This is a genomic window from Kaistella jeonii (assembly GCF_000812865.1).
Classification (GTDB): domain Bacteria; phylum Bacteroidota; class Bacteroidia; order Flavobacteriales; family Weeksellaceae; genus Kaistella; species Kaistella jeonii.
The window spans coordinates 1-57,671 of the sequence record NZ_JSYL01000003.1; the positions used below are offsets into that span (position 1 = coordinate 1).

52 protein-coding genes and 1 tRNA gene (1 of these 53 running past the window's edge) are annotated in these 57,671 nt (G+C 34.9%); 18 read left to right on the forward strand and 35 right to left on the reverse strand.

Annotated features, from left to right (window positions below; all coding sequences use genetic code 11):
- Positions 1 to 302 precede the first annotated feature (302 nt).
- From OA86_RS06415 to OA86_RS06435, 5 genes are all read right to left on the reverse strand, one after another.
- The gene (locus OA86_RS06415; protein ID WP_039350639.1) at positions 303 to 1,007 is read right to left on the reverse strand and encodes a leucine-rich repeat domain-containing protein; all 705 of its coding nucleotides are present in this window, start codon (positions 1,005 to 1,007) and stop codon (positions 303 to 305) included.
- 139 nt (positions 1,008 to 1,146) lie between these two features.
- Positions 1,147 to 2,190, reverse strand: a complete 1,044-nt coding sequence (xerA, locus tag OA86_RS06420) for a site-specific tyrosine recombinase/integron integrase (protein ID WP_039350642.1) — start codon at positions 2,188 to 2,190, stop codon at positions 1,147 to 1,149.
- A gap of 639 nt (positions 2,191 to 2,829) precedes the next feature.
- Positions 2,830 to 4,188: an NADP-specific glutamate dehydrogenase gene (gdhA, locus tag OA86_RS06425; protein ID WP_039350645.1), complete on the reverse strand. Its 1,359-nt coding sequence runs from the start codon at positions 4,186 to 4,188 to the stop codon at positions 2,830 to 2,832.
- 186 nt (positions 4,189 to 4,374) lie between these two features.
- Entirely contained in the window at positions 4,375 to 5,484 is a 1,110-nt protein-coding gene (gene dprA / locus OA86_RS06430) for a DNA-processing protein DprA (protein WP_039350648.1), read from the reverse strand.
- Positions 5,485 to 5,516: 32 nt separating this feature from the next.
- Positions 5,517 to 6,284 carry a rhomboid family intramembrane serine protease gene (locus tag OA86_RS06435; protein ID WP_039350651.1) on the reverse strand — a complete coding sequence of 256 codons (768 nt, stop codon included), beginning with the start codon at positions 6,282 to 6,284 and terminating at the stop codon, positions 5,517 to 5,519.
- A 149-nt stretch (positions 6,285 to 6,433) separates the two neighbouring features.
- Here OA86_RS06435 and OA86_RS06440 point away from each other — a divergent pair, with 149 nt between their 5' ends.
- Both OA86_RS06440 and OA86_RS06445 read left to right on the forward strand, forming a co-directional pair.
- Positions 6,434 to 7,546 (forward strand): DUF3078 domain-containing protein, encoded by a 1,113-nt coding sequence (locus OA86_RS06440; RefSeq protein WP_039350654.1) that lies wholly within the window; start codon positions 6,434 to 6,436, stop codon positions 7,544 to 7,546.
- A 92-nt stretch (positions 7,547 to 7,638) separates the two neighbouring features.
- Positions 7,639 to 8,115 carry a hypothetical protein gene (locus tag OA86_RS06445; protein WP_052257420.1) on the forward strand — a complete coding sequence of 159 codons (477 nt, stop codon included), beginning with the start codon at positions 7,639 to 7,641 and terminating at the stop codon, positions 8,113 to 8,115.
- Between the two features lie 154 nt (positions 8,116 to 8,269).
- Here OA86_RS06445 and OA86_RS06450 read toward each other — a convergent pair whose 3' ends face one another.
- Both OA86_RS06450 and OA86_RS06455 read right to left on the reverse strand, forming a co-directional pair.
- Positions 8,270 to 9,805: a YifB family Mg chelatase-like AAA ATPase gene (locus OA86_RS06450; RefSeq protein WP_039350656.1), complete on the reverse strand. Its 1,536-nt coding sequence runs from the start codon at positions 9,803 to 9,805 to the stop codon at positions 8,270 to 8,272.
- Between the two features lie 52 nt (positions 9,806 to 9,857).
- Positions 9,858 to 10,430: a murein L,D-transpeptidase catalytic domain-containing protein gene (locus OA86_RS06455; RefSeq protein ID WP_246008029.1), complete on the reverse strand. Its 573-nt coding sequence runs from the start codon at positions 10,428 to 10,430 to the stop codon at positions 9,858 to 9,860.
- Positions 10,431 to 10,733: 303 nt separating this feature from the next.
- On the opposite strand from OA86_RS06455, the gene OA86_RS06460 reads away from it, so the two are divergent.
- Positions 10,734 to 11,405, forward strand: a complete 672-nt coding sequence (locus OA86_RS06460) for a hypothetical protein (RefSeq protein WP_039350661.1) — start codon at positions 10,734 to 10,736, stop codon at positions 11,403 to 11,405.
- 64 nt (positions 11,406 to 11,469) lie between these two features.
- On the opposite strand, the gene OA86_RS06465 is transcribed toward OA86_RS06460, so the two are convergent.
- From OA86_RS06465 to OA86_RS06490, 6 genes are all read right to left on the reverse strand, one after another.
- Positions 11,470 to 11,544: transfer RNA gene (locus tag OA86_RS06465), tRNA-Val, on the reverse strand.
- Between the two features lie 52 nt (positions 11,545 to 11,596).
- Complete coding sequence (locus OA86_RS06470) at positions 11,597 to 12,835, reverse strand: bifunctional folylpolyglutamate synthase/dihydrofolate synthase (protein WP_039350664.1); 1,239 nt, start codon at positions 12,833 to 12,835, stop codon at positions 11,597 to 11,599.
- 191 nt (positions 12,836 to 13,026) lie between these two features.
- Positions 13,027 to 13,905, reverse strand: coding sequence for a hypothetical protein (locus tag OA86_RS06475; protein ID WP_039350667.1), 879 nt, complete (start codon positions 13,903 to 13,905; stop codon positions 13,027 to 13,029).
- A 42-nt stretch (positions 13,906 to 13,947) separates the two neighbouring features.
- Positions 13,948 to 14,349 carry an ExbD/TolR family protein gene (locus tag OA86_RS06480; protein WP_039350670.1) on the reverse strand — a complete coding sequence of 134 codons (402 nt, stop codon included), beginning with the start codon at positions 14,347 to 14,349 and terminating at the stop codon, positions 13,948 to 13,950.
- Complete coding sequence (locus OA86_RS06485) at positions 14,349 to 15,029, reverse strand: MotA/TolQ/ExbB proton channel family protein (protein ID WP_039350673.1); 681 nt, start codon at positions 15,027 to 15,029, stop codon at positions 14,349 to 14,351. The genes OA86_RS06480 and OA86_RS06485 overlap by 1 nt, the downstream gene beginning before the upstream one ends.
- Before the next feature lie 93 nt (positions 15,030 to 15,122).
- Entirely contained in the window at positions 15,123 to 15,584 is a 462-nt protein-coding gene (locus OA86_RS06490; RefSeq protein WP_039350676.1) for a hypothetical protein, read from the reverse strand.
- Between the two features lie 212 nt (positions 15,585 to 15,796).
- Between OA86_RS06490 and OA86_RS06495 the strand changes: the two genes are divergently transcribed.
- From OA86_RS06495 to OA86_RS06505, 3 genes are all read left to right on the forward strand, one after another.
- Positions 15,797 to 17,590 (forward strand): DUF885 domain-containing protein, encoded by a 1,794-nt coding sequence (locus OA86_RS06495; RefSeq protein ID WP_039350679.1) that lies wholly within the window; start codon positions 15,797 to 15,799, stop codon positions 17,588 to 17,590.
- Between the two features lie 208 nt (positions 17,591 to 17,798).
- Entirely contained in the window at positions 17,799 to 20,048 is a 2,250-nt protein-coding gene (locus OA86_RS06500; RefSeq protein ID WP_039350682.1) for a PAS domain-containing sensor histidine kinase, read from the forward strand.
- 15 nt (positions 20,049 to 20,063) lie between these two features.
- Positions 20,064 to 20,417, forward strand: a complete 354-nt coding sequence (locus OA86_RS06505) for a response regulator (RefSeq protein WP_039350685.1) — start codon at positions 20,064 to 20,066, stop codon at positions 20,415 to 20,417.
- A 54-nt stretch (positions 20,418 to 20,471) separates the two neighbouring features.
- On the opposite strand, the gene nth is transcribed toward OA86_RS06505, so the two are convergent.
- The gene (nth, locus tag OA86_RS06510; RefSeq protein WP_039350688.1) at positions 20,472 to 21,092 is read right to left on the reverse strand and encodes an endonuclease III; all 621 of its coding nucleotides are present in this window, start codon (positions 21,090 to 21,092) and stop codon (positions 20,472 to 20,474) included.
- A 32-nt stretch (positions 21,093 to 21,124) separates the two neighbouring features.
- On the opposite strand from nth, the gene bcp reads away from it, so the two are divergent.
- On the forward strand, positions 21,125 to 21,577 hold the full coding sequence (gene bcp, locus OA86_RS06515) for a thioredoxin-dependent thiol peroxidase (RefSeq protein ID WP_039350692.1): 453 nt from the start codon (positions 21,125 to 21,127) through the stop codon (positions 21,575 to 21,577).
- Between the two features lie 101 nt (positions 21,578 to 21,678).
- Here bcp and OA86_RS06520 read toward each other — a convergent pair whose 3' ends face one another.
- From OA86_RS06520 to OA86_RS06535, 4 genes are all read right to left on the reverse strand, one after another.
- On the reverse strand, positions 21,679 to 22,899 hold the full coding sequence (locus tag OA86_RS06520; RefSeq protein WP_039350695.1) for an aminotransferase class V-fold PLP-dependent enzyme: 1,221 nt from the start codon (positions 22,897 to 22,899) through the stop codon (positions 21,679 to 21,681).
- Positions 22,900 to 23,011: 112 nt separating this feature from the next.
- Positions 23,012 to 24,151: a serine hydrolase domain-containing protein gene (locus tag OA86_RS06525; protein ID WP_039350699.1), complete on the reverse strand. Its 1,140-nt coding sequence runs from the start codon at positions 24,149 to 24,151 to the stop codon at positions 23,012 to 23,014.
- A 103-nt stretch (positions 24,152 to 24,254) separates the two neighbouring features.
- Positions 24,255 to 25,796, reverse strand: coding sequence for a glycine--tRNA ligase (locus tag OA86_RS06530; protein ID WP_039350702.1), 1,542 nt, complete (start codon positions 25,794 to 25,796; stop codon positions 24,255 to 24,257).
- A gap of 177 nt (positions 25,797 to 25,973) precedes the next feature.
- Positions 25,974 to 26,468: a hypothetical protein gene (locus OA86_RS06535; RefSeq protein ID WP_039350705.1), complete on the reverse strand. Its 495-nt coding sequence runs from the start codon at positions 26,466 to 26,468 to the stop codon at positions 25,974 to 25,976.
- 102 nt (positions 26,469 to 26,570) lie between these two features.
- Here OA86_RS06535 and OA86_RS06540 point away from each other — a divergent pair, with 102 nt between their 5' ends.
- A complete protein-coding gene (locus OA86_RS06540) occupies positions 26,571 to 27,581 on the forward strand; it encodes a quinone-dependent dihydroorotate dehydrogenase (protein WP_039350708.1) in 1,011 nt (336 codons plus the stop codon).
- A gap of 6 nt (positions 27,582 to 27,587) precedes the next feature.
- On the opposite strand, the gene OA86_RS06545 is transcribed toward OA86_RS06540, so the two are convergent.
- On the reverse strand, positions 27,588 to 28,832 hold the full coding sequence (locus tag OA86_RS06545) for a DUF445 domain-containing protein (protein WP_039350711.1): 1,245 nt from the start codon (positions 28,830 to 28,832) through the stop codon (positions 27,588 to 27,590).
- 258 nt (positions 28,833 to 29,090) lie between these two features.
- On the opposite strand from OA86_RS06545, the gene msrB reads away from it, so the two are divergent.
- Together msrB and OA86_RS06555 are read left to right on the forward strand one after the other, a co-directional pair.
- Complete coding sequence (gene msrB / locus OA86_RS06550; protein WP_246008080.1) at positions 29,091 to 29,603, forward strand: peptide-methionine (R)-S-oxide reductase MsrB; 513 nt, start codon at positions 29,091 to 29,093, stop codon at positions 29,601 to 29,603.
- A 95-nt stretch (positions 29,604 to 29,698) separates the two neighbouring features.
- On the forward strand, positions 29,699 to 29,881 hold the full coding sequence (locus OA86_RS06555; RefSeq protein WP_039350714.1) for a CPXCG motif-containing cysteine-rich protein: 183 nt from the start codon (positions 29,699 to 29,701) through the stop codon (positions 29,879 to 29,881).
- Positions 29,882 to 29,954: 73 nt separating this feature from the next.
- Here OA86_RS06555 and OA86_RS15270 read toward each other — a convergent pair whose 3' ends face one another.
- From OA86_RS15270 to OA86_RS15790, 3 genes are all read right to left on the reverse strand, one after another.
- Positions 29,955 to 30,458 (reverse strand): hypothetical protein, encoded by a 504-nt coding sequence (locus OA86_RS15270; RefSeq protein ID WP_052257421.1) that lies wholly within the window; start codon positions 30,456 to 30,458, stop codon positions 29,955 to 29,957.
- 32 nt (positions 30,459 to 30,490) lie between these two features.
- Positions 30,491 to 33,157, reverse strand: a complete 2,667-nt coding sequence (locus OA86_RS06565) for a TonB-dependent receptor domain-containing protein (RefSeq protein ID WP_039350717.1) — start codon at positions 33,155 to 33,157, stop codon at positions 30,491 to 30,493.
- 201 nt (positions 33,158 to 33,358) lie between these two features.
- Complete coding sequence (locus OA86_RS15790) at positions 33,359 to 33,526, reverse strand: hypothetical protein (RefSeq protein ID WP_169743946.1); 168 nt, start codon at positions 33,524 to 33,526, stop codon at positions 33,359 to 33,361.
- A 216-nt stretch (positions 33,527 to 33,742) separates the two neighbouring features.
- On the opposite strand from OA86_RS15790, the gene OA86_RS06575 reads away from it, so the two are divergent.
- Positions 33,743 to 34,504 carry a murein L,D-transpeptidase catalytic domain family protein gene (locus tag OA86_RS06575; RefSeq protein WP_039350723.1) on the forward strand — a complete coding sequence of 254 codons (762 nt, stop codon included), beginning with the start codon at positions 33,743 to 33,745 and terminating at the stop codon, positions 34,502 to 34,504.
- Positions 34,505 to 34,549: 45 nt separating this feature from the next.
- Here OA86_RS06575 and OA86_RS06580 read toward each other — a convergent pair whose 3' ends face one another.
- Positions 34,550 to 35,365: a GLPGLI family protein gene (locus OA86_RS06580; RefSeq protein ID WP_039350726.1), complete on the reverse strand. Its 816-nt coding sequence runs from the start codon at positions 35,363 to 35,365 to the stop codon at positions 34,550 to 34,552.
- A gap of 147 nt (positions 35,366 to 35,512) precedes the next feature.
- On the opposite strand from OA86_RS06580, the gene OA86_RS06585 reads away from it, so the two are divergent.
- The 6 genes from OA86_RS06585 to OA86_RS06610 all read left to right on the forward strand — a co-directional run bounded on the left by OA86_RS06585 (position 35,513) and on the right by OA86_RS06610 (position 41,558).
- Positions 35,513 to 35,842: a HesB/IscA family protein gene (locus OA86_RS06585; RefSeq protein WP_039350729.1), complete on the forward strand. Its 330-nt coding sequence runs from the start codon at positions 35,513 to 35,515 to the stop codon at positions 35,840 to 35,842.
- Positions 35,843 to 35,872: 30 nt separating this feature from the next.
- Entirely contained in the window at positions 35,873 to 37,330 is a 1,458-nt protein-coding gene (gene sufB / locus OA86_RS06590) for a Fe-S cluster assembly protein SufB (protein ID WP_039350732.1), read from the forward strand.
- Between the two features lie 128 nt (positions 37,331 to 37,458).
- Positions 37,459 to 38,202, forward strand: a complete 744-nt coding sequence (sufC, locus tag OA86_RS06595; protein ID WP_039350734.1) for a Fe-S cluster assembly ATPase SufC — start codon at positions 37,459 to 37,461, stop codon at positions 38,200 to 38,202.
- A gap of 57 nt (positions 38,203 to 38,259) precedes the next feature.
- Positions 38,260 to 39,579 carry a Fe-S cluster assembly protein SufD gene (gene sufD, locus OA86_RS06600; RefSeq protein WP_039350737.1) on the forward strand — a complete coding sequence of 440 codons (1,320 nt, stop codon included), beginning with the start codon at positions 38,260 to 38,262 and terminating at the stop codon, positions 39,577 to 39,579.
- A 334-nt stretch (positions 39,580 to 39,913) separates the two neighbouring features.
- Positions 39,914 to 40,420 carry a hypothetical protein gene (locus OA86_RS06605; protein WP_039350739.1) on the forward strand — a complete coding sequence of 169 codons (507 nt, stop codon included), beginning with the start codon at positions 39,914 to 39,916 and terminating at the stop codon, positions 40,418 to 40,420.
- Positions 40,421 to 40,619: 199 nt separating this feature from the next.
- Complete coding sequence (locus OA86_RS06610; protein ID WP_039350741.1) at positions 40,620 to 41,558, forward strand: DUF4349 domain-containing protein; 939 nt, start codon at positions 40,620 to 40,622, stop codon at positions 41,556 to 41,558.
- A 43-nt stretch (positions 41,559 to 41,601) separates the two neighbouring features.
- On the opposite strand, the gene scpA is transcribed toward OA86_RS06610, so the two are convergent.
- From scpA to OA86_RS06635, 4 genes are all read right to left on the reverse strand, one after another.
- Complete coding sequence (gene scpA, locus OA86_RS06615; protein ID WP_039350743.1) at positions 41,602 to 43,722, reverse strand: methylmalonyl-CoA mutase; 2,121 nt, start codon at positions 43,720 to 43,722, stop codon at positions 41,602 to 41,604.
- A 651-nt stretch (positions 43,723 to 44,373) separates the two neighbouring features.
- Complete coding sequence (locus OA86_RS06625) at positions 44,374 to 46,206, reverse strand: zinc-dependent metalloprotease (protein ID WP_039350748.1); 1,833 nt, start codon at positions 46,204 to 46,206, stop codon at positions 44,374 to 44,376.
- 335 nt (positions 46,207 to 46,541) lie between these two features.
- Complete coding sequence (gene prfA / locus OA86_RS06630; RefSeq protein ID WP_039350750.1) at positions 46,542 to 47,627, reverse strand: peptide chain release factor 1; 1,086 nt, start codon at positions 47,625 to 47,627, stop codon at positions 46,542 to 46,544.
- 352 nt (positions 47,628 to 47,979) lie between these two features.
- Positions 47,980 to 48,267, reverse strand: a complete 288-nt coding sequence (locus OA86_RS06635; protein WP_039350753.1) for a hypothetical protein — start codon at positions 48,265 to 48,267, stop codon at positions 47,980 to 47,982.
- A 441-nt stretch (positions 48,268 to 48,708) separates the two neighbouring features.
- On the opposite strand from OA86_RS06635, the gene fumC reads away from it, so the two are divergent.
- The gene (gene fumC / locus OA86_RS06640; RefSeq protein WP_039350756.1) at positions 48,709 to 50,091 is read left to right on the forward strand and encodes a class II fumarate hydratase; all 1,383 of its coding nucleotides are present in this window, start codon (positions 48,709 to 48,711) and stop codon (positions 50,089 to 50,091) included.
- Between the two features lie 102 nt (positions 50,092 to 50,193).
- On the opposite strand, the gene OA86_RS06645 is transcribed toward fumC, so the two are convergent.
- From OA86_RS06645 to coaBC, 8 genes are all read right to left on the reverse strand, one after another.
- Positions 50,194 to 51,231, reverse strand: coding sequence for an outer membrane beta-barrel protein (locus OA86_RS06645; protein WP_039350759.1), 1,038 nt, complete (start codon positions 51,229 to 51,231; stop codon positions 50,194 to 50,196).
- 31 nt (positions 51,232 to 51,262) lie between these two features.
- Complete coding sequence (locus OA86_RS06650) at positions 51,263 to 51,883, reverse strand: hypothetical protein (protein WP_039350762.1); 621 nt, start codon at positions 51,881 to 51,883, stop codon at positions 51,263 to 51,265.
- Positions 51,864 to 52,430, reverse strand: coding sequence for an RNA polymerase sigma factor (locus OA86_RS06655; RefSeq protein ID WP_039350765.1), 567 nt, complete (start codon positions 52,428 to 52,430; stop codon positions 51,864 to 51,866). The genes OA86_RS06650 and OA86_RS06655 overlap by 20 nt, the downstream gene beginning before the upstream one ends.
- 146 nt (positions 52,431 to 52,576) lie before the next feature.
- On the reverse strand, positions 52,577 to 53,290 hold the full coding sequence (locus tag OA86_RS06660; protein WP_039350768.1) for an ABC transporter ATP-binding protein: 714 nt from the start codon (positions 53,288 to 53,290) through the stop codon (positions 52,577 to 52,579).
- A 64-nt stretch (positions 53,291 to 53,354) separates the two neighbouring features.
- Complete coding sequence (locus tag OA86_RS06665; RefSeq protein WP_039350770.1) at positions 53,355 to 54,818, reverse strand: DUF5687 family protein; 1,464 nt, start codon at positions 54,816 to 54,818, stop codon at positions 53,355 to 53,357.
- A 50-nt stretch (positions 54,819 to 54,868) separates the two neighbouring features.
- Positions 54,869 to 56,518, reverse strand: a complete 1,650-nt coding sequence (locus OA86_RS06670; RefSeq protein ID WP_039350773.1) for a DNA repair protein RecN — start codon at positions 56,516 to 56,518, stop codon at positions 54,869 to 54,871.
- Positions 56,519 to 56,594: 76 nt separating this feature from the next.
- Entirely contained in the window at positions 56,595 to 57,500 is a 906-nt protein-coding gene (gene porD, locus OA86_RS06675) for a type IX secretion system protein PorD (RefSeq protein ID WP_039350776.1), read from the reverse strand.
- A gap of 37 nt (positions 57,501 to 57,537) precedes the next feature.
- Positions 57,538 to 57,671, reverse strand: partial view of a bifunctional phosphopantothenoylcysteine decarboxylase/phosphopantothenate--cysteine ligase CoaBC gene (coaBC, locus tag OA86_RS06680; protein ID WP_039350779.1) — the 3' end only. The gene runs 1,072 nt beyond the window's last position; 134 of the gene's 1,206 nt are visible here — the last part of the coding sequence; its start codon lies off the right edge, out of view; the stop codon is at positions 57,538 to 57,540.

Sequence of the window (57,671 nt, forward strand, 5' to 3'; positions counted from 1 at the left end):
CTTATTTTGAACCTTAATTTCTTGGCTCGAAATAAAATCCTGGAAATAATTTTTAAAAGCAATAACTTTTCTTACTTTCATTTCACAAAGGTAATTTAAAAGTTACAATTTGACAGGTTTTATTTTAATGTTTCTTTCGGGGAAAAGTTGTCATAGCATATCCTACAACGTTTTGCGTATTGGCGATGGTGCGGCTAAAAATACAAACTTTTTCTATTATAAATTAATCTTCGGAAAATCTGAAATCTTTAAACTTGCGATTCCCCCGCACTATTGCCAATACGATGTTAGCAGAAGTTTTTTTATTTTTGAATTACGCTTTGTGAGGGCTTAATTTCTGTCTGATCAGAGCTTTTTATCAATTTAACATTGGGCTCTACATACATTGTTTTTATATTTTTGTTATTTGAAATATTGAGTTCCTTAATAGCTGTACCATAGAAATAGAGTTGGTAAACCTTAGGATTGTTTGAAATGTTTACTTTAGTTAAGTTTTTACAGCCATCAAGATTCAAACTTTCAAGATTTATATATTCACTTGCATCAAAACTTATAAAATTGTTGTCACCCAAATATAGTAGTTGAATTTGATTATTTAATTTTATATCGTTTAAATTTGACATTGCTCCATATAAGGTTTTAAGATTTTTTATTTTTGATAAATCAATTTCTTTTGAATTTTGATTTTGACTAATTCCCAAAACTTCCAATTTTTCTAATTTATTGAGTGGAGAAAAATCGCTAATATAATTTCGATTGAGAATTAGTTCTTTTAAATTTTTAAAATCTTCTATTCCCAATATATTTGTAATATTCTTTTGTGTTAGATCTAGTTTCGTAACATTTAGTAATTCATTTTCTTCGAAATATCCATTTTTATTTAAGTCAACTTTATTATCATAAAGAGCATCTGTGAAATTTTGGTCCAGATATATTTTTTTGTGAGGTTGACAATTAAATAATAAAAAATTAATAGTTAATAAAAATAAAATTAGTTTTGATTTCATTTTGAAAAGTGTGTTTGTATAAAATTTCTGCTAACTTGTATATATGTCTTACATCGTCAGACAAATACAACGTATTTGGTAGGGATTTGTCTGATAGACGTAAGACTTATTTCTAATCACTAATATATCTATTTTTTCTTTATAAATCGTCAAATGGACTTTTTATGTGTTGTAAACTATTTGTACTTACGTGTGTATAAATTTCCGTAGTTCTGCTGCTGTTATGTCCTAATAACTCTTGGATATATCGCAAATCAGTTCCGCTTTCTAATAAATGGGTGGCGTAACTATGCCGCAGCCAATGCAAGGTAACCGGCTTTTTGATTTTGGCTTTTCGTAACGCTTGTTTTAATACCGCTTGAAGACTTTTTGCAGAATAAATAGTACCTGCTTCCTGACCTTCAAAGAGGTAAGTTTTTGGTTTGTAAAGCTGATAATAGATCCTCAATAAATCTAAAATTTTTGGGGATAAAGGCGTAATTCTGTCCTTCTTTCCTTTTGCTTGTTTAATGAGAACAATATTTCTTTTAGAATCAATGTCCATTGGTTTTAATTGGATTAATTCATTGCAACGCAGACCGCAACTATAGATTAAAGAAAGCATGGTTTTGTGTTTTACATTGGCATGTGCATCCAGAATATTCTTTACTTCGTCTTTACTCAAAACGTTTGGAAGCACTTTGTTTTTCTTCGGTCGGTCTATTTTATCAACGTTAATATTTGTATTACGTATAGTCCTAAAATATAATTTTATGGCACTTGTTATTTGATTTTGATAGGAAGCAGAAAAATTATTTTTTAGAATATGATCATTATTAAAATCCAGTACATCAGTGTTTGTTAGTTCAGAAATAGATTTATTTCGGAAATAAACAAAAAATAATTTTAAGGATTCAGAATACGTTTTGATTGTGTTGCTACTATATCTTTTTGCAGAAAGCCACCGAATAAATTGTTGGAGATGTTCTTCGCCTTCTCTCGAAGGAAGAGTATCTTCCCGTTGAATAATATTAAAACGTTCCCTGTTTTCAAAAGTATCCGGAATATGCCACAGCTTTTTTTGCGCACTCCACCGCGCATCACTAATCAGTTTTATTCTTCGGATGAGATCTTCATCCTTCCCGAATTCTACAGCAATTCTTTCTAAATTATGGTGTTTGATTAATTTTGCTTTCCAAATCATAGCATGCTGATTTTGAGGGATAAAGATAACTAAATTAGAGACACAAACATTCTAAAAGTATTTTACTGGAAATGTTATTGGTTGCTTTTTTTTCGTAATGCATTTTTTTTTAGGAGAAGAATTCGTGGCTTAATCAATTTACACTCTAAGAGCTTCTTTAAATTAAAAAAAATTAAACACATTAGTCACCTAAGAAATGACTTCTAATTGTAATGATTTAGAGCACATGAGTTAAATAAATCTTTGATTTTTAACTTTTGTGTACTTTCATTCACAGTATTTTTACTTAAAACTAATGTCAATAATGTGCTTAAAAATATTTAAAAAAACTCTAAAAGTAAAATTTCAATAGAACAAAATATCCGAAATTTTAGCCCCGATCGAAATGAAAATCCTTTTTTGTCTCGGCTTTAGACGAGATAAAAAAGATTGTAATACAGAGCGGGATCATTTTTTGGAAGACAAAATAACCTCGTTGCTCCTCAATATAGAAGTTCCTTTATTTCCTACACTTTGTCCCAAAATAAAAAGCACTGAAAAATCAATGCTTTTTATCCTTTCACTTTACTTTTTTCCCCTTAATCCGGGACAGGTTTTATGATAAAAAAAGTCCGGGAGATTTTCCCAGACTTTTTATTTTTAAACGACTCCTTGAGCCAACATTGCTTCTGCTACTTTTACGAAGCCCGCGATGTTTGCACCTTTCACGTAATTTACATAACCGTCTTCTTCTTTTCCGTAGTCTCTACACGCTTTGTGAATGCCGATCATAATTTCTTTTAGTCGTGCATCAACTTCTTCTGAGGACCAGTTTAAACGAATTGAATTCTGTGTCATTTCTAATCCAGAAGTTGCAACTCCACCAGCATTTGAGGCTTTTCCGGGAGAGAACAAAACTTTGCTGTCTAAGAAATAATTAATAGCATCTAAAGTTGAAGGCATATTTGCAGCTTCAGTTACACAGATCACGCCGTTCTCAACTAATTTCTGAGCATCCTCCAGGAATAATTCATTTTGCGTTGCAGCAGGAATTGCTACGTCACATTTCACATTCCATGGTCTTTCTCCAGCGTGGAATTCTGCTGTTGGATATTTTTTTACATAATCTTCAGCTCTGTTATTTCCAGAAGCACGAAGTTCTAATAAATAATCTATTTTTTCACCGGTAATTCCGTCTTTATCGTAGATATAACCATCTGGACCAGAAATAGTGATGGCTTTACCGCCCAGTTCTTCTACTTTTTTTACTACACCCCAAGCAACATTTCCAAATCCTGAAACAGATACGGTTTTCCCTTTAAAGGTTTCACCGATTGTTTTCAACATTTGTTCTGCGAAATAAACAACACCGTAACCTGTAGCTTCAGGTCTGATCAATGAACCTCCGTAAGCCAAACCTTTTCCGGTTAGTACTCCTGTAAATTCGTTGCGTATTCTTTTATATTGTCCGAATAAATAACCAATTTCTCTCGCTCCAACTCCGATATCTCCTGCTGGAACATCAGTTTCTGGACCAATATGTTTGCATAATTCTGTCATGAAAGCCTGGCAAAAACGCATTACTTCCATATCAGATTTTCCTTGAGGATCGAAATCTGAACCACCTTTTCCACCACCCATTGGTAATGTTGTCAAAGAGTTTTTGAAAGTTTGCTCAAAAGCCAAAAATTTAAGAACGGATAAATTTACCGTCGGATGAAAACGAATTCCACCTTTGTAAGGACCGATCGCAGAGTTCATCTGAATTCTAAAACCTCTGTTGACCTGAATTTCGCCTTTGTCATCAACCCAGGATACTCGAAAAATAATAGTTCTTTCCGGTTCTGCCATTCTTTCCAAAAGCTTCATGCCATTGTATTTTGGCTTGTTTGCAATAAAAGGAATTACAGTAACTGCAACTTCTTTTACAGCCTGAAGAAATTCTGGCTCATTGGGATTTTTAGCTTCGATTTTAGCGATGAATTCTTCAATCTTTTGCTCTACATTATAGTGTTCCATAAAATGGTAATTATTATTGTTAACAAATTTAATTGTTTTTTCAAAACTTACAAGTAAAAATTTGCAATTTGATAAAATATTAATAAAATTCAACTTTATTTTTATTAAATCGATAATTTTACCACTTATTGTGTTGATTATTGAATGTTAAGTTAATATTACTAGATTTTTAAAAATGAATAAATACTAAATCGCAAGATATTGTCTTCCCGAAAGTGCTTTGATGTATCCCGAAATTTCCAATTGTAGCAAATCTGGCAATATTTTATAAGTAGCAATTTCTATTTGTTCCGACAACTCATCCAAAGAAATAGGCTTGTTTTTATCAATTGCGTTTAAGATATTTTGTTGCATCTCCGAAAGTTGAATTCGTATTTCGGATCGTGGAAAAAGTTCGCCCGTTTTTTCTTTATCCCCGTGAAAACCAAGTTGTTCCCCCAAAGCTGAAATCGTAGAAATAATTGCCGCTTTATTTTGAAATATCAACTGGTTGCAGCCTTGACTGTATTTATCTGAAATTCTTCCAGGTAAAGCAAAAACTTCCCGATTATAATTGAGGGCAAAAGTTGCAGTACTGATGGAGCCGCCACCAAAAGCAGTTTCCACCACAATAGTTGCAGGAGACAAACCTGCAATAACACGATTTCTCTGAATAAAATTTTCGCGATCAGGCTTTTGGGAAGAATTAAATTCTGAAAAGAGGACTCCATTTTCTTCCAGGATTTTCTCTGATAATTTTTTATTTTTTGAAGGATAAAGGGTGTGAAATCCATGAGCTAGAACCGCAACAGTGGGGATTTGATTAGCTACCGAAACTTGGTGAGCTTCAGTATCAACACCTAAAGCCAAGCCACTTACGGTGATTATATTTTTGTTCTTCACCTCTTCTAAAAAATCATGAATGAAATGTTTTCCGTAGGAAGTAATATTTCTTGTTCCGACTAAACTGAGCGGTTTTAAAGAAGCATCATAGATTCCTTTTTGATAGAGAATTGCAGGTGCATCTTCGCATTCGTTTAAAAGTGTAGGCAAATCATTTTGATGACGAAGATTAATTTTGATGTTATTTTTCTCGCAAAATTTTAATTCTTTCTCAGCAAAATCTAAATGGTCGGGATTACCAATTTCGAGGGAAATTTTTTTGCCAATTCCGTAAATGTTTTTTAAACCTGATTTTGAAAGATCCCAAACTTCTTTTGCAGAACCAACTTCACCAACAAGTTTACGGAAAATAATATCGCCGATCAAAGGGCAATGTCGAAGAGCAACAGAATAAAGCGTTTCTTCCGAAAACATGGTTAATTTTTATCAAATTTATAGAAAATTAATCATTTCTTGCGAATTTCATCTAAATGATCCCACAAATCTTCTTTTTTTCGGTACGGAAGCTCTAGGAAATCATCAGGATGGTTTTCTTTATATTCCTGCCACAATTTATCATCCTTTTCACTGTAATAATTAGGGAATTCCCAGATAAAGCGAATATTTTTCTCTCCATTTTTTCGAAAAACGAAAGCGATAATTATTCCCACGACTGCGCCAGAAAGATGAGATTGCCAGGAAATTCTGCTGGGTTCCGGGAGATGAGAAAACAATTCCTCGGGTACCACGCCCCAAATTAAACTTCCATAATATAATGCTACGACAAGAGACACCGTAAGCAGTTTCATATTCCACCGGAAAACGCCACTGAAAAAAAGGAAAAATGCCAAAGTATAAACAATTCCACTTGCACCAATAATGCAAACATGGTTAATATCGCCGGTAAAAATATCAATAGGCGGAAGAAGCCACACCAAAAACGCCGAAACAAACCACCCCAGAAAAAATACTTTTTTACCGATAAAGGGATAAAACTGAAAAAGTAGAAAAATTAGAACGAAAATAGGAACGGAATTTCCGAAGATATGTTCAAGACTACCATGAAGAAAAGGAGAAAAAAAGATGCCCTTTAATCCAGAAGGATTTAGCGGAATAATTGCTCCACTGCAACCTTCAAACCAACCGAGATGCTGCAGAAGAAATCCGATCCACATGGCCGAAACCATTGCTGCTGCGTATAATACTGCTTTAAAACTGAGGGATTCCTTAAACATAAATACAATTTTGTCAAAACTGTTGCCAAAAAAATTAATAAGTAAATATGGCTATAACTTTTTAATTGAAGTTAAGAATTCAGACAAAAAGTTCTAATTGTTTGCATTTAATTTTAGAGATTTCAGGGTTTATCATAACTTTGCACACTATGAGAAAGTTTTTTTTAATCGCTATTTTATTAATTACTTCGGGAAAGTTTTTAACGCAAATTTGTACAAACACTTTAAAAGAAATCGATTCTATTTCTCAGAAAAGGTGGGATTCTGTTGCGTTGGATCTTGACAGTTTGGCGAATCCAAAGTTGGTGAACTTTGACATCCATTTTAAAGATACCATCGTTATTCGCGATAAAATAGTCATGGCAGATCTTACGGAAAGCATTCCCATTACGCCTTACAACATTATGAAGTTGACCACCGCAAAAAGATGGTTCTATTTCGGACAAAATAATTTTGTTTTTAATCAGTCCTCGTTCTCTAACTGGAATTCTGGTGGAAATAATAATATTGGCATCATTGGAAAAATAAACTATAATTTTAGTTATAAAAACGGCAAGCATTTTCTGGATAACACGCTTCAGCTTGGGTACGGTTTTGTAGCCTCACAAGGAGAACAATCCAGAAAAACCGAAGATTACATTAACCTCATGACGAATTATGGTTATGATATCGGGAAGAATTTTTACCTCTCCACAGGTTTTCAGTTTTTATCGCAGTTTTCTCCCGGTTATAATTTTTCCACAACACCGAATCCGACTTTTGAAGACCGTATCTCCCGTTTTATGGCACCAGGATATTTGAACGCAGGTTTAGGTATATCATATAATCCGAATGAAAACTTTCAGGTGATTTTCAGACCGATCAATGGTAAGTTTACTTTTGTGCTCGATCCTTATCTGCAAAAAGAAGGTAAATATGGGTTGGAACATGATGGGCAAAGTGTTCGTGCAGAGTTAGGTGCTTTGGTGAATATTCTCTACCGAATTAATATTTATAAGGACATTAATCTGGTGAATCGGATCAACTTTTTCAGCAGTTATACAAACCAACCTCTAAATGTTGATGTTTCCTATAATGGAACACTGAACTTCCGATTCAATAAATTTATTTCTACCGTCGTAAGTTTAGATCTGCTTTACGATCATGATCAAATCGAGAAACTTCAATTGAAGCAAACGTTGGGAATTGGCTTTTCCTACAATTTTGGTTATGAAAACAGGGAGAAGAATAAAAAGTTGATAAAACCTTTTATCACGAATTAATGGGAGGTAGCGAAGATTTAAAAGTTGTTTTTCTTAATTCTTAAAAATAGGTGGCACGTGAATTGAGACTTTGTTTATCATAACTTAATATTATGAAAAAGTTTTTTTTATCAGCAATTATTTTAGGTGCCTTCTCTTTTGGATATTCACAATCAACGTATTATAATGATTATTCGAACAGTGTAAACACGATGAACTGGGAATCGGTTGCCTCAAGTTTGGTTCTGAACGCCACCCAGAAACAGCAGTTAACGAATTTGAACAACCAGTATCCAACCTACGACTCCTGGAATGCGAAATATGCAAATCAGCCGGAAAAATGGTCGAGTGATCGGTACAGTTCGATGCAGAGGATTTTGGGTAATGATAAATACACAAAATTCAAAAATAAATATTACAAAGGCCAAAATCCTGTAGCCGTTTACAATAAAAACAAGCATCACGATTCGAGAAAAAAACATATGGAGCATAAATCCAAACACAGAAACGAATCTTACAAAGCGAGAGATTACGAAAAAAGTAAAAAACGTGGAGACGGAAGTCACCTTTGGGTGAAAGGTCACAGATAATTTAAATCTCCGTTTCAAATAATTATAAAAAAACCGACTCAGGATAAAACTTGAGTCGGTTTTTTATATTTGCTTTAACTTTAGCACATTCCAAATTGGAATAGCGGAATCAGTTTTCAGAAGAAAATATGACTTCACCGAACAATTTCAGTGATTAGACACTCCAGAATTCGCGGTCGAGACTTCGGTATTGAATGGCTTCTGAAATATGAGAGGAATTGAGCGTTTCCGTGAGTTCCAGATCTGCAATCGTACGAGAAACTTTCAGAATTCGATCATAAGCCCGCGCCGAAAGATTCAATTTTTCCATGGCAATTTTGATGAGATTTTTTGAAGTTTCATCGAGCTCACAAAATTTTTCAATTTCTTTCGGACCCATTTGAGCGTTGTAGTGAATTTCTGTGTCCTTATATCTTTCGGTTTGAATTTCGCGTGCTTTCAAAACCCGGTTTCTTATTCCATCGCTTGTTTCCCCTTTTCTTTTGTCGGCAAGTTGTTCGAATTCTACTTTCTGAACTTCGATATGAATATCAATCCGATCCAGAAGCGGGCCTGAAAGTTTGTTCATATACCGCTGCATTTCAAACTGAGAAGAAGTATTGTTAGGATCATCCGGAAAATAACCACTCGGACTTGGATTCATGCTTGCGACCAGCATAAAACTCGCTGGATAATTCACTGTGAATTTTGCGCGGGAAATGGTGACTTCGCGATCCTCTAATGGTTGGCGCATGACTTCTAAAACCGTTCTTTTAAATTCGGGCATTTCATCTAAAAACAAAACGCCGTTGTGCGCCAGGGAAATTTCTCCTGGTTGCGGATAACTTCCTCCGCCGACGAGTGCAACGTCAGAAATCGTGTGATGTGGACTGCGAAAGGGTCGAACCGTCATCAACGAAGTTTCCGTTCCAATTTTCCCCGCGACGGAATGAATCTTGGTCGTTTCTAAAGCTTCTTTCATCGTTAATGGCGGCAAAATACTTGGGAGTCTTTTCGCAAGCATGGTTTTTCCGCTTCCGGGAGGTCCGATCAAAATAATATTATGTCCTCCTGCAGCAGCAACTTCCATGGCGCGTTTCGCGGTTTCCTGTCCTTTAACTTCAGAAAAATCGAAAGGGAAAAAGTTTATTTTGTCTTGAAATTCTTTTCTAGTATCTAAAATAGTCCTTTCCAAAGGAATATCTTCATTAAAAAAATCGATAACCTCTTTTATATTTTCGATGCCGTAGACTTCGAGTTGATCTACGATCGCTGCTTCCCGAATATTTTGTTTTGGTAAGATAATTCCTTTGAAACCTTCTTCTCTGGCTTTGATGGCGATGGGTAAAACTCCTTTGATGGGCAATAAACCGCCATCTAAGGACAATTCTCCCATAATGATGTATTCACCGATATGTTCAGCTTTTATCTGATCAGAAGCCGCTAAAATACCCAAAGCGATACTAAGGTCATAAGCAGAACCTTCTTTGCGCAGATCTGCAGGAGCCATGTTGATGGTAATTTTTTTGCCCGGGATTTTGAAACCTACATTTTTGAGCGCGGCAGAAATTCGGTAACTGCTTTCCTTAATGGCATTGTCTGGTAAACCGACCAAATGATAGCCAACGCCGGAAGTATCCACATTTACCTCAATCGTAATTGTTTGTGCTGAAACTCCAAAAATGGCACTTCCATAAACTTTTACTAACATAATCTGTGTTTAATGAATAAAAGTAGGGAAATTTGGCGGATTGATAGAAAATTTATTTGAGTTGATCAGTTCTGTCATCAAAGATCCACATCAGTACTGGTTTTGAAGCTTTTTGCAGCATCGGGTCAACTACTTTAAAACTTGCATTAGAAATCGTGGGACAGCCCCAACCTTCGGGAGTGCCATTGGGAAAAACCTCTTCATCAGAAACAGCTTCCCAGGAATGAAAAACGATATATCTTTTTAGTGCATTACTATTTGATTCCTCCAGACCATGCATCAAATATTTAATGTTGATACCCCACTCACTGTAGGCTCTAGCTCCAATTTTGTATTTTCCGAGGGAAGAACGGTGACTGTCTTCTACATTGCTGAAAGTCGGATTGTCTTTTGTGGTAGAAGTGCTCCATTCATTATCTCCACAACCGTGACCTACTAAGAAACGATGGGTTATTTCATTTTTTTTAAAATCCCAGATGAGGAATCTCTTTTTTCCGGAGTGAATTTCCATATCAATCAGAATGCAGAAATCCTCATTCATTTTATTTTTTTTACAGAATTCTAAAGCTTCGGTCGCTTTTACGGCATAAGTTTTTACCGGTGTTTTCGATAATGGAGCATTCACTTTACTGGACTTTTTAATTGAGTTTTCCTTCGTTTTATTGCAACTCAATGTCAATATAAAAAAGGAGAAGATGCAAATTATGGAGAGAATTTTACAGAGCATAAAGCATTGAATTTGGAATTGAAAATATATGAAATTTTCACAGATCATTTTTTGTAATTTATATTGAATTTCATTTGGTAAACACCATTTTGTTTGAATAATTATATTTTAGGTCTGACTATTGCGTACCTATTACTGACTTCAGTGAATTAAACAAAATTCAGTCGAAATTAAAAATACATAAAATTTAAAACCTTTAAAATGAAATTTAATATCATCATAAATAGTGCTTCAACCATCGAAGAAATCAAAAATTACTGGAAAAATGAAGATTATACCAACCTGTTAGAATTGTTTAACTTCCCAGATGCAAATACCATTAAACCTGAAAGTTTTGGAGAAATGCTCTTTATGGCAATCACCGATTTTGAACCCAACGAAGCCGCGAAAATATTGCTGACTTATAAATTATCAGCGTTTTTAAATGAGGGGCAGATCGACCAAATGTCCAACGATATGTTACTGGATAAAATTTCTGAGGAGTACCCGGAGATCGAACTCCATTATGATCTGTTTAATATTAACCAATTGTTATTTAAAGCCTACAATGGGAAATTTCCCAATGCGAAAGCAACAATCGTTAATTTTACAATGATCGCTGCCGATAAATTTGATGGAGAAATAACAAAAGAAATAGTTTTAAAATCGCTCGATCGCGGAATTTCCGACAGCAATATTATTAAAAGATTATTTTCAGAGCAGATGTCTACAGATCTTCATTTTGAAGAAGCTGAAAATATTTTATGGAAATTAGAGGAGACTAAAGATAATGAGTTTACCCTAATTACTTCAGAATACTGGTTAAATAAAGACGAAATTATCGGAGCAGAATTTGAAGGAGAATGTTTGCTGGCAGAAAGTACTGAAGGATAAGATTGCAACTTAAATTTAAAAAAAGACACAAAAAAAACTCCTCAATTTCTTGAGGAGTTTTGGGTGGGCCCTGAGGGATTCGAACCCCCGACCCTCTGGGTGTAAACCAGATGCTCTGAACCAACTGAGCTAAGAGCCCGATACCGTATTTGATTTCTCAAATTTTGGTTCGGCAAATGTACAAAAATTTTCTACTTCTCCAAATTTTTTTCTAAAAATTCTCCCACTACAAAGTTGCTGCCACCAATAAAAATCATTTCGGTATTTTTAACATTCTGTTTTGCAGAAAGATAAGCCTCCTGAACTTTATCAAAAATTTTATAATTTATTTTCGATTTTTTTAATAATTCTTCATAATCTCGAGGGTGACGACCACGATTGTTATTAGGTTTGGTAAAATAGTAGGTGGAATCGGAGGGAAGGATCTGTAAAACTTCATCAATTTTTTTATCATTCACAAAGCCCAAGATAATATGTTTGAACTTTGGGATTGAATTCAGTTGTGCAAAAACTTCTTTTAAACCTGCCTGATTATGCGCTGTATCACAAATTGTTAGGGGCTCAGATGAAAATTCAAACCAGCGGCCAATGAAATTGGTATTTTTTTGAACTTTTAAAAGGCCTTCCTCGATATCTTGAGTAGAAATCTCAATTCCGATAGTTTGCAATTGCTGGATGATTGCCAGGACCACTTTAATATTCTTTTTCTGATAATTTCCTTTTAGATCTGAACTTAAGGTTGTTTGAAGGGCAGTTGCATCAATAAATGTTGAATGCATCACGATTGCCTTTTCTTTAAAAATATTTTTGACAATTTCATTCTCATCACCTGAAATTATGGGCACATTTTGCTTGATGATCCCTGCTTTTTCTCCTGCAATTTCTTCGATGGTGTTTCCCAATAGATCCTGGTGATCAAGAGCGATATTGGTTATTGCCGAAACGAGCGGAGTAATGATATTGGTGGAATCTAATCTGCCACCTAAACCGACTTCTATGATGGCATAATCAACTTTCTTTTGGTAGAAGTATTCGAAGGCCATGATGGTCGTAAATTCGAAGAAAGAAGGCGTAATTTCTTTGGGGAGTTTTTTTAGCTTTTGAATGAATTGATAAACAAATTCTTTATCGCAATTAATACCGTTTATTTTTATTCTTTCTGTAAAGTCGATAAGATGAGGTGAATTGTACAATCCAACTTTGTAACCCGCTTCCTGTAAAACGGACGCAAGCATATTACTGGTAGAACCTTTGCCGTTGGTTCCGCCGATATGGATGGTTTTTAAATGATCTTGCGGATTACCGAAAAGCGCACAGAGTTTGATGATATTTTCGAGTCCAGGTTTGTAGGCTTGTGCTCCATCATTTTGGTAATTTGGAATTTGACTAAAAAGCCATTCTACTTCTTCTTGGTATTCCTGATTGGTCATGGTGCAAAATTCTCAAAAGTTTTTGAGATAGAGAAAAAATTGAGTTGTTAATTTTAATCTGGAGAAGAAACGAAAACTGCGCCCCTGATTGACCGGCCTGTTTGAGCTCTTTTTATACTTTTTTCTCAGAAAAATTATAAAAAAGCGAGTAGTGAAAGCAGGAAATGTGCGCCCAAATACAAGTGATCAATTTAGAAAGTGATCTGGTAAACGCCTGTTGATGAGGTGTTTGCTTTCTCCGCTTTTACATATCTTTTTACCCACGCCACCGAATTTGTAGCCACACAGGCATCGGAAACGCCACCCAAACGACGGGCTGAAATGACATTTCCGGCTTTATCGACGGTGTAAGAAATACTGATCGTGCCGCTCGCAGAACAATTGTGGGTAGGTTGCGCGCCGCCACGCCCCATTGTTCCCGGAATAAAGCCAATTAATTTTCGGTCAACACCAATTTTGCTGTCACCATTACTGTCGCCGCCAAGAGGATCTCCAGCGTTTCCAGTGGTGCCATTTTTTCCCTGACTTCCTGCTTTTGTGCCTCTTCCTTTGATCAAATTGCCGATCGCTGCAGTTCCTTTTCCGTCGCCGTTTCCTGTTTTTGAATTGGGAGTGGTAGCTTTCGCAGCTGTAGTTTTAGAAGGAGTTGATTTAGCAGGAGTTGCTTTTGTAGCTGTTTTTGTCGTTTTCGATATCTTTTCTACTTTGGGTGCAGAAACCTTGGTATTGGTTCCGGTTATAATTTTTTCTTTTACTACAGGTTTCGCGGGTTCTACTTTAGGTTCAGGTTGGGTTTCCGGTATTGCTTCTAGAACGGTTTCCGGAACTACGGTTTCTGTATTTGCAGCCAAACTTCCTTCCTGATTTGCCGGTTCTTCTAACTGAGCACCGTTTTTCTCATCGCCAAAATTGATAAGCATTGTGGTAATTTGCTCTGGCTTTTCTGTAATCTTCGTGAATTTATAATAGAAAATTCCTAAAAAAATCAGCAGCGAAACGAGGAAAGTAAAAAATGCACTTTTCCTTCTGTCCTTTTCCTGATTTTTTTTATGTTGAATTGTATAATCCATATTGTTCTTAAAATCCTTTGTCTGAAGAATTAAAGCAAAATTTTAATTGTCTTCCTGAGTTGTCGCAATGGCTAAATTAAAATGGTGCGTTTCTGCAATTCCCATTACAAAAACCACGTCTTTGTGCTTGGAGTTTCCATCTGCGCGAATAGTAAAAGAAGGGTTTGCCTCTCCTTTTAAAGCATTCACCAATTGATTTTCGAGTTGTTCTTTTGGGATCTCCTTATCGTTTACAAAATATTTGCCATCTTCTTTAATCGTCACTGTTGAGGGATCCTGAACACTCGGATTTGTAGCATCTGCTTTAGGAAGTTTTACATCAATGGCACTTTGACTGATGGCGGAACTGGTGATCATGAAAAAGATCAATAACAGAAAAATAATATCTGTCATCGATGCCATACTGAACTCGGCGTTAACTCTGTTTCTGCGTTTTAATTCCATTACAAAGGTTTATTTAAGGCATCCAAAAATTCATTCACGTGGGTTTGAATTTTCAAAACCAAACGATCCACATTCGTTACTAAAATGTTATAGAAAAAATAGGCTGGAATACCGATGAACAAACCAACTGCTGTTGTTGCCATTGCCGTATAAATTCCGGAAGCTAACAATTTTGGACTTACTGCACCGGTTACGTTTGAGATTTCAAAGAACGCCATGATCATTCCGACTACTGTTCCTAAAAATCCTAACATTGGTGCTGCTCCGGAAGCTGAAGCTAAAATGTTCAGATTCTTCTCCAGTTTCGAAACTTCAAGTTGTCCCTGATTTTGCATCGCGTTGGAAATGTCGGAAATGGGTCTTCCAATTCTCGCCAAACCTTTCTCGATCATTCTGGCTTCAGGGGAATCAATTGTTTTGCAATAATCTACTGCGGTTTGTATTTTTCCTTCCTGTACAAAATCTTTTATATTCTCCAGAAAATTTGGAGTGGCTTTGGAAGCTCTTTTAATAAAGAAATATCTTTCTAAAAAGATATAAAGGGCTAAAATTCCTAAAAGAAAAATAGCGATCATAATTATATTTCCGACAATTCCGCCGCTGAAAAGAATTTCCCAAAGAGAGAATACATGTTTTTCGGTTGTCGTGGTAATAACTGAAGTTGGTGTTTGTAAAAACATTTTTTAGTTTTTGATATTAAAATTGAACGGCAAAATTACCTTAATAGTATAAATTTTAAGGTAATTCTCGAATTTGCAATAAATTTTGGGAACTTAATCTTCTTCTACTTCAATGACGTCGGGTTTGAAATGACATTTCATTTTAAAAGGAATGGGTTCACCAGAACCCGTATAGAAATCATCGATAGTCCCTTTCCAAAGAAGTTGAAGTTCATTTTCTGAATTTCTATCAAAAGAAAGTTCACTTTCATAAAGATAAGCATCTTCATCATCGAAAAGATCTACTTCGGTGTAGTTGTCCTCAGAAGTATCGGTTATTTTAATATTTTTTCCGACGAGTTCCTCTTCTTCAATGGGGAACTCAATAATATTCAATGACAGTTGAGGGAAATTGTATTGTAAAGAATCATCATCAACATGGTCTAAAGAATCATCAGTAATGATTTCAACTTCTAGAAAATGTTCTTTGTTGCTGTAAACCGCTTTGCAGTAAGAGCTTTTGATGTGATATTTAAGGGTTTCTTCAGGGTGGTAGATTTTTAAAATCCCTTTCATTTTTTAAGAAAAATAGTTAAGTAATTTGTTTTGAACTGGTTCAACAAAGATAAAAAATTGATTGATTGCGCAAAGTGTTTTGCTATATTTTTAAAGAAGTAAAGCTAAAAAACATACAATCGATAATGTTTCCAAATAATCTGCGTTTGGAATCTAATTAAGATGGAAACTTTAAACAAAATAATTTAAATTAGCTTACTCAAAATTTACGCATGAAAAACCTATTTTTTAAAACTCTTTTTGGATTCCTGATGATGGCAAGTGTGCTTTCCTGCAAAAAATCAGATTCGCCGATTACCAAAGTAACTCCTGTTGATCTTGATTCTATTGCTGCTAATTATTACGAGCAGTATTTAAAATTATATCCACTCGAAGCAACGGCTCAAGGTGATTTAAGATACAATGATCAATTGCCGATTAATATCGATAAGGATTTTATATCGGGCGAGATTACCTTTTATAATACGGTTCAAAATCAATTAAAAAAAGTAGATTATAAATCATTAAATGATAATGATAAAACGGTTTATGATGTTCTTGATTATACTTTAAAAGATAAAATTGAACGATACGCTTATCATCCTGAATATATTCCTTTTACGCAATTTAACGGACTTCCTCTTGATTTTCCTCTTCTTGGAAGTGGACAAGGAAATCAACCCTTCAAAACTGAAAAAGATTACAGCGACTGGCTGAAAAGAACTGAAAATTTTCCAGCCTGGATGGATGCCGCCATTGAAAACTTTAAAGAAGGAATTGCAAATCAATATGTTTTACCTAAAAAATTGGTTGCGAAAATGGTTGTACAAATGAAATCAGACGAAATTACAACCTCTGATTTCAGTAAAAATATATTTTACGGACCTATCAATAATTTTCCGAAAAACTTCACCGCTGCGCAAAAAGAAAAGTTTACGAAAGAATATAAGGAGATGATCACTAAAATCATTATTCCATCTTATACAAAAATGGGTGTCTTTTTAGAAACTGAATATTTGCCAAAAGCAAGAACTACTGATGGACTTAATGGTTTGCCAAAAGGAAACGAGATCTACGCTTATTACGCAAAAAGCTGGACTACAACTACAAAAACTCCGAAAGAAATCAATGAAATTGGTTTAGCGCAAGTTGCAATGCTTCGCGCCGAAATGGAAAAGGTTAAACAACAACTGGGTTTCAGCGGTTCGTTGGAGCAATTCTTAAACCACCTGAAATCAGATCCCAAAGCGATGCCTTACAAAACTGATAAAGAAGTAATAGGCGCTTTTAATGGAGTTTTAACACAGATTACGCCAAAACTAAAAACAATGTTCAGTGTGTTTCCGAAGACGCCTTTTGAAATTCGCCAAACCGAAAAGTTTAGAGAAAACACGGCAAGTGCGGAATATATGCCCGGAACTCCAGACGGAAAAAGACCAGGAATATTTTACATTCCACTTCCAGATCCTACCAAATTTAACGTGACTTCCGGAATGGAATCCCTCTTCTTGCACGAAGCAATTCCCGGTCATCACTACCAGATTTCTCTTCAACAGGAAAACACAAAACTTCCGAAATTTATGCGTTTTGGCTGGTTCGGAGCTTATGGTGAAGGTTGGGCACATTATTGCGAAACGCTCGGTCCGGAGTTGGGACTGTACACCGATCCTTATCAAAAAATGGGTTATCTGAGCGATCAAATGTTGCGTGCAGTTCGCCTTGTTGTAGATACAGGTCTGCACACTGGAAAGATGAACAGAGAAGAAGCGATCGCCTACTTTTTAAAGAACATTTCTTATGATGAACAGGGCGCAACCGCGGAAGTAGAAAGATATATGGCGACTCCAGGTCAAGCCCTTTCTTATAAAATTGGTGCACTAAAGATCAGGGAACTAAGAGATTTATATCAAAAAGATCTCGGAGCAAAATTCAATCTCGCCAAGTTTCACGATGAAATTTTAAACCAGGGTTGCCTTCCTTTAGATGTATTAGATCGCAAAATGGAAAACTGGGCAAAAAGACAGTAATTATTTTAAAAAATAGTAGAAGCAGATCCGTTGAGTTACTCAGCGGATTTTTTTTTGAACTTCACAGAATTTTGCTTTACAATCGACAATTATTTTACTTCTAAATTTTTATATTTATGAATGTTAATATTTGTGACAAATGCTAAATGTTTTGTTAAAAAATTAAAAAAATTAAGTATTTTTACTCTTCCAAAAAAAACACTGGTAGATGCACGAAAATGGATTGCTTTCTCTTTTTCAAAATAAAGAAAACGTACTGGAAAATGTTTTGCAAAAAACACCTTTTGGTTTTTCGCTGATCAACGAAGATTATGTTTTCGAATTCGCAAATGAAGCCTGGCTGAAAATTGTTCAGAAGGAAAAACATGATGTTTTGGGAAGACGAATTTTTGATATTTTTCCGGAAACTGAAGAATATTTACTTTCTATTTTTGACAATGTAAAAAATACCAAAGAACCTTTTTACGCACCTGAACAAAATATCAAACTGCAGAGAGAAGGCTTGCTTCAAGATGTTTTTTTCAATTTTGTTTATCAACCGATTTATAGCGAAACCGGCGAATTGCAGTATTTTGCATCGGTTGTTATCGAAGTTACAGATTTGGTTACGACCAGAAATAAAATTAAAAATGACGAAGAACGGCTTCGTCTCGCCACCGAAAGTTCACATACCGCAACTTGGGATCTCAATCTGAAAACCCTTGATATCATTCATTCTCCTTATTTATCAAAAATTTTTGGCTACATAAAAGGTGAGCAAATTTCTCATGAAAAAATGCGTCAACATCTTTCAGATGATGATCGTATCAATATCGTAGAAAAAGCTTTCGATGAAGCTTTGAAAACGGGAGTCTATCAATATGAAGCCCGGCTCATTGACAAAAGTGGAAATGAGAAATGGATCTCGACTAACGGTAAAGTTTTTTTCGACTATGAAGGAGAACCGAGCAGAATGGTGGGCGTTATGCAGGACATTACGCAGAGAAAAACCAGTGAGATCCTTTTACAGCAAAGCCATCATCAACTCAATACTGCAATGGATGCAAGTAAATTGGGCAGGTTTGATATGGATTTTGAAACTCAAAAGAAATATAATTTTTCGCATCGTTTTTTAGAAATTCTGGGATATGATTTCCGAACAGAAACTATATGTTCGGAAGTTTTTGAAAAACACATTCACAAAAACTTCGTTAAACAGAGACTGGATGCGTTAGAAGAGGCAAAGGAGACCGGAGATCTTTTTTATCAAACGAAGGTTGTTCTTCGGGACGGAACTGAAAAATGGATTGAGATCTATGGAAGACTTCTGGAACCGATCGATGGGCGCAAAGCTTATGTTTCAGGAACCATTCGCGATATTACTGAAAATAAAAATTACGAAAAAAATATAAAGGACAGCGAGAAAAAATACCGCTTTTTAGCAGATGCAATACCGCAAATTGTTTGGATCGGGGAAAAAGATGGACAACTCACTTATTTTAATAAAGCCACCATGGATTATTCGGGTAAGGATTATAATGAATTTCTTGAAGGAGATGGCTGGCTTAAAATTGTGCATCCCGATGAACAGCAGGAAAACAGACGTCTTTGGGCTAAAAGTATCCGAAGCAAAAAACCTTTCTTTTTTGAGCACCGATTTCGGAACAAAGATGGTCACTATCGCTGGTTTTTGAGTCGTGCTTTTCCGGAATTGGATGAGTCTGGAGAAATAAAAAAATGGGTCGGAACGAGTACAGACATCGATGACATGAAGCGACAGGAAAAACAGAAGAATGATTTCATCAAAATGGCGAATCATGAACTGAAAACTCCGGTCACCACCATAAAAGGCTATGTGCAGTTGCTCAAAAAAATGCGTGGAGATTCTGACGATAAATTTTTGGTTAATTCTTTAAATACTATTGAAAATCAGGTCAATAAACTTAATATTTTGATTGGCGATCTTTTGGATATTTCCCGTATGGAAACAGGAAATTTACCTTTAAATAAGAAAAAATTTTCTCTCGTAGGTTTGGTGACGGAAACAATCGAGGATATTAAAGCTTCCGAACAAAGTCATCAAATAAATTTTGAACTGAAACATCCTTCAGATATTGAAGTTTACGCGGATAAAGACCGAATCACACAGGTTTTAAATAATCTTTTGACCAATGCCATTAAATATTCTCCGTCCTCGAAAGTCGTCAATGTAGAGCTTTCTGTCGACGAAGATTATGCTGTTGTTTCGGTAGAAGATTTCGGAATTGGAATGGATAAAGAGGAATTAAACAAAATTTTCGAACGTTTTTACCGGGTTTCTGGTGATGATGAAGAAACATTTCCCGGCTTCGGAATTGGTCTCTTTATCGTAAAAGATATTCTGGAAAGACACGATGGAAAAATTAGAGTAGAAAGCATAAAAGACGAAGGAAGCAAATTCTGTTTCTTCCTACCCTTAGAAAAAAAACTAATAAACTAAAAACTAAATATAATTATGGAAATCTTGGTGGTAGATGATAATAAGGACATTTGTCAGCTTATCGAAAATATTCTTCTTTCAGAAGGTTACGATGTAGAATCATGTTTTAACCCATTGCAGTTCAGCAGTATTATTAAAGATCATAAACCGAAGCTGATCATTACCGATTTGCTCATGTCGGGTTACGATGGACGAACTTTAACAAAGGAAATTAAGGGAAATGCCGAGACAGAAAGCATCAAAATTATGATGATGTCTGCACATCCTGATGCAAAAAAACTGAGTGAAAAAGCTGGTGTCGATGATTTTTTAACCAAACCTTTTGAAATTGATGATCTGGTGAGTAAAGTAGAATTTCTGTTGAAATAATTGAATTTTCACTCCTTTTAAATCGCAATTCATAGCGTTTTATTTCTTTTTTTATCAGTCAACAAACAGCATTTTCTGCAAAAACTCTCTCTCTTTATTCCCTCTCGCAGGAGAATATTCTCTGCCATAAAAAATAATTTGCAAGTGTAATTTGTTCCAGGTTTCTCGCGGAAAAAGTTTCTTCGCATCATTTTCAGTTTCGACCACATTTTTTCCGGAAGTTAATTTCCATTGCGTCATCAACCGATGAATGTGAGTGTCAACGGGGAAAGCAGGAACACCAAAAGCCTGACTCATCACCACGGAAGCAGTTTTGTGACCAACTCCGGGAAGATTTTCGAGTTCTTCAAAAGTCTGTGGCACAATTCCATCATGTCTTTCTACCAGAAGTTCTGCCATTCTTTTTAGATTCTTCGCTTTCGTATTGGCAAGACCAATTTCTTTGATTAAAAATTTAATTTCCTCGACTTCTAGATCCTTCATTGTAAATGGATTACCTGCAACTTCAAAAAGTTTTGGCGAAATCTGATTTACTTTTTTATCGGTCGTTTGCGCCGAAAGTGCAACAGCAACCAGAAGTGTAAATGGATCATGATGATCAAGCGGAATCGGAACTTCAGGATATAATTTTTCCAGTTCGGTCATTACAATTTTTGCTCTTTGCTTTTTTGTCATTTTAAAGTTAAATTTGAACAAAATTAAACATTATGTTGAAAGTAGGCGATAAATTACCAGAATTGGAAAGTGTGAATCAAGACGGAGAAACCGTAAAGTCAACTGATTTTTCAGGAAACAAATTGATTATTTTCTTTTATCCAAGAGCAAATACACCTGGTTGTACTGCAGAAGCATGCGACTTAAACGACAATATTTCAATTCTTAAAAAAGAAGGCTATCAATTGCTGGGAGTTTCCGCTGATTCAGTAACGGCACAAAAGAAATTTCATGAAAAATTTGGCTTTCAATATCCTTTAATTGCTGATGAAAACAAAGATATTATTGAAAAATTTGGAGTTTGGCAACTGAAAAAATTCATGGGAAAAGAATTCATGGGAATTGTGCGAACAACTTTTATTTTTGATGAAAACGGAATTTGTATTCGCGTAATCGATAAAGTAAAAACCAAAGAAGCTGCGAAACAGATTTTAGAAAATTCCTAAAAAACAAAAATTAAAATGCCACGAATTCATGAATAATTTGGTTCGTGCATTCGTGGCATTTTTTTATAGAAATTAATTTTACTTCTTTGAAGTTTTCTTATTTATGATAGCATCTTCTGGGCTTTTTTCACACCTTCTGCCAGAATATCAATTTCTTCAAAAGTGTTGTAAACCGCAAAACTTGCGCGAACCGTTCCGGCGATATTGAAAAATTCCATAATGGGTTGAGTGCAATGATGACCAGTTCTCACAGCGATCCCGAGTTTATCCAGAATCATTCCGACATCAGAAGCGATCCCAACTCCTTCGAGATTGAAAGAAACAACGCCAGTTCTGTTGGCTTTTTCACCATAAATTTTAAGACCGTCAATTTCTAATAATTTTTTCTGTGCATAATCAAGCAAAGCACTTTCGTGAGATTGAATATCCTTCTGACCTATTTTTTCCATGAAATCGATCGCTGCTCCTAAAGCGATATTTCCACCCACATTTGGAGTTCCGGCTTCAAATTTAAAAGGCAGATCTGCATAAGTTGTTTTTTCAAAAGAACACGTTGTGATCATTTCTCCACCACCGTGAAAAGGCTGAATTTTTCTCAAAATTTCTTCCTTGCCATAAAGAATTCCCGTTCCCATCGGAGCGTAGATTTTATGTCCCGAAAACACAAAGAAATCGCAATCCATTTTCTGCACATCAATTTTAAAATGGGGCACAGATTGAGCGCCATCAATCACAATCATAGCGTTTGAATTCGCTCTGGTTTTTGCGATAATTTCTTCTATTGGATTAATAACACCTAAAGCGTTTGAAACCTGATTAACAGAAACGATCTTTGTTTTTTCACTTAAATTTTTATCAAGAAAATCGAGTTGAAGAATTCCGTTTACATCCATCGGAATTACTTTCAGTTTTGCGCCGGTTCTTTCACAAAGCATTTGCCAGGGAACAATATTCGAATGATGCTCTAAATATGAAATAATGATTTCGTCATCTTTCTTAATCAAATTCGTGATTGCATAAGCAATGAGGTTAATTCCTTCCGTTGTTCCTTTCGTAAAAATAACTTCGAAATCATTTTTCGCATTAATGAATTTTTGAATTTTTCGTCGGGAAACTTCCATTTCCTCAGTCGCTAACTGACTCAAAGTGTGGATTCCACGATGAACATTCGCGTTGATTTCAGAATAATATTTTTCCCAACTCTTCAGCACGGAAATAGGTTTTTGAGAAGTTGCGGCGTTATCGAGGTAAACCAAATCCTTACCGTTTACTTTTTGAGAAAGAATAGGAAATTGGCTGCGAATATTTTGAATGTCGAACATGTTTCTTATTTAGAATCCTTCAAATTTACGGAATTTTAAATTGAATAATCCACATCAAAAAACTTTTAGTAATATAGAAGAAGACTATTAAATAACAGCGGTTTGTCGCTCTTTAATTAAAATTTTTCACCACTTCATCTACGTAGAGCGCGACTTGTTTCGGACGGTGCTTCTCATCGAAAGTTTCCCTTTTATCCATTCCTGTGCGTACGATGATTATTTGTTTTTCTGGAATGATGATGATATATTGTCCATAAATTCCCCGGAAATAATAATGCTTGATCGGGGAATCGTTATTGATCCAGAGACCCATTCCATAAGCTTCGTTTGACAATTTGGTTGGTGTTCGCATCGCTTCTATAAAATTTGAATTAAGGATTTGCTTACCATCAAATTTACCGTCATTCAAAAAGAGCTGGCCGAGTTTCGCAAAATCTCTTGAACTGGAATTGAGACAGCAAAACGTTTTTTCCATACCGAAATCATCGGTATTCCACTCTGCGTTTTGTTCCATTCCAAGCGGTTGCCATAAATTTTCAGAGGCATATTCCGCTATCGTTTTATTGATTGATTTTCTCAAGGCAAAACCCAAAAGCTGCGTTGCACCTGATTGATATTCGAACTTTGTTCCGGGTTGATCTTTAAATCCACGCAGAAGAACTGATTCTTCCAAGGATTTGCCGTAATAGGCTTTCGCATTGGGAAGAAAAGGATTGTTATAATCTTCATTCCAGTTTAATCCGGCTTCCATTTCTGCTAAATTATTGAGCGTTAAATATTTTCCGAATTGTACGTTATTATAATTTTGAAAAAAAGCAGCGAATTTCTCATCAAAGCCTTTGATTTTTTTCTGTTCAATCGCTTTCCCCACAAGCATTACGGTCACGGCTTTTGCCATCGAAAAAGAATTGGTCTTTGAGGTTTGATTAAAGCCGTCCCAATATTCCTCATGCAAGAGTTTTCCGTTTTTTATAACTAAAAAGGAAGCCGTTTTTGATTTCTTCAAATCTTCAACTAAAGCTTTCGGCAAAGCATTTTTATTATAAGCAGAATCTTTTTTCCAGGGAATAGATTGTCCTTTTGCAACGGTGTGTGAGGGAAAATAAGTTCCATCATTAATGTTGGAGCCCGTCTCTCCGCGCAAATAAGTTTCGCGAATTCCTTTGAACAAATAACTGTAGCCAAACGTATAAGAAAGTGCTATTAACGCAGCAGAAACTACTAAGGTTCCTTTCAGAAATTTTCTAAACATTTCAAATCTTTGAAACAAATTTAATCATATTAATGGTAATGTCTAGAAAGAAAAAAGTTCCAGATTTCTCCGGAACTTTTTATTAATAATATTTTTTAAAATCTTAAATCTTAGAAAGTAAGTTTCTGAAATTCGTTTTCTCGTCGATAATTCTGCGCAGATCTGCAACAGCAACTCTTTCCTGTTTCATCGTATCTCTGTCTCTTAAAGTTACCGTATTGTCGGTTAAAGAATCGTGGTCGATCGTAATACAGAAAGGTGTTCCGATCGCATCCTGACGTCTGTACCGTTTTCCGATCGCATCTTTTTCTTCGTAGAATAAATTGAAATCATATTTCAAATCATTAAAAATAGTTTGAGCATATTCCGCCAAACCATCTTTTTTCATTAAAGGTAAAATTGCAGCTTTATATGGAGCTAAAGCTGGCGGAAGCGAAAGCACTGTTCGTTCTGAACCGTCTTCTAAAACTTCGTCTTTCAAACAGTTTGAGAAAATCGCGAGGAACAAACGGTCTAAACCAACCGAAGTTTCAACAACATAAGGAACGTAGTTTTCATTTCTTTCAGCATCGAAATACTGTAATTTTCTTCCTGAATGTTTTTCATGAGCACTTAAATCAAAATCGGTTCGGGAGTGGATTCCTTCCAGTTCTTTAAATCCAAAAGGAAATTTAAATTCAATATCGGAAGCTGCATTTGCGTAATGCGCCAATTTTTCGTGATCATGGAACTTATAATTTTCAGAGCCTAAACCTAAAGCCAAATGCCAGTTCAAACGTTTCTCTTTCCAGGTTTCATAGAAACCTAATTCAGTTCCCGGAGGTACAAAATATTGCATTTCCATCTGTTCAAATTCCCGCATTCTGAAAATAAACTGTCTCGCAACGATCTCATTCCGAAAGGCTTTTCCGATCTGAGCAATTCCAAAAGGTAATTTCTGACGGGAAGTTTTCTGAACATTTAAAAAGTTCACGAATATTCCCTGTGCAGTTTCCGGTCTTAAATATAAATCGGTAGCAGAATCTGCAGAAGCGCCTAATTTCGTTCCGAACATCAAGTTGAATTGACGAACATCCGTCCAGTTTTTAGAACCCGTATCTGGATCGGCAATTTCTAATTCTTCAATTAATGCTTTCACATCGCCAAGATCTTCTTTTTCAAGAGATTGCGCCATTCTGGAAAGAATCGTTTTCTGTTTTTCTCTATATTCTAAAACGCGTGGATTTGTAGATTCAAATTCTTTTTTATCGAAAGCTTCACCAAATCTTTTGGCAGCTTTCTCAATTTCTTTATCCGCTTTATCTTCTAATTTTGCGCAGTAATCTTCAATTAAAACATCTGCTCTGAACCGTTTTTTCGAATCTTTATTATCGATCAAAGGATCATTAAAAGCATCGACGTGGCCGGAAGCTTTCCAGATCGTTGGATGCATGAAAATCGCAGTGTCAATTCCCACAATGTTATCATTGAGCTGCACCATTGCTTTCCACCAATATTGTTTAATATTGTTTTTCAGTTCCGCTCCATTTTGTCCATAATCGTAAATCGCCGAAAGACCGTCATAAATTTCACTCGAAGGAAAAATAAAACCATATTCTTTTGCGTGCGAAATTATTTTTTTGAAAACATCTTCCTGTTTAGCCATCTTTTTTAGAATTTGTGCAAAAATAGGGAATTTTATTCTATTTTTTGGGAGCCGGAAACCTGCTTTACGCTATATCTTTTGCTCCGTTCCAACTGTGCAAAAGGATGTCGCTTCACTCAGGGCTATTTTAGATTCGGAGTTAAATGAAAGGTTTATTTATATTCATAAAAAATCTCTTTAAAAATTATAACTCAAAGCCAAACCATTACCCGAATTTTCAATTTTAAAATAAGGTTTAAAAGAAGTGGTTTCTCCATTCTCGATTCGAATTGCCTGATCCACTTTTTTCTTACCAGCGGCCGAAAGAGGAATTGCGATTACGATTAATCCAGCACCCGCACCTATTAATATCCAAGCATCGTTATTATCAGGTTTAATAGTGTATGGATTTCCGAAAATGTCATAAGCTGTTCTCGTTTTTCCATGAGCAATAAGTTGAGCAATCCCAAATCCGAGAGATATTCCGCCACCAAACCCTAAAATACTGGCTATCGTGTTATTGGATCTGGCCTTTTTCATATTTTCAAGCGCTTCTGACTTTTGGAAAACCTGCTCATATTGATACATTTTATAAGTCTTACCATCTTTTATTAATTTATTACCAGATAAGGCAACTTGGGAAAATAAACTTTGAAAGCAAAGCATTCCACCTAAAAGTAGAATTTTATTCATAATATCTTTTTTTGCTAAAATATCAAAATTATTTGAACCTGATCGTTTTTTTCAACCTTCATAAAATATTTGAATTTCTTATATTTGTCAAACTCTTTTTTCATGTACAAATCCTTTATTCGTCCAATACTTTTCAAATTTGATCCTGAAGAAGTTCATTATTTTACTTTTTCTATTTTAAAGAAATTCCCTTTTCTTGCAAAAATTTTTCTGCCAAAACCAATTGAAGATAAAAGACTGGAAAGAGAAGTTTTCGGTTTAAAGTTTAAAAATCCGGTTGGTTTAGCAGCAGGATTTGATAAAGACGCTAAAATGTTTAATGAACTTTCAGACCTTGGATTTGGCTTTGTAGAAATAGGAACTTTGACACCGAAAGCACAGGAAGGAAATCCTAAAAAACGATTGTTTCGTTTAAAAGATAATTCTGCAATCATCAACCGAATGGGTTTTAATAATGGTGGAGTAGATGCGGCGGTAGAACGATTGAAGAAGAATAAAAACGTCTTGATCGGTGGAAATATTGGTAAAAATAAGATTACTCCAAATGAAGAAGCGGTTAATGATTATATCATTTGTCTCGAGAAATTATTTCCAGTTGTCGATTATTTTGTAGTGAATGTAAGTTCGCCGAATACGCCGAATCTGCGTGAACTTCAAGACAAAGAACCTTTAACAAAATTGCTCGGAACTTTGCAGCAATTAAATTTAACGAAGAAAAATCCAAAGCCAATTCTTCTCAAAATTGCGCCAGACTTAAGTGATAGTCAACTTTTAGATATTATTGATATAATAAAAGAAACCCAAATTGCGGGCGTAATTGCAACGAACACCACGCTTTCACGGGAAAATTTAAGTTCAGAAAATAAAGAAGAAACAGGCGGACTTTCCGGGAAACCTTTAACAAAAAGATCCACAGAAGTTATTCGATTTCTATCCGAAAAAAGCGGAAAAGCGTTTCCAATTATCGGCGTTGGTGGAATTCATTCGGCGGAAGATGCTTTAGAAAAACTCGAAGCTGGAGCCAGTTTAGTGCAATTGTATACCGGATTTATTTACGAAGGACCGGAATTGATTCGGGAGATTAATAAAAAGATTTTGGAGAAAGGTTTGTAACAGTTTCTAAATGAAAAAATTTGCCACTGTATAAATTACCAATCCGACCAAACCGCCCACAATTGTTCCATTCACACGGATAAACTGCAGATCTTTTCCGACTTCGAGTTCCAGTTTTTCGCTCAGCTGTTTTCCTTCCCAGTTTCCGACGGTAGAACTGATCAATGCTCCAAATTGATGCGTATTTTTTAAAATATATTTGTAGGCAGTTACCCGAATCCAATGGTCGATCTTATTCTGAAATTTCTCGTCGGTTTTTAAATTTTGAGAAAGTTCCGCAAGATTTCTTTGGATGTAATTTTTTAAAGTAGAATTTTGTTCTTCTAATTCTTTCGTTAAAGATTTCTTGATAGAATTCCAGATGTCTGTGGAGTATTGATTAATTTTTTCTTCTTTCAAAAAATCGTTTTTAATGTCTCTGAATTCTTCAACCCATTTTTCCTCCGTTTTAATTTCTGTAGAAAAAGAATAGAGTTTCTCAGTGATCTCATTTCTTAAAGGATGGTCTTCATCCAACTCAACTTCTTCAAAATATTTAGACAGACCTTTCGTGATCTTATCAGCGATACCGTCATCTACAAACTTTGGAACCAAAAAATAACTTTCTTTTTTAACTCTGTTTTTAACCATTTCCTGGTTATTTAAAACATAATCCTTGATCTGTTTGGAAAGATTGGTGATGAATCTTTGATGGTCTTTTTTATCGAGAATATATTCAATTCCGTTTCCGATAATTTCGTTAATTTTCAAATCATTAGACATTTCTTTTGCCTTTTTACCAATGAAATTTACCACTTCGGTATCATCGAGTTTATTTAAAATGTCTAAAATAATTGTGGAAACCTCTTTCATTAAATTTTCCTGATTCCGTTCTTTCGAAAGCCAGTCTCCCACGAAATTTGAGATCTTAATTTTCTGAATATAAGGTCGAATATTTTGTGGCGACAAGAAATTCTCAACCACAAAATTTCCCAGATTATCCCCAATTCGTTCCTTGCTGTTTTCAATTAAATTCGTGTGTGGGATTTTTATTCCGAGTGGATAATTGAAAAGGGCAGTCACCGCAAACCAGTCTGCTAAAGCTCCGACCATCGCAGCTTCCGAAAAAGCCCGGATATAACCGATCCAGTGCGCATGATTTTTCTTTTCCAAAATCGTCATGACTACAAATAGAATTGCCATCAAAACAAAAAGTCCTGTGGCAAACATTTTATAATTCCGTAGTTGTCGTTTTTTCTGTTCGTCGTTCATTCAGCCAAATTAGTGAATTTTAAATTTTTTCAGGAGGTAACATCTGATTTATTTGTTTTTCGCTTTAATAAAAGAGAAATTTACTTCATTCATGGCAAACCTTTTGTACTCAAAAATCGTATTTTATTTGGTATCACTTACTCTTTTAAATTAAGAAACATTGATTTAAAAGATTTTTAGTAATTCAAATTAAAATATAAAATAATGTCAACATTTATGAAACCACTAGTCTTTCTACTATTCTGTATCTCTATGCAGATGTGTTCACAAGTTAAACAACCGCAAAAATCGAACTCAACCGAAAAATCAAAGTCAATGGAAAATTCAACTTCAAAAAACAATCCATATTATTCCAGAACAGACCATACGAAACTAAACGTTCCTAATTCTGAATGGAAAAAAATTCTAAGTCCAGAAGTTTATGCAGTTTCACGTGAAGCTGAAACTGAAAGACCGGGAACGGGAAAATATAATAATTTCGACGCGTTGGGTGAATATTACTGCGCAGTTTGCGGAAATCATCTTTTCCGTTCAGACTCAAAATTTTCATCAACTTGCGGATGGCCAAGTTTTTTTGAAGCCGAGAAAGACGGAGTTATTTATAAAAGAGATTCCACTTACGGAATGGAAAGAACTGAAGTCCTTTGCAAACGTTGTGATTCACATTTAGGCCACGTTTTCAATGATGGTCCGCCGCCAACAGGAACACGTTTCTGTATGAATTCTGTCAGCTTAGATTTTGTGGCAGATAGTAAAACAGCTGCGAAATAACAATCGCCTTCAAAATAATATTGCTCAACGACGGATTTTCTTTGAGCAATTTTTATTTGGATTGGTGAAAATTGTCTACAATTAATTCTTAGATCATGTTAGAACATTTTTATACCTGTCCCTACTGTTGGGAAGAAATTTCCGCCTTGTTGGATCCCTCCGTTTCTAATCAAACGTACATAGAAGACTGCGAAGTTTGCTGCAATCCTATAGAATTGCAGGTAAGTTTTGAAGGTGAAGAGCTGGTTGGATTTGAAGCGCGGGATATTGAGCAATAAATTTTTAGAGATTTAAAAACAAAAAATGCAGCCATTTACGCTGCATTTTTTTATGTTTAAAATTTAAAAATATTTATGTCAAAGGTGCACCAACCTGTAAGTCACATCGGTGATGAGGTGCGCCATGTGCTGGATTTAATGCAGGTTTCGGACCTGTTGCCTGCGGTTCAGAAACTGGTGTAGCAACCGGACCAGACATTGATGGTGAAATTGGATTTGTATTAAAATTGGTATTACCAGTTTGCATTTGCGGTGAAGCAACTTGTGGCGCAGCATTTTGTTGAGGCGCACTGTCAATAGGTGCTCCCACAGGAATTTCGCAGCGGTGATAAGGTTGTCCGTGTTCAGGATTCAAAGCCGGTTTTTCTCTGGGAGTATTTGCTGCAACTGCATTCGCAGGAACTTGTGCAACTAATTCTGCGTTTTGATCGATGACATTTGCCGAAGCAGTTGCTGTACCATTTGCAGAATCAGTTTTCGGTGCGGTTATTTCTGAATTTTCTTTTGAAGTTGATTCTTTTTTATCGCACGAGTAAACAAGTGCCGCACTTGCTATTATTAACGGAAGTATTTTCATAATTTCTATTTTTTCAAAAGTAAGGATTTTTATTAAAACTTAAAATCAAGACCGAAATATACATTTGCGCCCATAATTGGTGCGTAAACCATTCCTGCATCAAAGTAATTTCCGAAAGGATTCTGTGGATCGATAATAGGATTGTTCTGCGTGTAACCTGTCAAATTTTCACCACCCACATAAGCACGAATGTTTTTATTAAAGTTTCTGGCAATCTGCGCATTAAGAGTGGTGTAGCTTTTAGAGAATTCCGGTAATCTGTATTCTGCAGGATTAGAATTAAGGTTTGGAAGTTTCTGTTTTCCAATTAATTGAAGCGTAGAATCAAAACTCCAGAATGCTCCTTTTTCTGTTTTTTCTGTAGAATAGGAAGCATTGAAAAATCCTCTGTTTTTAGCCATAAATGGAATTTCTCTCTTCCCACCGATGAAATCTGCTTGAACATCGTAATATTTATAAGCTAATCTAACTTCTAAATTTTTTAAAGGAATCAGATCAAGTTGCGTTTGAAAACTATTGGCAAAAGATTTTCCATTAAGGTTATAAAAAACCAATTTCTGTGGCGAAACATCCAAATCTGTCAAAACTTGATTTTGGAAATCTGTTCTAAAAAAATCTGCAACTAAGCTTGCTTTTCGATTAAATAATTTGAATTCCTGTTGAAGACTTGCGCCGTAATTCCAGGCAATCTCTGGTTTTAAATCATAAATTTTCCCGCCGTTTCCTAAAATCTCAATTTGTCGGTTTGATCCGAAATATTGCTGACTTTCCGCAAAAATATTCGCAGTTCTAAAACCTCTTCCTGCAGAAAGCCGAAGAATTGTTTTAGGAGTTAGATCATATTTAAAGTTGACTCGCGGTGTAAATTGTGTTCCTGCTAAATTGTGAAAATCGGTTCGAACTCCTGCTACCAAAGTGTATTTCACTCCTGTCAAAGTATATTCGAAAAATACTCCGGGAACGGTTTCTGTTCTTTTATAATTTTGAGTCAGATAATCTTCGTCATATTGATCATATAAAAAACTCGCTCCAGTTTTGAATTTATTATTCGTATTTCCAATAATACTTTCAAAAATTAAATTAGAGTAGAACGTATTTTGATTCCCAAAATAATTCCGCTGACCAAAAAAACTATCCTGTTGATGTGTCGTAAACTGGTTCATCCACCCAATACTTTGGTAAGGTTTGCCTTTGAAAATATAGCCGGTTTTATTCCAGATCTCAAATCGGGAAAGATTGATCCCAACTCCGTAAGCATTTTGTTGTGACCGGTCAATTTTTTTATCAAAAGCAGTTTGTCCGCCAAAACGCTCGTCTTTTACAAAACTAATTCCGAAATGCGAACCCAACCCGGAGTGCTCTAAATCATTGTAATTCAAGAGATAAGCTGCGTTGATTTGATTTCCAATTGGCTGATCTAAAAATCCATCATGATTAGCGTCTTTTTTTTCTAAAGTGGCGTTTCCATGCAGTAAAACCGATTGATTCCAATGTTCGTTGAGTTGCGAGGTAGAAGTAATATTGGTTTCTACTCTTCCATTGATGTCTGCAAAAACATTCAGTGAAGTTTCTGGTTTATCTTGAAGTTTTAAAAGTTCAGTATTGATTTGTCCCGTAATGCTTTCATACCCATTAACAACAGTGCTTCCTCCTTTGGTTAATTGAATTCCGCCAATCCATCTTCCAGGGATTAAATTCAATCCGTAAGGCGCAGCTAAACCACGAATGGAGGGTAATAATTCTTTCGTTAGAGACGTATATTTTTGATCTAATCCAAGCATTTTTAGCTGCTTCGTTCCTGTTACCGCATTTGTAAAGGAAACATCGACCGTTGCGTTGGTTTCAAAGCTTTCGGATAAATTACAACATGCGGCTTTCAATAATTCTTTGCTGTTGATATTGAAGGTAAGACCGGTTTCTTTTCTGTTCAACGCAGTTGCGTCGGCTAATTTGGTCACTTTAACTTCTTCAATTGATTTATTAACATGATCTGCATGATCTTCAATTTCAGTTTTGGCTTCCGGATTTTCATCGTCATGAACCAAGGAACTCTTTACGCCGAAAGGTAATGTTCGGTCATAAAGACAACAATCGGGAAGGTTTTTATAGACATCATCTTTCGCCAGAAATTTCTCGTTATCATGACCAACTTCTGCAATTTTTTTCAAAATTTGGTCTGCTGAAGTTTTCGAAGGGTCAAAATTAAGAGTCACTATCTGAGTTTGTGGATCCCAAATTGAGGAATCGGCGCCTGCCGTTGAAGCAGCCTTTTCAATTCTTGCTTTACATGAACTGCAATTTCCGCGAACGAAATACTGATTTTCTTTTTTAATAGGTTGTTCTAAAATATCATTTTTCAGGAGAGAAGGTTCTCTTTTGTAATGACAACAGCTTGGAAGTTTTTCGTAAACATCATCTGTTGCGGTGTATTTTTCGTTATCGTGACCAACTTCGGCAATGTTTTTTAATATTTGGTCTGCTGAAATTTTTGCAGGATCAAATTCCAGATCGAGTTTTTGAGAATCAACATTCCAAACTGCGGTCGTTGCGCCTGATTTTTTAGCGGAGGTTTCGATCCTTTCTTTACAAATCGCACATTCGCCTTTCACAAGGAAAGTAGATTTTGTGATGGATTGCGAAAATAGAAAGGACGTAATTAGAAAAGAAAAAAGTACAAGACTTTTAAATAAAATTTTCATTTTTAAATTAAGTTTAATGACAGTAAGTGTTTCCAAAAGAACATTCTTTTGGCTGTTATTTAAGGTATTAAACTAATTTTGGCGGTTGCCAGATGTTTTGAAAAGAAGAAGAGAAATAAAAATTTCTGTACTCAAAACTTAGTTTTTGTGAGTAAAAACGCTGAGTAAGAAAAGTTTTTGATTCTGGAGAAATAAAATTAATTACAAAATGAACTGAGCAGGAATGACATTGCGTACAGTCATCACCACAGTTATTTTTTTCAGACTTACTTTTTGAATTTTCTGAATGACAAGTTTTTGTTTTATCAGTTTTGCAGCAATCGTCTTTCGTTGATTTCTGGTCGCAACATTCCACTTTACTTTGAGCAAAAATCATCTGTTTGGGAAGAATAAAAATACTCAATCCCAAAACAATAAAAAATATTTTCAAAGTTCTTGACATGCTTTTGCAAAATTAATAAATATAAATTGAATAACAGCACTGTGTTAAATCTTCTTAAATTTAGTTAAAAAATATCGATTCAATTGCTTGATAGCTAATTAATTGTATTTTTGCAAAGTCAAAATCATTTAACATAATATAGAATGAAGAAAGTCCTTTTAACATTAATTTCTGTTTTTTTAGTTTCAACTTCCTTTTACAGCCTTGATTCAAAAACTATTAATACAGAAACTCATCTAAAAGTTGAACCCGCAAAATCAATCTCAAATACAGAAAAAAAATCCTCCGCAGAAATTGCAACGGAAATTTATACTTCTCTCGGTTTCGAAAATATCAATATATTAAATCAAGAAGTCTTTCTAAAAGCCTTTCGTGGTTTTGAAAATCTAAAAAAAGCGGGGAAATTAAATGAAGATTCTCATTTATTGACCATTTGTGATTTCTCAATTTCATCAACTGCGAAAAGACTTTGGGTGATTGACCTCGATCAAAAGAAAATCCTTTTTAATTCTCTGGTTGCGCACGGAAAAAATACAGGTGAAGAATTTGCGCAAAAATTTTCAAATACTGAAAGTTCTTATCAAACAAGTCTTGGTTTTTATATTACAGAAAGCACTTATAACGGAAATAATGGGTATTCATTGAAATTATCGGGAATGGATTCCGGATATAACGATGCCGCTTTACAACGCGCAATTGTAATGCACGGTGCAGATTATGTAAGTGACGACTTTATCAAAACACAACATAGAATTGGTCGAAGTTGGGGTTGTCCTGCAGTTCCCAGAGCTTTAGCAGAACCAATTATCAATACTATTAAAGGAAAGAATTGTCTTTTTATTTACTATCCAGACGATCAATACCTGTCGAGCTCGAAATGGTTGAAGGCAGACGAAAATATTTAATATAAAAATCCCGGTTAACAATTGCTAACCGGGATTTTTTATGATTTATTTCAGTTCTATCGGATTGTTATTTTTCTTTGCTTCGTCTTTCAAGCGGTCTTCTATTTGTTTTCTTTGATTGGGATCTGTAGTTCTTGTCGGTCCAAATCCTCTGCCGGAGGTCATTGAAGCCTGCATAAAAGAAACCGGATCTTTTTTAAATAAAGCATTTTGCTTCTCAAAATCTTTTCTTTTAACTTTTACCAAATTACCGGATTGGGTGAAAGTCTGCATTTCCGGTATTTTTTTAGTTTCTTTCAAATCAAAGGAATAGTCGTTTTTGGAATCTTCTACTTTTATAATCAATCCCGGAAGTCCCGAAAATTTGTAAGGTCCGTCCTGAAAAGGAATTTCTGTCGTAAACCACGCGTACCAAGTTCTACCTGCAAAATATGTTTCTGCTTTCTGGGTTTTATATTCTCCGATTTTTGCGGTTTCAGGAAGAATTTTCCACTCCATTGGTCGGTCTTCTTCGTAAGAATACTGGTCTCTTGCAATCCTTGTGTTATAGGTTTTTACTCCTGTTTTGCCATCTTTTTCAATAGTGAAATCGATATAAGAACGTAAATTTTGCATTTGACTTCTATCAAAATTAAAACTTCCGGTTTGGCGAGCTCTTCCAAAAATTGAATCCCTTTTAACCCGCTTTTCACCGTAGAAGATTGATTTTTCTGGGTTAATATCCAGGTAAGCAATTTCAGTTTTCACATCGTTTCGGTTCGTTGAATCCAGTTTCATTGAAACTTGATATATGAAACGCGTCGCTTGTGAAAATAATATTTGAGAAAAGATCCCTAAGAATAAAATTCCTATTTTTTTCATAAAAGTTGATTTGAGATTTTGATTATTAATTGAGAAAAAAGTTAAAATCTTCGTCTATAAAGCAGATAGATAAATATACGGCTACAAATTTGATTTTCATTATATTATTAGTAATTTTGCAATCTAAATTCATTCTAAATAAAAACAATGATAAAAGTAAGCGATCATGCAAAAGAAAAAGCCATTCAGTTAATGACTGAAGACGGCTTCAAACCTTTTGAAGATTATATAAGAGTCGGCGTTAAAAGCGGCGGTTGTTCCGGTTTGGAATATATTCTGAAATTTGATAATGAAAAAACAGAGTCAGATCAGGTTTTTGAAGATAATGGTATAAAGATCATTATTGATAAAAAATCAATACTTTATTTAGCTGGGACAATATTAGAATTTTCCGGAGGATTGAATGGGAAAGGTTTTGTGTTCAATAATCCGAATGCAAACAGAACTTGCGGTTGCGGGGAAAGTTTCTCATTATAATCGAAGGTTTAATGCTCAAAATTTAAATTTATGGCAACTGTTACAAAATATACTGAAGACGATTTAAGAGTAGATCTAGAAAATCAAAAATACGAATACGGTTTTACGACAGATATCGAGTATGAGGATTTTCCCATCGGTTTGTCTGAAGAAATTGTGCGAATGATTTCTGCAAAAAAAGAAGAACCGGAATGGATGACGGAGTGGCGTTTGGAATCGTACAGAATCTGGTTGAAAATGGAAGAACCAAATTGGGCGAATGTTTCTTATGAAAAGCCAGATTTCCAAGCAATTCAATATTATTCAGCACCAAAAGTAAAGCCGGAATTAGCAAGTTTAGATGAAGTTGATCCTGAATTATTGAAAACATTTGCGAAACTGGGTATTAACATTGAAGAGCAAAAAAGACTTTCAGGAGTTGCAATGGATATTGTGATTGATTCGGTTTCTGTAAAAACGACCTTCCAAAAAACATTAAAAGAAAAAGGAATTATTTTCTGTGCGATCTCTGAAGCAATCAGAGATTATCCGGAATTGGTTCGTAAATATATCGGTAAAGTCGTTCCTAGAGGAGATAACTATTACGCAGCTTTAAACTCAGCAGTATTTTCCGACGGTAGTTTCTGCTATATTCCAAAAAGCATTAAATGTCCAATGGAACTTTCAACTTACTTTAGAATTAACCAATCAGGAAGCGGACAGTTTGAAAGAACTTTACTCATCGCGGATGAAGGAAGTTACGTTTCCTACCTCGAAGGTTGTACTGCACCTGCAAGAGATGAAAATCAATTGCACGCCGCTGTAGTAGAATTATTTGCGATGGATGATGCTGAAATTAAATATTCAACCGTACAAAACTGGTATCCTGGAGATTCAGAAGGGAAGGGTGGCGTTTTCAATTTCGTAACGAAACGCGGAATTTGTGAGAAAAACGCAAAAATATCCTGGACGCAAGTTGAAACGGGTTCTGCTGTAACATGGAAATATCCATCTTGTATATTGAAAGGTGATAACTCAGTTGGGGAATTTTATTCCATCGCGGTTACCAATCATCATCAATATGCTGATACAGGAACCAAGATGATCCACATCGGGAAGAATACCAAATCAACGATCATTTCTAAAGGAATCTCTGCCGGAAAATCAAACAATTCGTATAGAGGATTAGTGAAAATGATGCCTTCCGCAAAAGGAGCGCGTAACTTTTCACAATGTGATTCCTTATTAATGGGTAATGAATGTGGTGCGCATACTTTCCCTTATATCGAAGTTAAAAACACGAGCGCACAACTCGAGCACGAAGCGACCACTTCAAAAATCGGTGAGGATCAGATCTTCTATTGTAACCAACGGGGAATCAGTACAGAAAAAGCGATTGCATTAATTGTAAACGGTTTTGGAAAAGAAGTATTGAATAAATTACCCATGGAATTTGCAATTGAAGCACAGAAATTATTAGAAATATCTTTGGAAGGAAGTGTAGGATAAATTTAGTTAGTTCAATTCGAACATCAATTTTCATAACGCACTTTATTTAAAGAATTTATATATCATAACAGAAAAAAAACACGAAGTAATTAACTTAAACATTATTATCTAATTACCTCATTCACATTATGTTAAAAATTAACAACTTACACGCAAGAATCCAGGACGGAGCAGAAATCTTAAAGGGTATCAATCTACAAATAAATCCGGGTGAAGTTCACGCCATCATGGGACCAAACGGAGCAGGAAAATCAACCCTCGCTTCAGTCGTTGCCGGAAAAGAAGAATACGAAGTAACCGAAGGTGAAATCCTTTTTGAAGGAAATAATATCATCGAAGATGCTCCGGAAGAAAGAGCTCACAAAGGAATTTTCATGTCTTTTCAATATCCCGTAGAAATTCCAGGAGTTACTGTAACCAATTTCATCAAAGCAGCCATTAACGAAAACCGAAAAGCAAAAGGTTTGGAAAATATGTCGGCAAAAGAAATGTTGGCTTTAGTAAAAGAGAATTCAGAAAAACTTAGTATTAAAAGAGATTTCTTAAACCGTTCACTCAACCAAGGATTTTCTGGTGGGGAGAAAAAACGAAATGAGATCTTTCAAATGATGATGTTGAATCCCAAGTTGGCCATCCTTGATGAAACCGATTCAGGACTTGATATCGATGCTTTAAGAATCGTTGCAGATGGCGTAAATTCTTTTAGAAATGAAGGAAACGCAGTTTTGTTAATCACTCATTATCAAAGACTTTTAGATTATATCGAGCCAGATTTCGTACATGTTTTAGCCGACGGGAAAATCATCAAAACCGGTGATAAATCGCTTGCTTTAGAATTGGAAGATAAAGGATACGATTGGCTTTTGAATTAATTTGGAATTTGTAAACCTCAAATTTCCTTTTAAAATGTCGAATTTCAAATCAATACAATGGCTCTATTAGAAAATATACAAAATAATCACGCGGCTTTTTTAGATACGCTTCAACATCGTTTTCTTGATGAAAATCGAAATGCTGCCTTGAAAAAGTTCTTTCATTTTGGCTTTCCAACTAAAAAAGACGAGGAATATAAATACACGAACTTAAGAGAAATCACCGAGAAGAATTATAATTTCTTCCCGAAAGAAGCGCATACAATTTCCAAAGAACAAATTGCTGAATTGCACTTAGGCGAAGAAAACTTCGACTGGATTGTTTTTATTAATGGCCAATTGCACAAAGAATTATCAAAAATTTCTATTGAAAATGTAGAACTACTTTCGTTTAATTATGCTTTAAATGATCCAAAACATAAAGATATTTTTGACAATTATTTTAATTCGATTGCTGATCAAAATTTAGCATTTACGAATTTAAATACCGCATATTGCAAAATGGGATTTTTCTTAAAAGTTCCAAAGAATGTCGTGATTCAAAAACCAATTCACGTCTTCTATATCTCTCAAAATCAAGACGAAAACACGTTTTACAATACCCGTAATTTATTGATTGCAGAATCAGGTTCTAAAATTGAAGTGATTGAAAGTCATCATAATTTTGATGATACTTTTGTCTTCACAAATTCTGTAACAGAGATTTTCACCTATCAAAATGCAAAAGCAGATTGGCATAAATTACAGAATGACAGCAACACTTCTTACATGATGGACCACACTTTTGCGAAACAGGAACGCGATAGTTTAACCACTGTAAACACTTTTACTTTCGGTGGGAAATTGGTCAGAAATAATTTAGATTTTATTCACAACGGAGAAAATATCAACTCTTTTATGAACGGAATAACAATTATCGACGATGATCAATTGGTCGATCATCACACTGCAGTTCACCATAAGACGCCGCATTGCGAGAGTTACCAGAATTACAAAGGAATCTACAAAGGCAAATCTCACGGGGTTTTCAACGGTAAAGTTTTCGTAGATAAAATAGCTCAGAAAACCAATGCTTATCAACAAAACAACAATATTTTGCTGGATGAAGGTGCGACGATTGACAGCAAACCACAACTTGAAATCTTTGCAGATGATGTGAAATGTTCTCATGGTTGTACAGTTGGTCAACTCAATGAAGACGCACTTTTTTACCTTCGTGCACGTGGAATTTCCAAGAATGAAGCACAAGCAATGTTATTGTTTGCCTTCGCAAATGACGCTATGCAAAATATCGATATCGAACCACTTAGAGTTAAAATCTCAAAACTTTTGGCAGAAAAGTTAGAGGTAGATATGTCGTTTGAAGATATTTTTTAGGGCGACTTTTCCATCCTCCACTCCCGCTTTTTTTATTATTGTCTTCGACTTCGCTCAGCCAACAATAAAAAAGAGCTCCGTTCAGGCTGGGTCGCAATATTTAGATAAAATAAAGTTTGTTTATTAAAACAAAACCATCAATAGAAACGGGCTTTAGCCCGTTTTTTTTATTTGAAACAACGATTGGCTTTAGCCAAAACTTATTTAAGCCTTTGCTAAGTGAAACGCCTTTGTGCCCGTAATTTGTGAAGAGTTTGTTTGAGATTACTTTGAGTTTTTGCGTGAAAAGAAGGATTTCAACTATAACAGCACTAAAAACTCATATCTTTAAAATATGAATTTAGAACACATCAAAGATCATATTAATGCTTATAAAGAACACGACCAAATATTTGATGCTGCAAACTTTCTCATCGATTCTTTTGGACTTGAAAGTGAAAACTTCGCTGGATTCGGTTTTCGTCCAGAATTAGAACCCAACAAAATGTTACTCACAACAGAAGGAGAACTTGGTGAAAAACAGATGGTCATGATTCCAAAAAATCTTTTTGATTTTGATCTGAATTTAGTCGTAAACATGGTTGCTCACGAAATGTTACATGTTCGACAGAAAGCGCCAGAGCCATTGATAGAAGATAAGAACGAACGAGAATTTCAGGCGTATTGCGAAATGCTTTTCCATAAAGAATTCCCGCTTGTTCCCGATGTTTCTGATTTTCATAAAAAATTCTTCGCAGAAAAAGCTTTGGAATACTATAAGAGAATGGGTGAACATTCAAAACTTCAATATAAATATGGAGAGCAGAAATTGGAATTAGAGAATTTTATCGCCGCCATTTAAATGATATAATTTCTCTTTTCTTTGAAAAAGCTTTACAAAAAATATAATTTGATCTTGTAAACTGTTTGTAAAGCATTTTTAAGTCGCTGTATTTCAAAATGTTATATTTTACTAAGCTTTTACATGTGTTTTTCAAACAGAAGTTTTTAATCTGGGATAATTTTACCTCATCGAAAATTAACCAATTAAAATCAGCAAAATGAAAAATCTTATTTTATCAATCGTAACCGTTTTAAGCTTAGTTGCATGTAAAAAACAAGAAGGGGTTTCCACTACTGGAGAATCGAGTTCCTCTATTACAAAGGGAGATTCCTTATCCATGAATAATTCCGCGGGGTTTGACAGTACTCAGAATTCCACGAGAAAAAATAGCGATTCTCTAAATTCTCTAGCAAAGGATACTTCAGTCGCAAAAATTCAAAAATTAAATAACGAGAAAAAACTGCTTACAGAAAAGGTCGCAAAAGAAATGGATTCTTCTACAAGATCTGCCATTATTTCTGAAATAAAGATTACGCAAAAGAAAATTGATTCCGTACGAAATAATGTGGTGTTAAATAGGAAAAAACAGATAACCGCACCAAAAATTGTTCGGGAAAGGAAAATCATTTACCTGGAAAAGTCAACTCGAAAAGAGGTGGTTATTACCCCAAAAATAACTAAAAAAGGTGCTTTGGAAATAGAAGTCGAAGATATGGAAACTGCGCAGTTTGCTACTAAAGAGCAAGTATTTAAATATAATGGAATTGTAAAAAGCGAACAAATTTCAAGCGATAAGGATCAGCAATTCGATTTTCTAAAAATAAGTGTACCCCTCGACAAATCGGAATATCTGATTAAAGATCTAGAAAATAATGTAGGAAAAATAATCTCTAGAAATATTCAAATTAATGGGGAAGAATACTCTAAAAATTCAGTTTGCCATTTGGAGATCACACTCGTTAAAAATTCTAAAGATGCTATCATTTCCGCTATTCCAAAAACATTCGGAGGAAGAACTCTAGGCGCCGTCGGAACTGGATGGAATGTTATTCAGGAAATATTTCTCTTTATTTTACCCTTTTGGCCAGTTTTATTAATCGGGGGCGGAATTTATTTTTACTTTAAAAAAAAGAAAACAGCAGAAGCTAATCAATAATTGATAACGAAAAAGGAAACCTGAATGGGTTTCCTTTTATTTTTTAGTTGATGAGCATTTTTTCTAAAATTTCACACGCAGATTTAGGTAAATTCGTTCCAGGTCCAAAAATAAAATCAGCACCATTTTGATAAAGAAATTCATAATCCTGCTTTGGAATTACTCCACCGACAACAATAGTAATATCTTCTGCGCCGAGTTTTTTTAATTCTGCTACAACTTCCGGAACGAGATATTTGTGTCCAGCTGCTAAAGAAGAAACGCCTAAAATGTGTATGTCATTTTCTACGGCTTGTTTCGCAACTTCTTCCGGCGTCTGGAATAACGGCGCAACATCGACATCAAATCCCATATCGGCAAAAGCGGTTGCAACTACTTTTGCGCCACGATCATGACCATCTTGTCCCATTTTCACGACCATAATTCTTGGTCTTCTTCCTTCATGCTCTTCAAACTTTTCAGTTAAAGCAAGTGCTTTCGGAAAATATTCATTCTTGCTTGCATTCATGGCATAAACTCCTTGTATGGTTCTGATATTCGCTTTATACCGTCCGAAACTTTCTTCCATTGCATCGCTCATTTCACCGAGTGTAACTCTTCTTCGAGCTGCTTCGATACAAATTTCTAGAAGATTCCCTTCTCCTGTTTTTGCAGATTCTTTTAATTTTTCTAAAATCTCTTCAACCTCTTTTGGATTTCTATCTGTTTTTATTTGATGTAATCTTTCGATTTGTTTTCGTCGAACTTCAGAATTATCGATATCTAAAATATCCAATTCCATTTGTTTCTGAGTGGATTGGAAGGAATTAACGCCAATAATAAATTCTTCGCCACTGTCGATTTTTGCTTGCTTTTTTGCCGCAGCTTCTTCGATTCTCATTTTTGGAATTCCGGCTTCGATTGCTTTGGTCATTCCACCTTCTTTTTCCACTTCATCAATGAATTTCATGGCCTCATCAATCATTTGTTGAGTCAGACTTTCCACCAAATGACTTCCTCCCATCGGATCTACAACATCGCAAATTCCACTTTCTTGCTGTAAAATAATTTGGGTATTTCTTGCAATTTTCGCGGAATAATCTGTTGGTAAAGCAATCGCTTCATCCAAAGCATTCGTGTGTAAAGATTGCGTTCCACCTAAAGCTGAAGATAATGCTTCAATCGTGGTTCTGGTGATATTATTAAAAGGTTCCTGTTCCGTTAAACTCCAGCCTGAAGTTTGAGAGTGTGTTCTTAAAGCTAAAGATTTTGGATTTTGTGGATCAAATGGTGTTAAGAGATTTGCCCAAATATATCTTGCGGCTCTTAGTTTTGCAATTTCCATAAAATGGTTCATTCCGATTGCCCAGAAAAATGATAGGCGTGGTGCGAAATCATCGATCTTCATCCCCGCTTTCATTCCTGTTCTTACATATTCTAAACCATCTGCTAAAGTATAGGCCATTTCTAAAACTGGTGTCGCTCCAGCTTCCTGCATATGATAACCGGAAATTGAAATCGAATTAAATTTCGGAATATTTTTGGAAGCATATTCGAAAATATCGGCAATAATTTTCATGGAAGGAGTCGGCGGATAAATGTAGGTATTCCGAACCATGAATTCTTTTAGAATATCATTTTGAATTGTGCCTGAAAGCTTATCCTGTGAAACGCCTTGCTCTTCTGCAGCTACGATATAAAAAGCTAAGACTGGTAAAACCGCTCCGTTCATGGTCATAGAAACTGAGATTTCATCCAAGGGAATCTCATTAAATAGAATCTTCATGTCTTCCACGGAATCAATTGCAACGCCGGCTTTTCCAACGTCTCCTTCAACTCGTGGATGATCGGAATCGTAACCGCGGTGTGTTGCCAAATCAAAGGCAACAGACAAACCTTTTTGTCCGGCTGCTAAATTTCTTCTGTAAAATGCATTGGATTCTTCTGCAGTAGAAAATCCCGCGTATTGACGAATTGTCCAGGGTTTTTGAACATACATTGTAGAATACGGTCCACGCAAGTACGGCGCAATTCCTGCAGCATAGTGTTTTTCTGTTAGAACTTTTGAATCATTTTCAGTGTAGGAAGATTTCATTTCCAAACCATCTTTTTCGAAAAAGTAGGGAAGTGTTGGTTCCGATTTAAGGGAAAAATCAGGATTTTGGTTGAGGATTTTTTGGCGCATTATACTTTAGTTGTAGAAAGTAAAGTTACGTTTTTTCGGCAATTTTTTTGTAGATAGAAAAAGGGTCTTTGAAAATCGCAATCGATTACCTGCTTACTTTTTTTCGTAAAAGTTTTCTTTTAAGATTTTTTCACCATTAACAAAGCTCTGTTCTGTGATTTTGAATTTTTTAGTGCTCAATTTTATTACTGTTTCACTTTTGCTCATGTCATCTTCAAGGTAGGTGAGATTTCCGCTAGCAAAGCTAAGACCGTTGGTTTTTACAACATGAGATTCATAGTTTTTGCCTGTTGCGAAGTATTTTAGAAGATTGTATTTAACGTTGTTTTTGAAGATTTCCCAATAAGACTTTCCCGAGCATTGCATATCCAAGTTAGTTATACCATCTTTATTTTACAATGTCTTCTTTGCATTAAACCAATTGCCCTGCAATTGTTGTATGTTCTCAAATGAAATGGTTTGCTGCATTGGTTTTTTAATTTTTTGGGAATTACATTGCGCACATAATTGAAAGGCGAGAATTAAGAGCAAATTTTTTATCATTATTTTTATTTATAGTATTAAAGAATTTATCAGTACAACACTGGAAATAAAAAAAGGGTAATCTAAAAATAGATTACCCAATTTAAATAATTAAATGATCACTTGTGTTTATTTAATAATCAATTTTTCTGTAGTTACACTAGACCCTGTATTAACTTTTACAATATAATTTCCTTTTGAAAGTTTAGAATTTACATTTAAAATGCTATTGTTGGCTGTTCCTGTTGTTTGATAAACAACTCTTCCTGACATATCCAAGATTGCAATTTTTACCAGTTCTTTGGAAGCATTGGCAAATTTTATACTGAATACGCCATCTCTTGCAGGATTGGAAAAAATTGAAATACTTTTCAGTGACTTATTAATGTTTTCCGTCTCCAATGCTTCATTTAAAATTGTAACCATATAGTCTTCTATCTGACCATTTTGAATATCAGATTGACAAGATGTGTAAGAAATATCTCCAGCAACTACCCGCATTCTTAACGGAGTGTCCAATATTACATTCGTGGACGGAATGATAAAAGTTTCTACTGATTGCACACCTGGTAATAATTCAAGATTAGAAATTACTTTTTCATTGTTTTCATTAAAAGCACCATCGTTATTATAGTCGATGTAAACATTGAATACATTTGGATTGGAAGCGCAAGCTAATGTGATTGTTTGTGGATTTTGATTTACTACCAAATTTGTTGCATATTTTGTGTTGCTGCAAATTAATGCCGCATAGTCATAATAAGTTTTATTAAAATTAGATTCAAGACTTCCATTTGAGACATTTTTGATAGTTCCAATTTTTACCAGGGTTGGTCCGTAATTGTAATTCCCTAGTTGCGTATTGATCTCATTGGGGAAACATATTGCGGGAATTAAAGCAGGGTAACTTCCAGAAGGTGAAGTTGCACCAAGAGAAGTAGTGAGACCACCTCGATATTGTAAGAACAGCGCTAATCCTCTATTTTTTTGTCCTTGCGTAAACAATCTGTTAGAATCTGTGTAGTTCATCACATTATATTGAACATTGTTATAACCTGCAGCATCACAAGGATTTGGTTCGCCATTCCCAGGTAAAGTAGTAACTCTCGCAAAACTTTTGCTTGCAGGTGTATCGCAAACACGATCATTATCCGTTTCACAACCACCTGAAGAAACCGTTGGACAACTTGTATTAGAGCCTGTTTTAAATGTATGTTCTAATCCTAGAGAGTGACCAAATTCATGAGCAAAAGTTGTTGGATGCGTTGTTTCAATTACTACAGAAGCTTTCATAAAAGTATCATAAGTAGCATCTTGATTTGTAGGGAAACTTGCAAAACCTTGCAAACCATTTACTTCTGTAATAGGATAAGAGTCAAAAGTATTTACGATATAAACATTGTAATAGGATTGAGCATCCCATCTTGATAAAGATCTTACTTGATTTGCTGAAACTCCATCTTCATTGGCGCGATTTAATCCATGCGCAGAATATTGAGGATAAGTTGCAGTCACATTGATTTGATTGATTCCTGTAGTTAAACCACAGAGAGGTGATCTTTTTGCTAAAACTAATTTAAAAGGAATCACCACGTTTCCTTGTGCAACAGTGTACCATTCGCCACCATAAGTTGTGTTGTAGAATTTATTGACATCATCAATCCATTTGATTACTTCTGCATCAGTTCTTAAAGGTGCAGTACCATCATTCATTAAATGAACAACGATGGGAATTTCATAGATGGTTTCCGATTTTCCTGATTCAGTTCCATGACCATTCTCTCTTAGGAATTTTTGGATATTGAGTCCTAAAAGTTTCGCCTCGGCTTGCAATCTTGCTTCTTTAATTTCTGGGATTATTTCTTCTAAATGCGCCTGATTTTGCTCAAATCCACAAAAATCTTGAGCATTTGTAAATAAGAATGTAAGGAAGAAGTAAAGAACGAAGTATAATTTATTCATTTATTTTAATTTTAAATTGGGTGTAAACATAAAGATTTATTAGGTATGATACAATCGGCTCTAAATTTCAGAGATAAAAAAAACGGAAATTTTCATCTCCTTTTTATAATTTTATCACTTGTTTTTTCTTGTTAAATGAGATTTAAAACTGATACAAAATAATTAATTGGGTTTAGCAATACAATAGGGACTAACCCCTAATTTAAGTTTTTTATTAGGTAGTAAATATCTCCTTTCTGCGTATTAATATGGAAAACGGTCTCTTAACAAAACAAATGGAATCATTTGATTAGCAGAAAAAATTTAGCAAAAAAATTAGAGCTTTTTAAAATAATTTAATAATTATCTTCTTCACCTTTCATTTTCTCTGCATTTTCTGCCATAATTACGGCATCGATCATTTCCTGTAAATCACCGTTCATATAAGCATCAAGATTGTACATAGATTTATTTACACGGTGATCGGTAACTCTTCCTTGCGGATAATTGTAAGTTTTGATTTTCGCAGAACGGTCACCGGTTGAAACCATCGATTTTCTTTGTGCTGCGATATCTCCAACTGATTTTTGAACTTCTATATCGTATAATTTTGTTCGAAGCATTTCCATTGCTAATTCCCGGTTGGCCAACTGAGAACGAGCCTGTTGACAAACAACTACCATTCCGGAAGGTTTGTGCGTTAACTGCACTTTTGTTTCTACTTTATTTACGTTTTGTCCACCCGCACCTCCGGATCGGGAAGTTTGCATTTCGATGTCGGCTGGATTTAATTCAAAATCGATTTCTTCGGCTTCCGGAAGAACTGCGATCGTAATTGCAGAAGTGTGAACTCTACCTTGAGATTCAGTTTCAGGAACACGTTGTACACGATGAACTCCGGATTCAAACTTCATGATTCCATAAACGCCGTCGCCTTCTATTTTTAAAATGAGTTCTTTATAACCTTTTGAAGCTTCGTTTGCATCGGTGATCTCGTGTTTCCAGCCTTTTGTTTTGAAGTACATTGCATAAGCTCTGTAAACATCTTCCACAAAGATTGCAGCTTCATCGCCACCTGTTCCGGCGCGAAGTTCAACAATCACATTTTTATCATCGGTAGGATCTTTTGGGATCAATAAAACTTTCAGCTGTTCTTCAAATGCCGGGATTTTATCCATGGCTTCGTATTTTTCAGCTTTTGCCATCTCTACAAATTCTTTATCAGAACCGTCTGCAATAATTTCGTCGGATTCTTCGATCGTCGTTAAAGCCTGTTTGTATTGATCAAAAACATCAACAATTTTTTTTAAATCGCTGTATTCTTTGTTGAGTACTGAATATTTTTTCTGATCAGAAATGATATCGGGCTGAATAATTAAGTCTGCTACTTCGTTGTAGCGTTGTTTTATGGCTTCGAGTTTGGGTATAAGGGACTTTGACATTTCTGATTTTTTGTAGTGTGCAAAGATAGTGAAAAGTTGGAAGATTGAAGTTGGGAGCGGAAAGTTGGATATTAAATAAAATATCGATTTCTTAATTTTATTTTTTTAAGCTTTTAAAACTTTCCGGAGAAGAAATGAACTTTATTTTAGCCCGGATCGAAACGGCATCCTTTTACGGAACGAAGTGGAGGAAAAGATAGAGTGGAGAGCCGGTACGATTTTTTAAAGAGGCGAAAATTGTGTTGCTCCTCGAAAAAAAATCAGTTCCTAAAAATTTAGAAACTGATTATATATATGATTTTGCTTTGCGATTGCTTTTCCCGGAATTAAAGTGAGAAAGCAATGACATCAACTAGTGATGACCGTGATTATCATGGCTGTGAAGAAATGGACCAGAACCTTTTGGATCGCTGAAAAGAAGTTCAACGCCTTCTTGTTCGGTCATTATTTTTCTTCTTACCTCTTCTGGATCGAAAGGTTTAGTTTTGCCGAAATATTCCATTAGTCCTGAAGTTAACCAAATTGGAATGATATACATAAAAAACATAAAAATACACCAAAATCCTATTAAGAACATGATTACGAAGAAAACAGTCCAAAGAAATTGGTAGAAAGGCCAGAATGATGATAACAATACCATTGTAATAGATTTTAGGCAAAAATAGGATAAATTTTAATGGGTACAAAGTATTTGCGGAGGATTTTTGCAATTTAAATTCATTATAAACTTTTCTAACTTTGAAACGATCAGAAAATCAGAACATTTAATCATAAGTTAGTTTGAAATTGCGGATCATTGAACCTGAATTCCTCAGATATTTTATGAGTTGGTTTTGCCGCTTTGGTCTATTTTTTACTTGAAATTATTTAAAGATAGGGATATAATTGTACTGTTGAAAGGAATTGTTTAATTTTATAGCTTAGAAATTTAATTTTTTTGAAAGAAGATCGAAACTTAATTAATAGCCCCGATTGACGCGACATCCTTTTGCGAAATGGAATGGAGCAAAAGATAAAGTGGAAAGCGGGACTGAACTTGGAGCTCAGCGCAAATCTGGTTGCTCCTAAATAAAATAGAACAATGAATTACAGAACAGAAAAAGACACGATGGGCGATGTGCAGGTTCCTGCAGACAAATTTTGGGGCGCACAAACCGAACGTTCCCGTAATAATTTTAAAATTGGTCCGGAAGCTTCAATGCCGCACGAAATTATTGAGGCATTTGCTTATTTGAAAAAAGCTGCCGCTTTTACCAATGCGGAATTGGGTGTACTTTCCACTGAAAAACGTGATATGATTGCGCAAGTTTGTGATGAAATTTTAGAAGGAAAGCTGAATGATCAATTTCCTTTGGTAATTTGGCAAACCGGTTCTGGAACCCAATCGAACATGAATATGAATGAGGTGATCTCTAATAAAGCACACGTAAATAATGGTGGAATTTTAGGGGAGAAATCTGAAATTCATCCGAACGATGATGTTAATAAATCCCAAAGTTCAAACGATACTTTCCCAACTGCGATGCATATTGCAGCCTACAAAAAAGTAGTTGAAAATACTTTGCCTTCGGTAGAAAAATTAAGAAATACGCTTCACGAAAAAGCAGAAAGTTTTAAATCTGTCGTAAAAATCGGAAGAACGCATTTAATGGATGCAACTCCTTTAACTTTGGGTCAGGAATTTTCTGGTTATGTGGCGCAATTAGATTACGCGATGAAAGCAATTACCAATACCTTCGAGCATTTGCAGGAAATTGCATTGGGTGGAACTGCGGTCGGAACTGGTTTAAATACACCAAAAGGTTACGATGTTTTGGTCGCAAAATATATTTCAGAATTCACAGGACTTCCATTTGAAACTGCGCCGAATAAGTTTGAAGCTTTGGCTGCACACGACGCGATTGTTGAAAGTCATGGTGCGTTGAAACAATTAGCGGTTTCTCTTTATAAAATTGCTCAGGATATTCGTTTTCTTGCTTCCGGACCTCGTTCTGGAATTGGAGAAATTCATATTCCTGAAAATGAACCGGGTTCTTCAATTATGCCTGGTAAAGTTAATCCGACACAGAATGAAGCATTAACAATGGTTTGTGCGCAAGTTTTAGGAAATGACGTTGCAATTTCTTTTTCCGGAACGCAAGGGAATTTTGAACTCAATGTTTTTAAACCGGTGATGGCTTATAATTTCTTACAATCTGCGCAATTGTTAGGCGATGCTTGTGTTTCCTTTAATGATCATTGTGCTGTAGGAATTGAACCAAATGAACCGAGAATTAAAGAATTGGTTGATAAATCATTAATGTTGGTAACTGCTTTGAATACACACATTGGCTACGAAAATGCAGCAAAAATTGCAAAAACCGCTCATAAAAATGGAACGACTTTAAAAGAAGAAGCCGTGAATCTGGGACTTCTGACTGCGGAACAATTTGATGAGTGGGTGAAGCCGGAGGAAATGGTTTAGGACAGACAAAAAGATGAGAGACTGATTGATGATAGACTTTTAAATGCAAAAACTCTGGAGAATTTCCAGAGTTTTTCGTTGATATGAAGTGTTGTGAAAAATTTATAATCCAAGAGCTAAACCAATTACCAATGCTTTGTCGTTTTTATAATTACCTTTTTCAAAAAAATTACTGAAATCTTTTTTAACAAATAAACTCAAACCATTATAGGAAAAAGTGAGTTGACCACCATAAATAAAAGGATTTACCTGATAATTTTCTCTGTTTCTAAAACTTTCACCATCTCCACGAACAATATTATTAGTAGACATTTTTATGCCTCCATAAATATTTGCGGCCACCCGAAATCCGCGGGAGTAATTTCTGTACTGGATATCCATTCCAACATTTTTCATTTTAGAAAAATTATACTGAAACCCAATTGGAACTATTATGTATCCTGTTCTCAATTTGTTTTTGTCAATATTTCCTACATAATCTGAAACATAAACATTTGAATTTGAATCTTTTGTAAAATATTTATTATTATCCAAACGAACTGTTCTCCAGGAAAATCCAATTCCGGAAATAAATCCCCACGGACTTGTTCGGCTGAATTGGTAATTGTATTTCAAACCGAATTCCAGATTGCTGTTGTACCCGATATTTTTATCCAGATTATTATCCGGTAAATCATTGGTCAACATCATAATTCCATAAGAAAAATAGCCAGTCAATTCGTTTGTTGCCCGAAATTTTTTCAGGAGTTTCGTTTTCAATTCCTCATCAGAAGTAACATCAGAATTCAACAATGAATATCTTACCTGCTTTTGAATCACCGCATCTAAATCAAATCCTAAAGCCTCAATTCTTTGATCAATTTTTGCAGAATAACGATCGGCAATCATAGCTTTTTGTTTATCGAATTCGTTTTTATCTAAATTTCTGGTGGACAGATCTTGAAGTTCGGTTTCCATCATTTTTTTTTCTTCCTGAATAAGCAGATTTATTTTCGCAGCATATTCTTCAACTTTCTCTTTAACAATCGGACTAACCTCTGTATTTTCTTTAGAGTTAAGATTGATGGTCAGTCTTTTTTGTGCGAAGATGAAGGAAGTGAAAAGACATAGAACCCCCGTCATGATAATTTTATTGATCATATTTTTAATTTTTAAAGTTTAGAAGAATGGATCATTTAGAATTCAGGTCAATGGTAGCAACGTTTCTTCCATCTTTTGAATTTTCGATAACTTCTTTATGTTCGACTGAAAATAAAAGGGTAGAAGCATCAACATATTTTTTTCTTTTTTTAGGAACATGCGTTGAATCTATCTTCGCAAGAATATTCTGATTAGAGCTCTGATCTTTATAGATTTCAGAAGTAATTTGTTTTTGAGTTCCCTTTGCTGGAGTTTCTAATTTTGCTACAACAACTTCCAGTTTCGAAATTTCAATTTTTTGAGAAGGTTGAATTCTGGTATTTTTCGTAGCAACCAACTCCGTTTTTTGAGTTAAAATTGGAGAAATTTCTTTTTCAACATTCTTGTCTAATTTAATATTCTGCGGTTGAATTTCGGTTTTTACAATTTGAGGTTCAATAACTTCTTTTTTATTAAAGATTAAAACTACACTTAAAGTTGCCAGTAGAATGAAACAAGCAGCCACTAAAAACCAACTTACTTTTGACTTTGAAGTAGCCTGACGTGAAGTTTGATTTTCAATTTCAGTCCACAAATCTCTGGTTGGACTAACTTCGCGTTCATCGATTTGTTTCTTAATCTGCTGTTCAATATTATATTTCGGAGTATTCATTTTTCAAGTTTTTTTGTTGCTGAAAGTAAATTTTTCTTAATTTCTCTTTTGCCCGAAACAATTGTGTTTTACTTACTGCTAAAGAGATGTCCAATGTTTCAGAAATTTCCTGATGCGAGCAACCTTCGATTACATAAAGGTTAAAAACCATTCGGTAAGCATCCGGAAGTTGGTCTAAAAGTTCCTGCGCATTAAAATCAAAGTCAGTGATTTCGTCATGAAACTCTTCCAGAACTGCAGGATTAATGTCATCAATATAAAAAACCGTTTTGTGACTTTTAATAAAATTTAGACATTCATTCACCACGATTCTTCTGGCCCAACCTTCAAGATTTCCTTCACTGCGAAAAGTTTCGATACTTTTAAAAATCTTACAAAACGCTTTGATGACGCAATCTTCAGCCTGATAAATATCGCTGACATAACTTTTGCTCACACTTAAGAATCGCTTCACATTTTGTTCATAAAAGATTTTCTGTGCAGCCGGTTCCTGTTTTTTCAGGCGGCTCAACAGATCCTCTTTTTTATTATTGAACAAAATCTTCATACTTATTCTATTTCTACTTTAAAGACAACAAAATTTAGAAAAGGTTACAGATAAAAATATTTTTCTAATATTTAAACTGTAAGTAATTGATAATGAATAAAAAAAAATCCACTTTCTGCTTAAAGAAAATGGATAGTGAATGTGAATTAGATTGAAACATCAACAGAAGTTGCGAAAAAATCTTCTAATTCCTGTAAAGTTTCTGGAGTCGTGATGATATCTTTCACCAATTCGCCTTTGTCGAGCAAAACGATTCTGTTGCTAACTTCTGTCGTGTGCGCTAAGTCGTGACTGGAAATTAGAAAAGTGACTTGTTCGTTTTTCGTCCAGTCTTTTATTAATTTCTTCAATTTAATTTGAGTTGAAGGATCAAGGTTGGCAAAAGGTTCATCTAAGACAATTATTTCTGGAGTTCCGATTAAAGCGCCTACAATTCCGACTTTTTTTTGGTTTCCCTTTGATAGATCACGAATGTATTTTTTGGCGTTCAAAATTTCACCATTAAAAAAATCATGAAATTGTTTTAAGAATTCATCAACACTGGCTTTGTTTTGTCCGCGAAGTTCACCCAGAAAGTAGAAATATTCTTCCGGAGTCAAATAACCGATCAAAAAAGTATCATCAATAAAAGCGGAAACTTTCTTTTTCCAGTTTTCATTTTCGTTGACTTTATTTCCGTCGATTTCTATAAATCCTGTTGTAGGTTCTATTAAATCTAATAAAAGACTGAAAAGCGTAGTTTTTCCAGCACCGTTATTACCAACCAGACCAAAACTTTCCCCTTTTGGAATGACCAGGTTTTCGATGTGTAGAACTTTTTTGTTTCCGTAAACTTTAGATATATTTTGAATTGAAATCATTTGTTAGGTTTTGAATGGTGGGTTTTAGGTGGCAGGAAATTAATTAGTAAAAATTTCTAAAAAATTATACTTTTTTAAAGGCATCAAGTGTTGAATATTTCTGGTTTTTATAAACTTTTACGATCACGTCAAAAATTTTGTCTCGCAGGGAAAAACCAATAATTCCCAAAATGGCTAAACTCCCAACTGCAGGATAAATTCCGAAGAAGTGTTTCATTATCGCAAAAACGCCCATCGGTAAAATCATTTGTGGAAGGAGAAGCAGCATGATTTTCATGTTAAAATTATTGCCACCACCGAAAGATTTACTTTTTGAGTTCAGATCAATTGGTTTTTTGTTGAAAGCTCCTGCTAAAAGCGTGATGTAGGAATTAACGCCTAAATTATACAAACCCGCAGCAAGAACCGTTAAATAAAACTCCCAACTAATGAGAAGATAAGCTGAAGCCAGAATGATCGAAACAGAAATTCCGATGATGATCAGCGACCATTTTCCTTTTAAATATTCTTTATACGGAACATTTTGTGTCATCATCAAAGGAAAATACGAACTGTCCCAACTGGGAACTCGCTGACCAAACATTAACATAAATCCACCAGTGACAAAAATTCCCATAAAAACTCCCATAAAACTATTGTCGTATCCTTTAGAATAAGTCAGTAAACCATAAAATAGAAAGAAGAAGCTCATTGTTAAAGCCGATTTCGCCGCTTTACTTCTTTTCAAAAGGCGGATATCATTATTGATGAAAGTTCCCATTACACCGTAGCGATTTAAGAATACGATATTTTCAGTTTTTCCTTCTGTAACTTTTAATTCTAATCCTTTATCGAGGTAAAAGTTTCTGTAAATTTCCTGATAAGCGACATATGCTGCTAAGATTGCCAGAATTACTGGAATAAGAAACACTCCAAAATATTGATAAAAGCTATAGAAGATTTTCTGCGAATAGTGAGACAATTGGATGACTTTATAATATTCTAAAGCGCCAAAAATCGCCATAATTCCGAAGACGGTTATGACAACTGCATTTTTTCCGTTAAGTAAAATATTGAGGAAATTATTAAAATAGAAAACCGCTAAAATTCCAATGGTAAACATCAAGACATGAATCACCGAAAATTCGCCATCAAAAATAAGAAGTCCGGCAAAAGGGAGAAGAAAAAGCAAATTTCCCCAGTTGAAAAAATTTACAAGAACTTTGACCATGGTATAATTCACCAGTTTTTTTTTCGAAATTCCTAAAGTGAGAAAAGGTTTGATGTTTTGCGTCGGCATTTGTTGCATGAAATATCGAACCAGCAAATCAATTGCCCAATAGTAAATAAAATACTTACAAAAAATAAGCACAGGATCAACATGCAATTTTTCCGTCGCGAAGAAATAAAGCAGAAATGGAAGAGCCAAATAGGCAAAACTGAAATAAGCCATTCCGAAAAACATCAAAATTTTCATCCCAAGATTGGTTCCGAACTGCGGATTCCGTATGAAATTTTTGAATTCGAACTGGATGAGTCTTCGGTACATTTTCTTAGTTTTATGATAAGTCTAAAAATAAGAAAAATGTTACAGATAAATTATTTCATCAGTTCTCTTGCCTGAGAAACTGCGGCATCAGTGATCTTGCTGCCAGAAAGCAACTGCGCGATTTCCTGTAATTTTTCGTCGTGATTCAAAAGAATGATCGTCGTTTGGGTTTTCCCGGAAACTTCTCTTTTGATGACTTTGTAATTATTATTTCCTTTCGCCGCAACCTGTGCAAGATGGGTGATCACGATGAGTTGCATGTTTTCTGACATGTCTTTCATCACATTTCCCATTTCTTCTGCGACTTTACCGGAAACTCCGGTGTCGATTTCATCCAGAATTAAAGTCGGAAGTTCTGCATTTTCTGCCATCAGTTTTTTAATGGAAAGCATTACGCGGGATCGTTCACCACCTGAAATTGCAGTCTGGATCGGCTTTAGAGGAAAACCTGCATTTGCCTGAAATAATAATTGAATATTTTCTTTTCCGAAATTGTTATAGTTTTCAACTGCAGTTAACTGAACTTCGATTTTGGCTTTTTCTAAACCTAACTGATTCAGTAGTTTTTCTGTTTTTTTTATGAAATTTGGAATGGCTTTTTTTCGATTCTGAGATAATTCGTTTGAAACTTTTTCTAAACTTTGAGAAGAAGCTGCAATTTGCTTCTGAGTGCTCTCTATTAAAAACTCTAATTCTGCAAAACCAGTTTGTTCGTTCTGCATTTCATCGCGAATTGCCTTCAGTTCATCGACGGAATTTACTTTATGCTTCAGAAATAAAGTATTAATTTTATTGAGTTTCGAAGACAGATCGAGCAAGGTTTCAGGATTTGTTTCCATATGTTCAGCTTCGTTTTGAAGGTCGAAAACGAGATCTTTCAATTCAACAAAAGTTTCCTCAAATCTTTGATTTAACCTTGAAAATTCATGAGAAAGAGAAGCAACTTTTGATAATTTCGTTTTTACATCGAGCAATGAATCGAGAACGCCAATTTCTTCTGCATCCATTTTATTGAAGATCAAAGAAAGGTTTTCGATGATCGTCTCAGCGTTTTCATATTTGCTTAATTGATCCTGAACTTCTTCCAGATCAAATTCGTCCAGATTTGCGTCCAACAATTCCTCGAGCAAAAATACTTTGTAATCGTTTTCTTTATTGCCTTCAAGAAGCTGTTTTTTAAAATTCTCTAGTTCTTTGATTAACCTTTTGTAAACTAAAAACTCTTGCTGATAACTTGTAATTAAGGTTTTGTTTTTCGAAAGTCCGTCGATCATTCGAAATTGATATTCCTCATCAAACAAATTGGAAGTTTCAAATTGGGAATGAATATCGATGAGCTTTTCAGAAAGTTTTTTCAATGTCTCCAAAGTAACAGGAACATCATTGACAAAAGCGCGGGATTTACCGGTGGGTAGAATTTCTCTTCGGATAATCGTTTGATTCTCAAAGTCTAAGTCGTTTTCTTCAAAAAAAAATTTAAACGTTTCATTTAAATTAAATTCAGCTTCAACGATACTTTTAGTTTCGGAACTTTGAGTTGATTTTACGTCTGCTCTTTCGCCCAAAATTAAACGCAGCGCACCAAGAATAATTGATTTCCCAGCACCAGTTTCTCCCGTAATTACCTGTAAACCCTTGTTCAAAGTAATTTCGAGGGAATCAATAAGCGCAAAGTTTTGAATGAAAATTCTTGAAAGCATATTTTGAAAAATCAATTACGAAATTATCAGTTGAATTTCGGTTTGTAAATTTAAGACTTTAAAAGAGATTTCAATCTTATTTCCACTTATTCCATTTGCTGTCTATATCTTTTGGAGATAAAATAGTGAGCAGGGATTTAAGATCTGCCATATTAATATTGGCATTATTTCCAGTGTTAAAAATATCGAAGATTTCTTGCTTTTTGGTGTCAATGAAAATATTCACCGGATAATTCATCTGAAAATTATTTTCGTACGCTTTCAATTGTAAAACTGCATCTGCAATAATCTTTTTCCCCGCTGATTGGTCCTGTTTTCCAAGATTATCTAAACCGGCACGATGATATGTGTAATAAAGGTTTCGAAGGGTGTTTTGTTCAGGCTTCAACATGTTATCGACTAAAGCTGCTCTGGTTTTTGGGCCTTCAATTAAAGACCATCCTTCGAAACTTTGATTTTGAGAATTATTTAAAATTTTCTGCGCTTTTTCGAACCAAGGTTGTCCACCTTTTACTTTGAAACTGTCGCCGTCGTAACCCAAAATAGTATAAACGTAAAAACTGATTACATCAATTAAATTTTTGCCGGAAAATTGTCTTTCATTAAAGACGAGATTTTCATTTTCGGTATAATCAAACGAAAATTTGGTATCGTTGAGGTTTAAAAGTGGCGTTTCATAAGTCGTATTGAAAACAGGTCGAACTGCCTGTACGACAATACTTGCTTTGAAATTACTGCTCCCAGATCTTTCTGCGATTACGATGGCGAAATTGCACTTGATCTTTTCTAAATTCTGCAGTTTTTTTCCGGTCCAGCTTGTATTGTTGATAAAATCTCTTAAATTTTTTTCTAAAGTTTTATAAACCTGTGTATTGCTTCCGCCAAGCTGTTGCGCGTTGACCTGAACATTTGCCAAAAGCTCCTGAGAGAAGCTTAATTGAAAGGTAAAAATAAGGAGGAATATTGTAAAAAGTTTCTTCATGTTTGATGTAAAATTTGAAAACGGAAATTTAAGGATATTATTTTGAAATCTGTTCTTCCACGAAATTTAAAATGTCTTTTGCGACGTCGTTTTTTGATTTCAAAGTAAATTCTTTCACTTCGGTTTTTGTAATAATTTTAATTTTATTGGTGTCGCTTTTAAATCCTGCTC

Coding starts and splice junctions, on each gene's coding strand:
- OA86_RS06415 (WP_039350639.1), bottom strand. CDS start 1,007: ATGAAATCAAAACTAATTTTATTTTTATTAACTATTAATTTTTTATTA.
- xerA (WP_039350642.1), bottom strand. CDS start 2,190: ATGATTTGGAAAGCAAAATTAATCAAACACCATAATTTAGAAAGAATT.
- gdhA (WP_039350645.1), bottom strand. CDS start 4,188: ATGGAACACTATAATGTAGAGCAAAAGATTGAAGAATTCATCGCTAAA.
- dprA (WP_039350648.1), bottom strand. CDS start 5,484: ATGTTTTCGGAAGAAACGCTTTATTCTGTTGCTCTTCGACATTGCCCT.
- OA86_RS06435 (WP_039350651.1), bottom strand. CDS start 6,284: ATGTTTAAGGAATCCCTCAGTTTTAAAGCAGTATTATACGCAGCAGCA.
- OA86_RS06440 (WP_039350654.1), top strand. CDS start 6,434: ATGAGAAAGTTTTTTTTAATCGCTATTTTATTAATTACTTCGGGAAAG.
- OA86_RS06445 (WP_052257420.1), top strand. CDS start 7,639: ATGAAAAAGTTTTTTTTATCAGCAATTATTTTAGGTGCCTTCTCTTTT.
- OA86_RS06450 (WP_039350656.1), bottom strand. CDS start 9,805: ATGTTAGTAAAAGTTTATGGAAGTGCCATTTTTGGAGTTTCAGCACAA.
- OA86_RS06460 (WP_039350661.1), top strand. CDS start 10,734: ATGAAATTTAATATCATCATAAATAGTGCTTCAACCATCGAAGAAATC.
- OA86_RS06470 (WP_039350664.1), bottom strand. CDS start 12,835: ATGACCAATCAGGAATACCAAGAAGAAGTAGAATGGCTTTTTAGTCAA.
- OA86_RS06475 (WP_039350667.1), bottom strand. CDS start 13,905: ATGGATTATACAATTCAACATAAAAAAAATCAGGAAAAGGACAGAAGG.
- OA86_RS06480 (WP_039350670.1), bottom strand. CDS start 14,349: ATGGAATTAAAACGCAGAAACAGAGTTAACGCCGAGTTCAGTATGGCA.
- OA86_RS06485 (WP_039350673.1), bottom strand. CDS start 15,029: ATGTTTTTACAAACACCAACTTCAGTTATTACCACGACAACCGAAAAA.
- OA86_RS06490 (WP_039350676.1), bottom strand. CDS start 15,584: ATGAAAGGGATTTTAAAAATCTACCACCCTGAAGAAACCCTTAAATAT.
- OA86_RS06495 (WP_039350679.1), top strand. CDS start 15,797: ATGAAAAACCTATTTTTTAAAACTCTTTTTGGATTCCTGATGATGGCA.
- OA86_RS06500 (WP_039350682.1), top strand. CDS start 17,799: ATGCACGAAAATGGATTGCTTTCTCTTTTTCAAAATAAAGAAAACGTA.
- OA86_RS06505 (WP_039350685.1), top strand. CDS start 20,064: ATGGAAATCTTGGTGGTAGATGATAATAAGGACATTTGTCAGCTTATC.
- nth (WP_039350688.1), bottom strand. CDS start 21,092: ATGACAAAAAAGCAAAGAGCAAAAATTGTAATGACCGAACTGGAAAAA.
- bcp (WP_039350692.1), top strand. CDS start 21,125: ATGTTGAAAGTAGGCGATAAATTACCAGAATTGGAAAGTGTGAATCAA.
- OA86_RS06520 (WP_039350695.1), bottom strand. CDS start 22,899: ATGTTCGACATTCAAAATATTCGCAGCCAATTTCCTATTCTTTCTCAA.
- OA86_RS06525 (WP_039350699.1), bottom strand. CDS start 24,151: ATGTTTAGAAAATTTCTGAAAGGAACCTTAGTAGTTTCTGCTGCGTTA.
- OA86_RS06530 (WP_039350702.1), bottom strand. CDS start 25,796: ATGGCTAAACAGGAAGATGTTTTCAAAAAAATAATTTCGCACGCAAAA.
- OA86_RS06535 (WP_039350705.1), bottom strand. CDS start 26,468: ATGAATAAAATTCTACTTTTAGGTGGAATGCTTTGCTTTCAAAGTTTA.
- OA86_RS06540 (WP_039350708.1), top strand. CDS start 26,571: ATGTACAAATCCTTTATTCGTCCAATACTTTTCAAATTTGATCCTGAA.
- OA86_RS06545 (WP_039350711.1), bottom strand. CDS start 28,832: ATGAACGACGAACAGAAAAAACGACAACTACGGAATTATAAAATGTTT.
- msrB (WP_246008080.1), top strand. CDS start 29,091: ATGTGTTCACAAGTTAAACAACCGCAAAAATCGAACTCAACCGAAAAA.
- OA86_RS06555 (WP_039350714.1), top strand. CDS start 29,699: ATGTTAGAACATTTTTATACCTGTCCCTACTGTTGGGAAGAAATTTCC.
- OA86_RS15270 (WP_052257421.1), bottom strand. CDS start 30,458: ATGAAAATACTTCCGTTAATAATAGCAAGTGCGGCACTTGTTTACTCG.
- OA86_RS06565 (WP_039350717.1), bottom strand. CDS start 33,157: ATGAAAATTTTATTTAAAAGTCTTGTACTTTTTTCTTTTCTAATTACG.
- OA86_RS06575 (WP_039350723.1), top strand. CDS start 33,743: ATGAAGAAAGTCCTTTTAACATTAATTTCTGTTTTTTTAGTTTCAACT.
- OA86_RS06580 (WP_039350726.1), bottom strand. CDS start 35,365: ATGAAAAAAATAGGAATTTTATTCTTAGGGATCTTTTCTCAAATATTA.
- OA86_RS06585 (WP_039350729.1), top strand. CDS start 35,513: ATGATAAAAGTAAGCGATCATGCAAAAGAAAAAGCCATTCAGTTAATG.
- sufB (WP_039350732.1), top strand. CDS start 35,873: ATGGCAACTGTTACAAAATATACTGAAGACGATTTAAGAGTAGATCTA.
- sufC (WP_039350734.1), top strand. CDS start 37,459: ATGTTAAAAATTAACAACTTACACGCAAGAATCCAGGACGGAGCAGAA.
- sufD (WP_039350737.1), top strand. CDS start 38,260: ATGGCTCTATTAGAAAATATACAAAATAATCACGCGGCTTTTTTAGAT.
- OA86_RS06605 (WP_039350739.1), top strand. CDS start 39,914: ATGAATTTAGAACACATCAAAGATCATATTAATGCTTATAAAGAACAC.
- OA86_RS06610 (WP_039350741.1), top strand. CDS start 40,620: ATGAAAAATCTTATTTTATCAATCGTAACCGTTTTAAGCTTAGTTGCA.
- scpA (WP_039350743.1), bottom strand. CDS start 43,722: ATGCGCCAAAAAATCCTCAACCAAAATCCTGATTTTTCCCTTAAATCG.
- OA86_RS06625 (WP_039350748.1), bottom strand. CDS start 46,206: ATGAATAAATTATACTTCGTTCTTTACTTCTTCCTTACATTCTTATTT.
- prfA (WP_039350750.1), bottom strand. CDS start 47,627: ATGTCAAAGTCCCTTATACCCAAACTCGAAGCCATAAAACAACGCTAC.
- OA86_RS06635 (WP_039350753.1), bottom strand. CDS start 48,267: ATGGTATTGTTATCATCATTCTGGCCTTTCTACCAATTTCTTTGGACT.
- fumC (WP_039350756.1), top strand. CDS start 48,709: ATGAATTACAGAACAGAAAAAGACACGATGGGCGATGTGCAGGTTCCT.
- OA86_RS06645 (WP_039350759.1), bottom strand. CDS start 51,231: ATGATCAATAAAATTATCATGACGGGGGTTCTATGTCTTTTCACTTCC.
- OA86_RS06650 (WP_039350762.1), bottom strand. CDS start 51,883: ATGAATACTCCGAAATATAATATTGAACAGCAGATTAAGAAACAAATC.
- OA86_RS06655 (WP_039350765.1), bottom strand. CDS start 52,430: ATGAAGATTTTGTTCAATAATAAAAAAGAGGATCTGTTGAGCCGCCTG.
- OA86_RS06660 (WP_039350768.1), bottom strand. CDS start 53,290: ATGATTTCAATTCAAAATATATCTAAAGTTTACGGAAACAAAAAAGTT.
- OA86_RS06665 (WP_039350770.1), bottom strand. CDS start 54,818: ATGTACCGAAGACTCATCCAGTTCGAATTCAAAAATTTCATACGGAAT.
- OA86_RS06670 (WP_039350773.1), bottom strand. CDS start 56,518: ATGCTTTCAAGAATTTTCATTCAAAACTTTGCGCTTATTGATTCCCTC.
- porD (WP_039350776.1), bottom strand. CDS start 57,500: ATGAAGAAACTTTTTACAATATTCCTCCTTATTTTTACCTTTCAATTA.